Origin of the sequence: Dyadobacter sp. CY347, from assembly GCF_021502655.1 — a bacterium.
GTDB lineage: Bacteria > Bacteroidota > Bacteroidia > Cytophagales > Spirosomataceae > Dyadobacter.
On sequence record NZ_JAKFFT010000009.1, the window covers coordinates 402,778 to 460,448 of the forward strand.

Below are 57,671 nucleotides of genomic sequence, written 5' to 3' on the forward strand. Positions count from 1 at the left end.
ATGAGGTTAATAACACCTACAAATGCGTTGGCTCCATACATGGTGGAGGCCGGGCCATAGATCACTTCCACGCGTTCGATGTCCGATAGCGAATATTGCCGGGAAATGGGAATGTTATCCGAATTAAGATCATTTTCCTCCACGCCGTCCACCAGCAGAATGGTGCGGTCATTGGACGTGGAACGGTAACCGCGCTGATAAAATGTTACATAAGAAGGCCCGTTTCCCCTGATGACGTCAAAGCCGGGAATGTCGTTCAGCATTTGTGTAAGGTCTTTGTAGCCTCTTTTTACAATGTCTGTCTGGGTCAGAACGGTTACTGTTGCGGGCACTTGAAGCAGGTTTTCAGCCTTTTTGGAAACAGAGGTAATCTGAATAATGCGGTCCATAAGGTCGCGCTGCTGCGCCACAAGGTCTTTGAACTGAGGCAATGCAGAAAATTCCGGCTCGTAATTCTGGTTAGCTGCCAGCAGGTTACGGACCGCCGTGGCGGCTTGCGGCAACGAATCCAGGGCGAGGTAAGTCAATGCAATGATCTTGTACGCCTGCACCTGCGCATTCGGCGAAAATCTGGTTTTAAGACAAGGGTTCAGGATCTGAAACACCTCATCAAAATTCCCGGTGCGGTATTTTCTGTCGGCCTCGGGAATGATCACGGTGGCATCGCAGTCCTCTTGCGCCAATGCATTTGTGCCCGCAAACGCGAGGGTTATGATGATCAAAATGTGTAAAATTCTTTTCATATTATCTGATGTTCCGGGACAGCTTTTCGTAAGGAATATCCTTTCCGATGTATTGGTCCCATTCTTCCTCGGTCAGTTCGCGCTTCACTTTTTTAGAAACTTCGGCAAATAATGCGGCTGAATTAATGTCCCAGACCCGGACCGTTTTATCCGCCCCGGCGGCCAGCAACTTGCTGCCATCGCGGCTGAACTGAACGTCCATCACCCAGTAGTCAAAATCGCTCAGCAACACCGGCTGTTGTTTTGAAATATCCTCTTTTGCATTCCAGATGCGTATTTTCCAGTCATAACAAGCAGTTGCGATGCGGCTTCCGTCGGGCGCGAATGCAATGCTCGTGATGCCGGAGGTGTGCGTTCCCTGCGTGCCGTTCAGTGAGTTTGGGACCGGTTCGTCGTTGCTCATGCGCACATTGTAGAGCATACCCGAGCTTGTGCCGAAATACAGATGTTTCTGGTCCGGCGTGAATGCCATGGAGAGCAGTCGGCCGCGGAAGCCGGGGAGGTTATATTCTGCGGGTTTGATATCCAGCTTTGTAAGGTCAACACGGATGAGCTTGCCGGTTCCGGTTGCCAAAAACATGAAACGGCCATCGGCCAGGAGTTCAACAGATGCGATTTCAGTGCCCAGGTTCACATTTTTCAGCACATCCAGCTTTTTATCGCTGATGTCCCAGAGCCTCAGCTGGCCGGCAGAGCTTACTGTGATCAAATGCGGCTTGTTGTTAATGTTCCTGACATGCATGGAAAACACAATGCCGTCGTGGCCGACAATAGTCTTAGCAGGCAGCGATCCAGGCGTAACACCGTCCCAGCGCACGATCTGACCATTGGAAGAGCCTGTAAAAAAAGCTTTCCCATCCGGCATAAAAGCCATCGAACGAATGCTCCTGAACGTCTGCTTGGGATTGCGGAATAAAAGCGGCTTTACCGCGGGCGTCATATAATTCCAGAGGCTCACCACACCATCGTCCCCAGCGGTCGCAAAAAGCGAATTACTGGCTTGCGGCTCGGCAATGACGCGGACAATGTCATTATGCGCAATCAATGTCGCCTTAGCGCCCGCAGCTTTGGATAATGCATTGAAAATGTCCGGGTTCTCACGCTCCCCGCCATTTTTTATATTAAAATCATACGCTTTCAATGCAAGTAAGGCAGTCAATTCATCACCCGCGGGCATTTGAAAAGACTGGATGGCGATGAAACGTGCCACTGCTTTGGAGCGCTGTTTCAATGCATCATTGCGCGACCTTTCCGCTTCTTTTTGAGCCGATTGCGCATACACTTTCTGGCGATCCGACTCTTTTTGCGCGCTTACCGCATATTCTTTTTGAATTTCTGTTTGTTTCTGAGATTCCACCGCCGCTTTTCTGGCATTATCGGCCTGAATTTTCTGTTCCTCGGCGATTTCCCTGGCGATTGTTGCGGCAATGCTCTCCTTCACTGCCTTCTCCTGCTCCCTTACCGCGATTCCTTTTTGTTCTTCCGTTAATGTCTTTTGCAATTCAGCAAATGTGCCTTGCTGTTCTGCAATTTTCTTTTGTGAAATGGCCTCACGCGTCTGATCCTCAGCACGTTTTCGCTCTTCCAATGCCAGGCTTTCTTTCTCTAATGCTGTTTTCTCACTCTGTTGCGCTTGCGTACGTAATACCAGCGCCACGATCAGGAATAACAATGATACCAATGAGCTGATCCCAAGTACAGAAGCAAATATTCTGGCTTTGCGCAATTCGCGTTTCTGACGGTCTTCCTTCTGGCGGACTTCAAGCTCGTATTGTTTTTTACTATAATCTAAAAAATTGGTTGCCCGCTCGAAAAACGGGTCATAACGCTGCGCCCATTCTAATGTGGGTTCGCTTTCTTTCAGCCATTTAAGTCCCAGTTGCAGTTCGGGATTGACCCAAAGCCCGGTACGGCCTTCCTGGTAAAGCGAAGCCGAGTAACTGAGTTGTTTGTATAGTTTTGCAGATTCCAGCTCCTCTTCAATCCACTTCCTGCACCGCTCCCAGAATGTGAGCACTTTTTCAACCGAAACATCTATGATAGAGTCGTGGTCAATCTTTACGCCCGGTTTTGGTGTCAGGATGGACACGCCATTTTCCCTGAAAACCATGATCACATCGATCAGCAGATAATCAGGAATGCCGGTGATTTGGATGATCTCGCGCAAAACGGTCGGGTGCAGCGAGGACGTGTCGCTTGGGCCGAGGACGATGAGCGATTTGAAAAGTTTGGCAGCTGCATTCCGTCTTTTTTCGTCGAGCCGCTGTGTGTATATTTCTTCCGCATGCAGGGTGATAGACTCCTGCATGGTCCCGATTGCCTCATAATCAGATCGGGCAATGGGTGATGAGAATGGTTTTGTCGACTTCCAACGATCCCAGGTGCGCATTAATGCGTGTTGCAAAATGGGCAGGAAATCCGGATTGTCAGCGAGTTCTTTGAGCAATCCCATTACAAGTTCCGGCTCAATGCTTGCGCCCGTGGACTCGACCGGACCCACGATCACCTGCTTCACCTCATCCGGGTTCATCTTCGGAAGCAGGTAATAGCCTTTGTTAATGATCTCGGTTAATCCATTGAATTCCGTGCAGTGATCCAGGTAATCGGAACGCATCGTAATCACCGCATGCACGGGAAGCTCGCGTTGGTTAATGAGCGTGATCAGCAGTTTTACAAATGCATTGGTCCTGTTTTTACCAGAAAAATCTTCCGAAAGCTCATAGCGAAAGAGTTCCTCAAACTGGTCGATTACCAGTAAAATTTTCTGGTCACGGATCGCTGAGAGCAATGTTAATGCGACTCTGGGATCAATGCTCAACTCTTTTTCCAAAGACAACGGATCGCGGGTGTCCCAGATCGGGTCATCGTTTCGCAAAGCCGTTTTCACCGCCTCCACAAAATTCCTGACCGGATTTCCACCCGGCCGGAAAATGATCACTTTCCAGCGGTTTGCATCGCCTTCTTCCAGTGAAGGGATCAGGCCCGCTTTAATCAAAGAAGATTTCCCACTTCCCGACGAACCGATCAACGCAAGAAAGCGCCCATCCAGGAGTTTGTTTTTCAACTCCCGGATGTGCGCGTCCCTGCCGAAGAACAAAGCATGATCTTCATAATCATAACTTCTAAGGCCCGGAAATGGATTGGCAACAGTAGAATTCTCAACCATATTTTTCAGGTTGCAGCAATTTTCATTACGAATTTGTTACGATTCTTTCCATCGGCATACTCATAGGAAAACTCATCTACACCATTGATGGTCAGGAAAATACCCAGGCCCCCAATGCCGCGTTCTTCCAGCGAAAGCGTCAGGTCCTGCGTATTAGGCAGTTCTTTCGTGAGCGGGTCAAAAGGAGCAGCAATGTCTTCCAGGATTACCACCAGTTTCTCGGGCGTGATGTCACTCAAAACCTGAAAATCCGCTTCGATACCTGGTTCCTGATATCCGTACAAAATAATGTTCGTAGCAATCTCATCGACCGCCAGTTTGAGGCTGTAAGTTGGCTTTTTTGCCAAACCAGCCTGCTGTGAAAGCTCACCAATGTATTCCCGCAGGGAATCGAGAGAATCAACAGTGCCTGGAAAACTTTTCGATTCCATCATGCGAGATGTTAGACTGGATATTGGTCAACGATTGTAACGCTGTGCTGCAAGCCTGTTTTAGTAAGCGTGTCAACGATCAGTTCCTGCGGCTTCACAATGTAAATGGATAATTTCGGCCCGATTTTCTGTTTGGAATAAATCAAAACCCGGAGCCCGGCAGAAGACATAAAGTTAAGGTCCTCCATATCAAGCACCAACGAATCAATCGGCTGGTTAGCAATTTTCTCAATTTCAGTCTGAAAAACACGCGCAGAAAGCGAATCCAACTCGCCATGCAAAGTAAAGCGCGCTTCCTGGTTTTCTATTAGGGATTCTATTTGAAATGCCATGATGTTGTTTTTATAAATTTTGAAACAAATGATTTAAATGTAAATGTCAGTGCTAGTGCTCCTGCTTGTTGGCCGCGTCGTGCACGTGCCTTCGACCGCCCGGCGGCCCGGTACGCTCAGGCTGACAGGGCTCTTCTGCTTGTGAGCGGCGTCTGGGACGTGCCTTCGACTCCGCTCAGGCTGACAGGGCGTTCCGCTGTCGCGGACAACTGTCGTCGTGCAACTTGACTTGTCACCCTGAGCGTAGTCGAAGGGCATCCCCAACGCCCTGTCACCCTGAGCGGACCGGACCGCCGGGCGGTCGAAGGGCTCCCCGACCCTGTCACCCTGAGCGTAGCCGAAGGGTTACTTCCCAACCAAAACAACCGTCGCTCTCCCGCCAACCAAAAACCTACCCTGATCTTCCAACCGCGGCTCCTTGCCTACTTCATAAATGTCGTCACCGGAAGGCATGTCCGTGTTTACGGCCAGGTGCCAGCTTTGTCCATTCGGGAGTGGTGGGAGTTCGTAATACAGGCCGTCCCAGTGGGAGTTCATCGCTACGTAGATGGAATCGTCGACGATGGTTCCGCTTTTGGCGTGGGCGCCGTCTAGCATGAATGCCAGGCAGCGGCTGCTGGGTGAAAAGTCCGGTTGCCAGGCTTGGGTTCCGTGGAATGTGATGTCCGCAAAACCGCTTCCTACGTAATCTTTGTGCTGGAAATGCGTCCTGCTCCTCAGTACCGGGTGGGCACGGCGGAAGCGCATGATGTGTTGCGCGAAACGATAAATGTCCGCGTTTTTTTCCATCAGGCTCCAATCCAGCCAGTTGAGCTCGTTATCGTGGCAATAGGTGTTGTTATTACCGTTTTTGGTAACCCCCACTTCATCGCCCGAAAGGATCATCGGCACGCCTTGGCTTACCATCAGGATCGACAGTGCATTCTTTATCTGCTTGTGACGTAGCTGATTAATGTACGGATCTTCCGTCTCACCTTCCACCCCACAATTCCATGAATGGTTATCATTACCACCATCATTGTTATTCTCTCCATTCGCTTCGTTGTGTTTTTCATTATAAGCAAAAAGGTCATAAAGGGTGAAACCGTCGTGGCAAGCGATGAAGTTAATGCTGGCCGTCGGGCCTCTGTAATAGTACAGATCGGGCCATCCCTGGATGCATTGCGCGATTTCTCCAACCAAACCTTCGTCCCCTTTCAGGAATTTCCGTATTGAGTCGCGGTATTTTCCGTTCCATTCGGCCCACCGTCCATAAGCGGGGAAAGAACCAACCTGGTATAATCCGCCGGCATCCCACGCTTCTGCCACGAGCTTGCATTTCGCTAAAATCGGGTCATATGCGAGTGATTCCAGCAAGGGCGGATTGCTTAATGGCGCTCCGTTCTGGTCGCGGCCGAGAATGGCGGCGAGGTCGAAACGGAAACCATCAATGTGGTAATCGGCTGCCCAGTAACGCAGACAGTCTAAAACCATATTCCGCACCACCGGATTGTTGCAGTTCAATGTATTGCCCGTTCCTGAGAAATTGAAATAGTAACCCTCAGGCGTGAGCATGTAATAGGTTTTGTTATCAATTCCCCTGAAAGAGATCGTATGCCCGCGGTGATCGCCTTCGGCGGTGTGATTGAAAACCACGTCCAGCATTACTTCAATGCCGTTTTTATGAAGTTCTTTCACAAGTGTTTTCAGCTCATCCACCTGCATGCCGAACTTCCCTGTGGCAGCATAACCTGCTTTTGGAGAAAAGAAATTAACCGTGCTATAACCCCAGAAATTCACGATCAAGCCGCCCGTAACCGGGTTTTCCTTGCTGTTTTCCCATTCATCAAATTCATAAATCGGCATCAGCTCCACACAATTAATACCCAGATCTTTCAGGTAAGCCACTTTGCTGCGGATGGCCGCAAATGTGCCCGGATTCTTAACATTGGATGATGGATGCTGCGTAAAACCGCGTACGTGCATTTCATAGATCACCAGATCCTCGATCGGCGTTTCCAGCGGGTGGTCATTTTCCCAGTCGAAATCCTCGAAGACGAGGCGCGAGCGATAGGGATAAATGTTGTCCCAATTGGGTTTGGCCAACCAGGAATCCCGTCCGCCAATGGCTTTGGCGTAGGGATCGCTGAGTATAATGCTTTTGTCAAAACGATGACCTTCCTCGGGCTTGAAAGGGCCGTCCATGCGGTAACCATATTCGAGGCGCTCGTAATCCAGATCAAAAACGATCATGGAGTACACATTGCCTGTCCGGAACTCCTCGGGGAAACGGATCTCGGCAAACGGTTCCGCTTCGCCCCTTTCGAACAATACGAGCGTACAGTCGATGGCTTCGCTGGAATAAATGCTGAAATTGATCCCGTTCGGAACCATGGTTGCGCCGAATGGCAACGCATGTCCGCGTCTGAACTTGATCCCCTGCTGCTCGTGCGTCGGGTAGTAATCAATCCTGATATCTGTTGCCATGGATTAGTCTTGTTTTAGGAATGCAACCCCGTCTTCCGGCTTTTCCACGATCGTAAAAAAGTTGATAAAACCGGTGGTGGACATCACATCCTGAATTTCCTCAGAAACTCCCACAAGCACCACTTTACCTTCCTGCGACCTGATATTCCGGTAAACCATCAGCAACACGCGCAGCCCGGCGCTGGACATGAAACCCACATCGGTGAGATCAATTGCGATGTTTTTGCTTTTGTCCATGGCCAGCCTTGAATTTCTTTCAAATTCAGGCGCCGTTTTGCTGTCAATATCGCCGGAGACCGCAACAACCGTAATTTCCTCCTGATCCGTAATGGTAACTTTCATCTGAATAATGTCTTAATGTGGTTCAAATTACTTGGCCGAACTGATCTGTACTTTCACGCGGATACGATCCTCTGTGTCAGGAAGTTTCACGGTAAGTGCATAGGCATCGAAATCTGTGTAAGGCTGATCATCAATAAACACTTCGCTGATGTACACGCTTCCAGGAGGCAAAATGTCCGGCGAAACGCGGAGAATGTTGTCCTTCCAGCCGTTTGGATAAGGCTTAAAGTAAAAATAGGTTGGCTGCTTGGTGATCAGCAAATTGATATAAACTGCTGACAGATAGCATAGTTCCGTGCTGTGATACGCACTCATTGAGTGGCTTCCCTTGAAACGCTCTGTTCCCAGAAGATACGGCATACCATTGCCCAACACGTTGAAATACACCCCGCCATCATCATTATCCAGGAAGAATGCATTGTAGAATGCCGCTGCCTCACGCGCTTGTTTTTCGTATTCTTCATCACCCAGAACACCGTACATGATCAGGTAAGCAAGGATTGCTTGCTCCTGTTGCCACCATGCTTTGCGGTCGTGCCATACAAACTGGTGCTTATCACCCGTTTTCTGCACGCGTTCCACAACGTCATACCAGCCGCCACGCTGCTGATCGGAGCCCGCTGCTGGCATCAGTTCAGCGATTTTTTTGGCAAATGCAAGATATTCTTCTTTCGGTGTAAGCGACTGCTGACGGATCAAATTCCACGCGATTTTCAGGTTGTGGCCTACAACTGCGCGATTTTGCTGCCATCCCCAGGTTTGGTCTTTGCTCCAATCCTCGAAGAATTTCTCCTGAACAAACGGGCTGTTTTCGTAATCCGGGAAATGCCTGGTAATGGTGTCAAATGTGTATTCCAAAAAGTCCGCATGCTTCTGCTCACCGCTCGCCAGCCAAAGGTTGATCAGGTAAGCCGGTGCGTGGTCCCCTACCGAGTTCCAGTTTTTGCGTGCTTTGTTATGCGCCAGAGATTCCTCGTGTGCATCCAATGTGATCGGGTGCAAGTGGGAGAAATAACCTTCGCCGTCGTGGTCTTTGAAATATTTTTCAAACAGGTCAATAGTCTTGTCAATGTCGTCGCGGATGCGCTGATCGCCCGTGATGCGGTAGGTCTGCGTCGGGCCTGCCAGTGCGTAGATCTGCTCGTACATAGGAAGCGAATCCAGGTCGTCGCCAAATTCCGAAGTCAACAATTTGGTTTCTTTCTGACCTTCCACTTTCAAGCCGTGATACCAGTAAACGAGGTCATCGTCCTGGTCAAAAAAGCGCATATGGTCGCGCAGATATTCTGTTCCAAGTTCCGCACCTTCCAGAAATTCGTCTTTTCCGGTCAACAGATATGCCGAGGCAAATCCGTAAACCATTCTTGAAATCGTGTCTGTTTCCTGCAAGTAATCCCCTTTTTTGGAACCTCCCAAATGGAGCATTGTGCGGTAATTTTTATAATTGATCTCCTCTTTTGGATAATCAAACTGCCATTTCAGATAGCTGGAAGCAATCGAGCTGATCTGCGTGATCCAGTAATTCTGCTCCTCGTGGCGATAGGCTTTTGGCTCCTTACCCGGGAAAATCAGCTGCTGCGCTTCGAATGTTGATTCGTCCGCGCCTGCATTTGGATAGAATGTCCCGTAAGCGAAAACGTACTGGCCATTGGTAGACAAAAACGGAGCGATATCGCCCGGATCCTGCCAGCCTTCTGTCAGGTTCTGCACGCCGCGTGCATAGGTGGAAGCGATCAAGTTGATCTTAAAAGGACGCTTATCCGACGTCTCCACGGTAAACCAGCGTTCCTCTGCATTATATCCCGTGATATACCCTGCAATGGTATCTGAAAAAGTGAAATTTATATTCATGCGTTAGTTGGTAAAGGTGTTTTGATTTAGTGAATGGTTTACGTTTGCTGGTCTTCCCGTTGCTGGTCTTCCCTTCGGCCGCCCGGCGGCCCGGTCCGCTCAGGGTGACAGGCGTGGCTGGTCTTCCCTTTGCTGGTCTTCCCTTCGACTCCGCTCAGGGTGACAGGCGTGGCTGGTCTTCCCTTCGACCGGCGGCCCCGTCCGCTCAGGGTGACGACGCCCTGTCAGCCTGAGCGGAGTCGAAGGCCGCTACTTACGAAGGAGTATCGCACCTGCGCTGCTCGCGCGGCAGGCCGCTTAGGCTAACAAGCTACGCCACAAGATCTTCCTGATCCTTATAGCCCTGGGTGATTTCGATAATGTTGCCTTCCGGGTCTTTGAGCCAGACGGTTTTCCAGCCTTCGATTACGTCGTCGAAGTGCAGGGGGCCTAGGGTGATGACGGCGTCTTCTCCCATGCTTTCCACTTTGGCGTCAATGTCGTCCACGGAAAATGCAATGTGCCGTAATCCAGGATAATGCGGGCCGTCTGCTTCGGACATCGGGTAAGGACGGTCTTCTTCGGGCGGGAAGATTTCGAAGTAAATGTTGTCGTCATTTTTGAGAAAAACCAGCTCGGCGTCGTCGCCCAGACTGATGACCCTTGCACGTCGAAAGCCAAAATATTTTGAATAAAACTCCTCGAATTTAGCTAGGTTCCGAACGGTCAGTGCCAGGTGGAAAAATGTCGCGCTCATGTTAGTTCTGGTTAGCTGCTGACAATGTTTCAATGATCTTTTTGGCAAACAAATGCGCATGTCCGCCCGAGCGTCCGGTGATCAGATCGCCGTCCACAACCACATCTTCATTGGTATAAATCGCTCCATATGCTTTTGCATCGCCGATCAGGTTATTATGGCAAACCAGTTTGCGGTCCCGAACGAGCTCAGTAGCCGGCGCGGTAAGCCATAATCCGTGGCAGATAATGCCTTTCAAAATGCCTGGTTCAGCAAAAACGCGTTTAAGGAATTCAGTAGCAGGCGGGATTTTTTCCACGTCTTCGGTGTAGCGAAGACGGTCTGACACCATGCCCGACGGCACGATAATGGCGTCATAAGTGCGCAGCTCTTCGTCGCTCATGTTCTCAAATGTTTCCCAGCAATCCATCGGTGCGCGGTATTCGTGCCCGAGGAATGTGAGTTTATCCTGCCCCCATAACCTTGTCAGAAAATGCAGCTCAGCGCCTTCTTCGGGAAAGCGGAATTTGTAGTAGAAAATTTCGTTCTCAAAATAATCGGCTTCCAAGAGCACACCGATTTTTTTTCCTGCCAGTTTCATGATGAAAGGGTTTAGGGGTTATTTTAAATTAGGCTAATGTTCCGTCGGGATGCTGAACCATTCCTGCAAAGTGAATGGCAATTTTTCCATCTTGCAGCACCCAGCTGTCCGCAAAACGCATTTCACTTTTCTCGCCACCGACCGTCATGGTAATCTGTTCGGTGATCATCAATGTTTCAGGATTTTCAGTTTCGGCCCAGAACACGATGTCTGTTTCGAGTCCGTCGATGCCCAGAATGCCTTGCATATGCTCGTTCACCTGGTCGCGGCCTTTGTAGATAACCGGCGATTTGGAAAAGCTGCTGATCAATGTGGCGTCGTCTGTATATTGGTCGAGGAGCGCGTCGATATTTTTATCAAGAATGTGCTGGATGTGTTCTTTGTACATCCTTCCCAACTTGGTATCCGGTACGTTTTTCATAATTTGGTTTAATAAAGAAGGGTTAATAACCTGATTTATAGCGTCGCTGATCCTTCATGATATTCAAGTCCGTCAACAATGTATTTGGTAATGACCACCTTTCCGGCGTCTGTCAGCTTTACTTCCCAGGTTTGAAAAGCATCACATTTGATCCGTTTGCTGAATGGCTCAGGTGCATTCCAAACGCTCGCCTCCCATTGAACCACCACTTTCACAACCGCAGTATCACCCGTTATTTCAGACTCTACGAGTTTTACCGTGTGCACTTCGTCAAAGAAAATGCGGATCACGCGCTGAAACCAGCCTTCAAATCCTGCATAACCATAAACTGTTGCCTCCGGGAAAACCATTTCGAGTTCTGCATCTGCAAGCAGCGGCAAAACTTCAACCATAGGGACGTGGACATCCAGCTTTTTATACCAGTCAAGCGCCAGTGCTTTAATTGCTTCCTGCGTTAGCATTGTATTTTATTTTTTAGGTTAATTATAATTCAATCAATTGATTAGACTCTTTTTCAGATCAGCAACCGGATGTGCGGAGATAATCATATCGGACGCTTTTTCACCGATCATGAAACAGGCGGCAACAGTATTTCCACTTGTAACAGTTGGCATAACGGAAGCATCCGCAACGCGCAGATTCTGAATGCCGTGGACTTTTAATTTGGAGTCAACAACCGACATTGTGTCATTGCCCATCTTACAGGTTCCGGCCGGATGCCAGATCGTAGTGCTCTGCGAGCGAACAAATGCTTCAATGTCTGCGTCCGCACCAGGAACCATTTCGCCGCCATTCAGTTCCAGGAATTTAGGTGTGTTAGCCAGCTTTCTCACCAGTTCAACGGCCTTAGAAAGCACAGTTACATCAGCCTCATTTTCCAGGTAATTGGGATTGATAATGGGCGCGTCAGCAGCATTTTTAGACCTTAACATTACTTCTCCCCGACTTTCCGGCTGAACCAGAATCGGCAAAAATATGCAGACCGGGCCGCCCAGATCCGGCAAAATCGGTGCTAAGGGCTGCGGCAGGCTCGGTGTAAAATTGATTTGCAAATCCACCACGCTACCGTCATTTTTTGTATTGATAAACAGCGCATTACCCGTAAGCAATGTCGTATTCGGCATCGGGATTTTTGACCTAAAAATCATCGGCAGCTGCAAATGGTCCTGCAAATTTTTACCAACACCCGGTAAATCCTTAACAACCTCAATGCCAACTTCTGCCAATTCCTCAGCAGGCCCGATTCCTGACAAAAGCAATAGTTTTGGGGAACCCAGTGCGCCTGCTGATATGATGATTTCTTTTTCACCAAATGCTTGCGCTTTCTGACCGTGGTCGGCGATAAACTCGACGCCAACTGCCCATTTATCTTCGATTAAGATCCTGGAAACCAGCGCACCGGTAACGATCGTCAAATTTCCCCTTTCAGAAATTGAATGTAAGAAAGCCGATGCGCCGCTGTCGCGGTGATCATTTTTATCAATGTGAAATTGTAGCAATCCCGCACCGTTTTCCTGGCGGGCACCATTGTAATCCCAGTTCGGGCCGTCGTAGCCCAGCTGCGTTGCGCCTTCCAGAAAATGCTCCGAACGCATCACCTCGTCCGGACAGTCCCGAATGCTCAGTTCGCCGCCGGTTGCATGAAATTCAGAAGCGCCGTTTTCAAAATTTTCAGATCTTTTGAAAAAAGGCAAAACAGCCTCATAACCCCATCCTTTCGCTCCCATGGCTTCCCATTGATCGAAGTTTGCAGGGTTACCACGGACGTACATCATTGCATTGATCGAGGTGCTGCCTCCTAAAACCTTTCCTTGATTGATCGTAATGGATCGGCCACTCAAACCAGCTTGTTGCGTGGTCTGCAATTGCCAGTCCATATCCGATCCCCAGAGGCTCACAAAGCCGCCCGGATCCTGGATTGCAGGCTCCTTATCAGGTTTTCCGGCTTCGATGAGCAGCACTTTCGTGTCCGGGTTGGCGCTCAGGCGGTTGGCCAGCACGCTCCCGGCAGCCCCTGCGCCAACGATAATGTAATCAAATCTCATGTTTACCATTATTAAAAATGGAGGAGCGTTGTTGGTTATTGCGAGCAATTCACTTTCACCCAGTCCGACTTGTGGTTGCCTTCCAGCACCAGGTCGATCAAAAAGGGCTTATCGTTGGCCAGCATTCTTTCGATAGCGGGCAAAATTTCTTCTTCTTTTTCAACCCTTACCGCTTCCACGCCCATGGATTGAGCCAAAAGGTCAAACCGGATCGCGGGATAGGAAAGGTCAAATGGCAGCGGATGCTCGTGTTTCGGAATTTCACGTTCCTGCCAGTATTGATCAATGTTGAGTTGCAGCAATTTGTACGAACCATTGTTGCAAACCACAAACTTGGCTCCCGTATTATGCCGCACCGCCGACCATAATGTCTGGATCGTGTACATGCTTCCGCCGTCGCCCGAGAAACCGATCACGGTTTTTTCAGGATTGGCCATCTTGGCTCCGATCGCACCTGGAAAGCCCACACCCAGCGAACCGCCGCGCGTAAAAAAGTATTGTTTGGCCAGCTTAGGCGGAAGATAACGGCTTACTGCGGCTGAGCTGGTCAATGCTTCGTCAAAAATGATGGTTTCATCCTGATCCAGCTTTTCGGCGAGCACTTTCGTGAATTGCGACATATGCAGCGGCGACTTGCCTTGCTGCTGGTCATCGGCTTCTTTTTCGGCTGCAATTCTGGCATGCTTAGCATTACCGATTTGCTCTATACGTTGCTGGGCTTTTGTCCTCTGTTCCGCTGTCATGGAAGCTTCAATCGCCTGGGCTAATGCAGCGAGTGAAAGTTTGGGATCGCTTACAACACCGAGGTCGACACGGTGATTTTTGGCGATCTCATAAGCATTGAGATCAAAATGGATCACCTTGGCATCCGGCGCATAAATTTCTCCTAACTCAGGAAAAACCTCCGGCAACATATACGTCCCTACAACGAGGTTCGCATCGCCCTTCATCGTAATAGGCTGACTGTAAGACCCGAACATATGGCCTGTTGTGCCCTGGTACAATGGATGCGTATTGTCCATGACGAGATCCCCGAATTCGACACCGTAAACTTCCGCCCCCAAAAGCTCCGCAACCTGCGTAAGCTCTGGGATTGCATCTGAATAAGCAATGCCGTCACCGACGAAAATTATCGGCTTTTCGGCTGCCAGCAACATTTCCGCTGACTGCTCAATCAGTTCCGGCGCAGGCGAAACCCGCGTGGACGGAATGCAGCTTGGGAATACGGGCTCATCGTTGATCTCGTCGAGCACATCCATAGGCAGGCAAACATAAACCGGCCCCATAGGCGGCGTTGATGCTATTTTTACTGCCCGGCGCAATGTCCGTAACAGCGATTTTGAAGACGTTGCAACCGTTGCGTATTTGGTGACAGGCGCCATCATGGCTACCAGGTCATTGGCCATTTGCGCATCCATATTCATGTATTGCACACCCGCATCCGACCCGATCACCACCAGCGGCGCATGACCTCTTTTGGCCTGATACACAGCGCCTACTGCATTGCCAATGCCAGGTGAACTGTGCAGCTGGACCAATGTTGGCTTCTGGGTAGCGCGGGCATAACCGTCTCCCATCATGACTGCAATTGTTTCCTGCAAAGTGAGGATGTATTTCATGTCGGGATACTCGGCCAGGGCGTCAAGGAAACCTTGCTCTACTGTGCCGGGGTTGCCGAACATGTAATCCATGCCATCCGCAAGGAATTGTTCAATGATCTTCTGATTCCCGGTTTTACCAGCCATAACGTGTGAGGCCTTTGTCCAAAACGTTCACAAACTGCTCTCCGAATTCGAAGGAACATTGCAATGAACGGCCTGTGATAAATGGATAGTCAACGATTACGGAAGTTTCTTTACCAAAATTTCCATGATATTGTCCTTCTGGCCCAACGGCGTCTGAAAGAATGTATTCCAAAACATATGGCGGGGGCCCCATGTTCAGATCGGTGTGCAGGAAGCCGGTTCCATCGTGGTAATCGTACTCAATGCAGTGACCTGTAACGTGTTTTCCTTTAATAATGGAATTGCGTTCGTTGAAATCTCTTGCAAAAACAAGCGGCGCAACGCCATAGCAGATTCCGGCAACAGGCATTTGTTTTTTGTAAAAAGCAAGGATCACATCATGCACGCGCTGGTTGTTCACCATGTCAATGATCGGGCCGCTGCCGCCTACCAGGAAAACTGCGTCGTATTCTTCGGTCAGTTTGTCCTGTGCGATTTTAAGATCTGCGTAATATTTTTCAAATGCGCGAAGGAAATCAGGCGTGGAAAAGTAAGGACGCTGCGGGATCACTTCCGACAGGTTCAATGTTTTTTCCAAACGGTTTGTTGCTTCAAAAGCATTCACTTTGTCTGCGGCGAGCTGTGTGGTAACGCACACGCCAAGAGGAGGATCTACGTAAGTCGTATCATAGCTCGGAGGCAATGCTTCTGCCTTTTTGCCATTGGGTGTGATGAAATCCACGGTGTAACCGGCTTCTTCCAGTTTTTCGAGCGGGCCTACCAGCTCAATGCCCCAATATCCGTATTCTGATAAAATGGCGAGTACTTTTTTAGACATAAAATTCGGGTTTGAATAATTTTAAAAACAATGTCGAGGAGAGTTTACAAATGCTTTATCAATGCGCTCCCGGAGCGGCGGCTCCCGGAGAAGCGGCTCCCGGAGGTGGAGGAACTACGCCTAATTGCTGCAAAAGGCCCAATTCGTCCACATTAGCCCAGCGCTCGGCGATCTTGCCGTCTTTCATGCGGGCTGTGGTTGTGCCAGTTAATGTGATGGATTTTCCGGATGGCGGCATGCCCATTACACCGCCTGTGTCGGTGCCGTTCAGTCTCCATCTGTGCACCACTTTGTCGGCTACATATATCTGATCTTCAATACTAAGCTTTGCATCAGGCATAGCGCCGCGGAACATGCCCACGATGCCTTTAAAACTGGCCGAACCCGGCTCAGAAACGGTTTTTCCGCCCACTTGTGAGTGGTCTATCGCGTCGGATGCCAGTAAATCTTCGCGCACAATACCTGTATTCCAGGCTGTTTCGAAAAATTCTACGCAAATCGCATTGTTTTGTTCTGCTGTAAGTGACATGCTTTCTTCTTTTTTAAGGGTTAATGTTCTGTTCAATTCACTGTATAAGGTCTGCCGCCCAGAAAGGCTTCTACTATTTCGGCTGTATTCACGTAGTTGTGGATCGAGGCCACTTTTCCGTCTTCATTCACAACTACAATGTGCACAACGCTCGTATGAAACGACAATCCAGTTGCTTTTGAAACGCCTGGTTCATCGATCAGAACGGCTGCAACATTGTCCTGATAAATCATCCTGACCGCTTTGAAATGATCAAAACGCATTGTTTCAATAATCTGCCTTGCCGATTCAACGGCTGCGATCGGCCCTATGCGCTCGCCAGCCCATGCGATAATGTCACGCGGCCCGAACATGTGCCAGATAACATTGGGCGCGAATGCTTTCCGAACGTCCTCGGATTTCAGTCCCTGCAACGCGGCATACATGGCCCTTGCGGACTTTACGGTTGCAGGCACATTATCAAAAACCGCTTCATCAAACACAATGCTGTCCGTTGTTCTTAATGAAGCAATGGGCTGATTGACATAATGTTGAGAACCAGTTTCACTCGCATCAACCTTAAAAGGCCTTCCGCCGTGCAATGCTTCAATGATTGGAAAAGTATCCCGGTAACATTGTAAATGGGCTATCTTCCCGTTTCTGACTGTCACCCATTGCACTACGCCACCTGCAAAAGCCTTTCCTGATTTTGTTTCACCATTTCCTTCCAGCACCACCGCAACCGTATTTCCCTGCGCTACAAACCGGGTTGGATTTAGTTTTTCAAAAGCCAATCTTTTACTTTGAAATTCAAAAAATCGGGTAACCTCTGCCTTTCCTTCCCACTTGCCAGCCCAGGGCAAAATATCTTGTGGCCCACCCATTTCCCACAAAACATCGTCTGCGAGAAATATGAGAATTTCATCTATATCATTTTCAGCCAATGCATTATAAAACCTTTTCAAAAACGGGACCGGATCCAGATCAATCGCATTGACATTTTTCAATGTGGCCAGGATTATAAATGAATCGGACAGCCTGATTACTGTATCATTCAAATCCTGTTCAAAAACCAGGTCTTTTCTGGAAAGCCCGGGTTCGTCGATGATCAGCACGTCCGTATCCGGATCGAAATCTATAATGATCACCGGCTTCACCGGAAGCTGCCCGCCTCTGTTTATAAAATGACGGACAACTGCTTTTTCCATTTTACTGAATCACTTTCAATTGTTGCAGCAAACCCAGACTGTCCTGGGCAACCCACATTTCAACGATCTTCCCGTTTTCAATGCGGAATATGTCAATTCCCTGATCTCTTACCCGAATGCTAGTGGTTTCCCTTCCGAGAAAATTACCAGTGTTCGTGGCTTCATATGACCAGCGGCTCACCACTTTATCGCCTTCTGCCAGTTCGTCATGCAATGTGAAAAACACGTCAGGAAATGCGACTAGGGCTGTTTCAAACCATTTTCTTAATGTCGGCGGCTGGTGCGCCTGGCCGGGAGGAAAGTGAAAAACGACATCTTCAACAGCAATTTCATCCAGCGTATCAATGTTCTTTTCATTCCAAAAGTCAAACCAGTAACGGCGGACGATGGCTTTGTTTTCTTCTAATGTCATGAGGGGATCGCTCCAAGTTGCTGCATCAATCCGAAATCGTTTTCATTCACATGAACTGAAAGGATCTTGCCGTTTTTGATTGTAAAAATGTCGATTCCGTAATCCTTTACGTGATTACCGGTTGGTGCCGCGCCCAGGAATTCTCCCTGATGCGTTCCTTCAATGTTCCAGCGTGTTGCTACTTTGTTGCCTTCGGCCGTCTGGCGCATTACTGTGAACTTGATGTCGGGGAAAGCGTTGCGTAAGTAACCTACGAAGTTTTTGAATGCCGGATATCCGGCGATCGGCTCAGGCTGAGTTGGAATAATGAAGGCAAATTCCGGGTCGAGGATCTCTTCTATCACGTCCAGGTTGCCCTGGCTCATGATTTCTTCAAAATATCTTGTTGCTAATGTCTGGTTGTGTTGCAGGTCTGGTGAAGGAGCCGCTTCCGAAGGCAGGACGCCCAGTTGGAGCATGAGGCCCAATGTATCTTCATGACCAATGGATTCGACGATTTTACCGTCTTTGATCGTATGCCAGGTCATTCCGTCTATTTCGAAGAATTTTCCGGTTGCTTCCACATTCCCTTTAACGGTAAGCAATGGTCCGCCTGTGTGCGTGCCGCCGCCTCTCCAGCGCGTAACAACCCAGTCGCCGCCGGCAACCATTTCCTGGGGGTTAATGTAAAAATCGGGGAAAGAAGCGTGCAGCATTTGAACGAGTCCGAAAAATCCGTCCGGGCCATGGAAAGGCTCGGGATGTGTAGGCAAAGTGAAAACGAAATCCTCGGATAAGATCTCATGAGCAACCTGCTCATTCTTGCCATTCATGATTTGATAAAAATATCGTCGAGAAAGTGACTTATTAGCATTCATCTTTTTTAAATGTATGGTTTGAAGGGTTTGTCTTTTGTAAAAAAATCGTGAGCAAGGACACGAAACAAAATTTCGCTTCTTTGTCCCTTTTGTTCCATAAATATCCCAATAACACTGGCGAAGCGATTCAAATTTTTACTGAAACTGAAAAATGTAAAGGTGAACCTGTTGTTTCCCGGCCTCAAACCGACGACACAAAACCGAGATTTTCCGGACGGCTATTTTTCTAGCTATTTAGTTTAAAATGGTAGTATTGTTTCTACTTTAGTTTGTATAATTGCAATGCTATAAACGTTTATAAGATGAAACCCCTTAACCTCCTCATCGTTGCAATCCAGAAAGAATATCTGGCTTTGCTTGAAGATTCTCTTGGCTATGCCGGCTATAAGTTCAGTATCCGGCAAGTCGCTTCCAAACAACTTGCTATTGAGGCTTTTTACGAGTCGAAATACGATCTCCTGATTTCCAACTGCCTGCTTCCCGACGGTAAGATCACCGATCTCGCCAACGTGCTCGGCAGCCAGCTTCCCTGCCTGGTGATGACAGAGGGCCATTGCCCGGTTACCGCGGAAAGAGTGCTTGCGGTGACGGAAACGACTTATTATATCAATTGTTCCAACAAACTGGGCTGGATTCCCGCGCTGGAAAATACGTTGGCCAAATGGAAAAACAACGCCCGGAAAAAAATCGACCAGCACAACCAAAACCACGAATCACTTTACAAAAAAGTGCTGGCGCGCTGTGAAGATGAACTCGCTGCTGACTCGCTTTCGAATGCATTTTTATTGTTGCTGGAAGTGATGGACCTGAGCAGGATTTATTTGTATACCAAAAATCAACCTGCAACCGGCGATGCGCAGGATCTGACATTGAAAATAGAAGTTACCGCACCCGGTGTGCCTGCCAAACATTCCGGCAAGACCGTGAAAATTCCTGATTTCAGTCGCTGGACTGCATTATTTGATGCTAAAAAACCGGTGACAGAACCGTCTGGAAATATGACGGGTGCTGAGATCCAATGGTTTAGTCAGCAGGATGCCCAATCCATGCTGGCAGTTCCTGTGCAGGGCAATGTGGGCTGGTCTGGCTTTGTAGGACTGGAAGACACGCTCAATAACCGGGAATGGAGCCATGCAGAAATCGGCCTGATCGAGTCCGTAGCAGCATTAATCCAGACAAAGAATTCTCTATCCGCCAAAACGGCAAGAAATAGCAAGTTTCTGACAAGCCTGGCATGAACCCCGACTTAAACTATCGGAATGGGATGTCATTAGGTTGGCGTCTCTGTTTCATCCTGAGCTTATTTGCCACAATTCCGCGCCTTATTTTCGTCTGGACGTCATTATTTGACCCGGCTACGATCGGCTCGGGCGTGCTCGACATTTGCATTCAGTTCATTATAAGTTTTGAATTTTCGTGGATCTTCGTCTATGTCTGCCTTCAAAACACTTATAATGTGCCCAGCTGGTTCAACAGCCAGAAAGCCTGGGTGCAGATCTTCCTGCTGATCGTCCTCTTTATGGGGATCAATGAAATCCTGTTTCAACTCAAACTGGCCCTGGATGCGGATAATTCGGATATGCTGATCTTCCGGGTCGTGTATTATCTGTATCACATTCTGTTGCTGCTCGCCATTCTTGGTTTCCGGAATTTTTTGCTTACTACCCAGGAAAACCACCAGATCGGACTGGAAAACGAGCAGCTCAAACGCGAGCAGCTCAAAGCCCAGCTGGAAGCATTGCAGAACCAGCTGAACCCGCATTTTTTGTTCAATGCATTAAACATCCTGAACATTTCCATTGCTACAAATCCTGATCTGGCGCAGCGCATTGTGCTGGATCTGTCGGACATTTTGCGCTATAACCTGAAAGTTCAGAACCAAAGCCTCATCCTGCTGAAAGATGAGCTGGATGCTGCCCGTGCATATCTTGACTTGTATAAGGCGAGATTCGGCGAAAAACTAGCTTTCTGCTTTCATGACGTGGACACAGCCAGAAATTGGTATATCATCCCACTTTCCCTGCAAATCCTGATTGAGAACGCGATTAAGCATAATGTGATCACTTCCAATCAGATATTAATGATTGAGCTCAGGCTGAGCGAGCAGGAAAAACACATTACCGTCTCCAATTCGGTTAACAAGAAACACGCTCCCGGAACCGGGATTGGCCTGCAAAACCTGGACAAACGCTATAAGATCCAGACCGGCCAAAAACCATTGTTGCTGCAAGATGAGCAGCATTTTACAGTAAAAGTCCCATTGATAGAAGCTCCATGACCAGAATCCTTATCATTGAAGATGAACAGCCGGCGGGCGAGTACCTGACGCAATTGCTACAAAAAATTGACCCTAAAACTGAAATCCTGAATGTTTTGGAAAGTGTGGAATCGGCTGTTGACTGGCTAAGCAACAACCCCGTTCCCGACCTGATTTTTCTTGACGTGCAGCTAGGAGACGGGACTTGCTTTCAAATTTTTGAACAAATTTCTATCGGCTGTCCGGTCGTTTTCACAACTGCACATGATGAGTATGCGATGCGTGCCTTCAAGCTCAACAGCATTGATTATCTGCTAAAACCCATCCGCCAGGAATCATTAAAATTCAGTCTTGAAAAATATTATCAGCTAAATGAGGAGAATGCGATCAGCAAAGTAAAATATCTGGAAGAGCTCATGCACAACCAGATCCTCAACCGCAAAAGCCCCCGTAGAAGCTTCCTGGTGCCTTATCGCGACAAACTGATCCCATTGAAAGATTCGGATTTTGCATGGCTAACCATCAAAAACGGCGTCGTCGTAGCCACTTTGCATGATGACAGGAATTTCGTTGTAGACAAATCTCTGGAAGAACTTGAAAATCAACTCGATGCTACTAATTTTTTCCGGGCCAACCGTCAGTTTATCATTTCGCGCGAATGCATTTCTGAAATTGAATTGTATTTCAACGGCAGGCTGCTCGTACGGACAACGCCATTCTCTGCCAATCAAATCCTGATCAGCAAAGAACGCGTGCCTGTTTTCAAAAAATGGTTTGAGGAATTGTCTTAAAGCACTTTAATGTAACGCCTCTGTGAACATTGTAACAAATTCAATGTCAACCTCACTAGACTATAAAATCCCAAAAAATCAATTATCATCCCAATTCAGGCTCAGGCCCGTGCAAGGCGGCATTGGTTTGGTTTGAGCTGATTTTTACGGGCTTACCTTCGCGTGCAGACTTGTAAATGGCTTCCATAATGATGTGGTCTTGCAAACCTTCCTCTCCGGGCGTGTACGGCTTTTTATTATTGATCACACAATCTGAAAAATGATCCATTTCGGTCGCAAACTGGTTCGTTTCGGCCAGGCCGATATCCTGGTGCAGCTCCATACGACCGTCGGCTTTGGCTTGCGACAACTTCTGGCCTTTGTATGCATACGCTTTGTCCATATTCAGCCAGCCTTTTTCGCAAAGAACCCTGTAATGACGACTTTCATGAACATTGTAATGTGTTGTACAGTTGGCGATTATGCCGTTCGAGAAGCGCATTTGCCAGGAGACAAACTCTTCCACTTCGGCGAATAACGGGTTGCCTGGTGTGCTGTATTGATAAGCGAAAACTTCGGTTGGCTCTTCGCCCAGAATGAAGCGCGTGGTGTTCAGACAATACAAACCAATGTCGGGCAGAACACCGCCTCCTGCAAGTTTCAGTTTATGACGCCAGTGATCCGGGTTGGCGGTGCTCTGGCAGTTGGAGGCTTCAACCATTTTTACAGGCCCAAATTCCTTTTTCTGCAAAATTTCCCTCAATTTTCGGTTATGCGGCTGATATTGAATGCGGTAAGCGATCATCAGCTTCACGTTTGCCTTATTGCAGGCCGCGATCATTTCCTTGCATTCTTCGGCGGTGTTAGCCATTGGTTTTTCGCACAAAATATGCTTTCCGGTCTTGGCACCACGCACGACATATTCCTTATGCAAGCCGTTAGGCAAGACAATATAAATGACATCAACTTCCTTATTATCTTTCAGCTGATCGTACGTTTCGTAGCTGTAACAGCTCTCCGGTTTCACTCCATATTGCGCCGCTACTTTTTTCATTTTTTCAGGACTTCCACTCACAAGTGCGGCCAATTTCGATTTTTTGCACATTCCTAACGCTGGAAGGATCTCTTCCAATGACAAATGTCCTAGTCCGACCACTGCATAACCAACACGTTGATCGGGTGGCATCGGTGTTGGCGTAGGCGCGCTTTGCTGATCATATTCCGATTTCCACTTTTCCAAAACGATTGGATCTTCTGGTTTTGCGGGGACTCTTGCGGGTGGTGAAGTTGCTTTAAGGGGCGTTTGGGCAAAAGCATTTTCTGTGCTTTGAATAGCCAGTCCGCTCATAGCGCCGATGGCCGCATATTTGCCTGTTAATGCTAAAAAACCCTTGCGCGAAATAGGCGGCTGGGCTTGTAATGGCTCTCTCATCTTTCAGTTTGTTGATTGTTTTTCAAAAGCCTGATGAAGGCAATTATCATACCGCATAACCATAAAACGCCTCCCAGATTATCAAAAAAGAAATAATCGCTTTATATTTAAATGATCCGTCCGGCACATTCTCCATTTGAAATGAAAAATACATTACTCTCTTTCCTGCTGCTTCCCATCCTGCTGATAACCGCTCTCCTACTGCGATTTGATGCATTCGATTTGTTTAAAACAAAAAATCCTAAGCAAACCAGCATTGCCTTATGCGGCTCCGTTCCGGGTGCTGATGTAAGGACGGCGGCGAATGGAAAGTACATTTCGGCCATGCCTGGCTGGGGAAATTACTCATATCCGATCTCGACGAAGAACGATAGCGTTCAGTTTTATTTTGATCAGGGGGTGAACATGTATTATGGTTATCATATGAAGGAATCGCTGGCATCTTTCCAGGAAGCGGCCAGGCTGGAACCTACATGCGCGATGGCTTACTGGGGACAGGCGCTGGCTATGGGGCCCTACTATAATGCAGCCCATTTGTATAAAAAACCAGAAAATATTCCTTCTGTTTTGAAACAAATGAATCGGCTTGCGGATCAAGCGACAAAAAAAGAACAGGCACTGATCGCCGTCATGAACAAGCGTTACTCGGCTGATGCGTCCGATGCCGATAGAAAGTTGCTTAACACTGCTTATGCCGCTAAAACGCGTGAGTTAATAACTCAATTCCCAAAAGACCAGGATATTAAAATGCTGTTTGTAGACGCGGTTATGCTGATACATGCATGGGATTTCTGGAATAATGATGGCACGCCCAAACCCTGGACGAATGAAGTGGTGACGCTGAGCGAACAGGTTCTGAAGGAAAATCCCAACCATCCGGCGGCGCTGCATTACCACATTCATTTAACGGAAGCTTCTCGCCACCCGGAAGTGGCGCTTCCCAATGCGGATAAATTAAGGGACCAGTTGCCCGGCGTTGCCCATATGGTGCATATGTCCAGTCATGAATACGAGCGAAATGGCTTTTTCCTGAAAGCTGTGGATGTGAATGATCGTGCGGATGCGGCCCTGCTTCAATACGATTCGTTGGCCAAAAACCTGAACCTCGTAAAGCATAGCCCGCATTATTTTGCGGTTCAAACATACTGCGCAATGAGTGCAGGCTTGTATAAAACAGGCATGCATGCGGCCAACCGGTTGCGAAAATCGGTCGGGCCAACATATGAAAGCCCTTATGATCAGTATCTTTTCATGCTGCCAGAACTGACATTGGTAAGGCTTGGAAAATGGGATGAAATTTTAAAAGACACAGCTAAAATAGAACCGAAATGGACATATGCCACATTACTCCGCAACTTCGCAAGAGGAATGGCCTATGTAAATACCGGCGCAGGCGAGAAAGCCAAAGCGGAACTAAACTCACTTCTCGAAAGAGCAAAGGATCCTATCCTGACCAAAAGACGCATTCCCTTTAATTCATTTACGCCCATCGCAAACATTGCCGGAGAAATTCTCACAGCCGCCATCGCATTTAATGACAAAAATTATGACAAAACCATCGCCAGTCTGAATAATGCAATCGAAATCGAAGATGGCCTGATCTACACGGAACCAAACGACTGGCCGATTCCTGCCCGGCAGTTTTTAGGTGCTTATTTATTAAAAATGAATAAACCAGCCGTCGCCGAAAGCATTTACAGTGAAGATTTGATCTGGAATCCCGGCAACGGCTGGTCGGCCATTGGCTTGGCCCAAAGCCTCAAAGCGCAAAAGAAAACAAAAGAACTCGCGAAAATCGAGCGCAGTTACAAACAATCTTTCTCCGCCGCCGAACAGCTCCCAACCGGCTCCGTTTTCCTGCGATGACGCCTGGACCGTTTATTCATCGAACGTTACCGCTGGGACAATGGCTGCGTTAAATATTGTTTTTAACGATTTTTTCGTTAAAATTTGTTAACAATCAACATTACTCATCATAAATAACATGCAATGAGACACTCAGTTGAAAAGAAAGTGACAGAAGTTGCTAATAGTAATCAGAAGGCGGGCAAATTAAGCCTTTTTCAAAAAATGCTTGAAGATCAACGAGCTGTTTCGGACTATTTTCAGGGAAAGGTAACGATTGAAGAAATAAATGCGCGAGGAATTAAATTGGTTAAACCCATATGATATTGTCAGACAGGATTCGGATCGATACACGTTCGTTACCAAATGCAACATCTTATACATTGTCTATTTTACTAATTCCAAAGGTTACTTCAACACACATCCCGAATTTAACGACGACATACTAAGCTTCACATTTCAGCCCGCAGGCGAAAAACGTGAAGCTTTATATTTGGGTGTCAGTGTATCCAAAATATTATCTCAAAGCCATGACAAAAGGATCATGGAAACCGTTTTGGCCATTCTGCTTCAATTTTTTGGTCATAATCCCAGATAGACCCTCCTTATTTCGATACTCACGGCATCTTGTAATTTTTGGAAGCGTCATCCAGGATGAGGATCCAGTCTTGGCCGTAGCCGGAAGTTGGCGGGGTGTATTGTTTGAGGGTTTTGCTGTCCACTTTGCCAATTTCTTTGGTTTTGCCATTTCGCGGATCGAACCAGGATGCATTCCATTGATTTCCAGAGATTTTTCCTGGATTTACAGAGAACGGTTTCCCTGTTGAAGTGTAAACGAAAATGTAGTCGGCGCCCCGTGTCGCCTGTATCCTTTCGTGCGAAGAGAGGTCGTTTTCAACCACAATGGATTGATCCGGGATGCGGTCTAGGATTGGCCTTGATTCCATGAGCTTGCGGACGAATTTCATTTCCTTCGCGCCTGGCAAGTCCATTGCCTGCTGCCAGTAAACATGCGGGCCATTCACCGCTTCGCGGTTTGGTGCATACATTTGCCAGATGTCGTGGCAGCCATAGGTGTGGCCGAAAGCGCCCGAAAAAAGATCCAGATAAGCTGCTTTCCTGACATCGTAAGCATTGGAAGTGCCCAGCTCGTTGGCGTTAAAACAAACGGGATGGTCTTCATATATCGGCTCCGCATCCAGCACAGGCTTGGTAGGCTGGCGGTCGTACGCCCTTTTGATATTTTCATAAACAGCTGCATCACGGCAATGTCCGTTTTGGAACATATTAAAATCCAGCCAGTTATCACCATGAAACCATTCACCCGAGCCTTCTTGGTTAGGCTGCGGATGGAAGGTCAGCATCGCATGATCATGGCCTCCCACACCGGCAACAACGCCCGCAGCCATAGCCCGCCAAACGCCAACATCGTCCAAATCTTTCCTCGGCGTGCGGTCGCCACCGAGCACCCAGATGATGTTTTTACGGTTTTCATAGCGGTTACCAAGCCATTTCCCGTAAACCTCCGCATTGCTTTTGGTAAAAACCTCAGGCCCTTTTCCCCAGGTCGATTTAAAAACTTTATCACCCCAGGTCGGCAGGAATGCGATGGTTAGGCCAAGCTCTGCGGCTTTGTCAATGATAAAATCGACGTGCTTGAAATAGGCTTCATTGGGTTTCGTCGGATCATTGTCGTTCAATGGCTTATCACCGTAAGGGTTAGGAACATTGAGCCCGTCAAACTCAGCCAATGCAACTGCCTGGATCACTGTAAAACCTTGTGCTGCACGCTTTTGTAAATAATATGTGGCATCCTCACGATCGAGCCGGTGGAACAGTTCCCAAGCCGTATCGCCCATCCAGAAAAACGGCTTCCCATCCTTTAACAAATAACGTTTGTTCGGACTCACCGTGTACGACTGCGCCAAGGCATTAAACCCGGTTAACAAAAGTAAAAGCGAATAACAAAGGCGGCGATATGTCATGCGATTTAATGAGTGAATGGCTGAATGAGTGAATGCGTGCAGGCTTTCAAGATTTGGATGGTAAATGATCTGCTTAGTTGCCGCGCAAAGCCAGACTGATCAGCTCGGCTGTGTTTTTAACATTGGCCTTCTTCATAATGCTGGCGCGCTGGTTAGCGACGGTGTTGGAGCTGATATCAAATTTTTCGGCAATGTCTTTGCTGCTCATGCCTTCGGTCAGGCATTTCAGGATCTGCTGTTCACGCGGCGTGATCATTTTCCAGATCGACTTGTCATTGCTTTCTTCCGGCTCCGCTTTCGGTTCAGGGTTCCTGGCAATTTGTTTTAATAAATTCTTGATAATCACCGAAGAAGCATATGGGGGATAATAAAGCTCTCCTTTATGAATGGTGCGTATGGCCCTTAACAATTCATCCCGGCCCGTATCTTTTTGTAAATAACCCGACGCGCCGTTCATAGCAGCAGAAATCATGTAATCTGCATTGTTATGCATGCTGAAAACCAGGATCTTAACATCCGGAAAGGCAGGGACGATCTGCTTGATGACCTCAATTCCGGACATTCTCGGCATCGTTAGGTCCAGCAACATGATATCGGGCCTCACATTTTCAATCATATCCCAAACCTCATCGCCATCCGACGCCTCGCCTGCGATCAGTAGATCTTCCTCATCCTCCAAAAGGGTGATAATCCCTTGTCTCACAACGGAGTGGTCATCAACGACTAAAATTCGGATGGGCATGAAAGAATGTTTTTGGATTAAGAATCATAATTCAACGCGAACGATCAACTTGGTTCCGCTGTCCATTTTAGAGACGATCTCCATATTGCCGTTCAGCAGCTGTGTCCTGGTGCGGATATTTTCCATGCCGTTTCGGGTCAGGAAAATCCCTTCTTCTGATTTCAAATTACTAATTAAAAATCCTTTTCCGTCATCCGAAATTTCCAAAATGATGTGATTCTTATTTTGTTCCAACTTAATCTTGATCTTATCCGCATTGGCGTGCTTCACCGCGTTATTCAGTGCTTCCTGCGCAATGCGATACAACCCGATTTCCATCGGACGGCTCATTTCAATGCGCCTGGTTACTTCCCCGTCAAACTCAATTTTGATCCCCGACAGCTCTGCACTTTGCTCGCAAAGCAACCTCAGGGCAGCATTAAGGCCAAAATCACTTAACACGGACGGCATTAAGTTAAAAGATATTTGTCGTGTTGTCTGTATAATGTCCTGGATAAGCTTCACCAGCTGCTCAAACCTCTTTTGATTTTTCTCATCATGAAACTGGACGGATTTCAATTTTTCGGCATGCAGTCTGAGTCCGGTCAGCATCTGGCCAATGCCATCGTGCAGTTCCAGGGCAAATCGTTTCCGCTCTTCTTCCTGACCTTCGATCAATGCGCTGGCGCGGATGCGGTCTTCGGCGAGTTGCAGTTCATATTTTTCCTCCTCTACGCGCAGCAGCTCATTTTGCGTCTCCACGAGCTGGTTATTTGCTTCTTTTAGTTTTTGGTTGGAAAGTTGCAATGCATTCTCGGATTCGGTCAGCATTTTTACCACGCGCCGGGTTGTGTTCACGACCGGCCTGAAAATCAATAGACCTTCCGCGAACAGCACGAGGATTGTCATAATGTCCAAAATCCATTCGATCCTTTCCAGATTTTCCAGTCTTTGGAAACTTTCCTTATCAAACTGAAATACGATCTTATCCATTTTGGCAAGAAACAATGGTTCCTTTTCTAATATGAAACCCAACGCCTGCGCTTTTGCCGGCGAGGCCGTTCCGGGGCCATTAACAAGCGAAAAATTTACATAAATGCTGTCGAAAACAGGTGTAAGGTCCAAAAACATGGAATCAAGCGCAGCGCTTTTCCAGGTTACCAGACCGTCTTCGACAGGCAGTTTTTTATTGGCCAGATTTTCATGACTCTCTTTCCAAACCTTCAAAAGCGCACTAAAATCTGCGGAATCGCTATGCTTCATTTCACCGACATTCAGGATCGCGAGCTTGGTCAGCCGCTGGCTCAGCATCCGCTGGCGTCCGGCGACATTCACCATCCGGCTGTCGTGGTTCAGATTGTTGATCGTTCTTCTGATCAGGAACAAACCGCTGATGGTCAGCATCGCCACTACGCATAATGCAACAATGTAAAACCTTGTCAGACTGCTTGCTACGCTCTTATCGAGTCTCTCCATTCGCTCATATTCCGATGTAAACGAGGTTTTCTTTAACCATCACCGGAAAGGTATTGATTTTATAGGAATCATCATTGAGGCACTGGCCGCTTTGCAATGAAAAGGTTTTTTTATGAAAAGGGCAAGCCACTTTCGGCTCTCCCTCATGGCTCCCGATCATCCCGCGCGACACGGCCATCTGCTGGCGGTGCGGACATTGGTTGTCCGTTGCATACCATTCTCCGCGACGAGCGAAGTTGAAGATCGCGATCTGTTTCCCATCGATCAGCGCGCAGCCGCCGCCATCTTCCGGGATGTCATTTACATGGCAAGCGATATGCCAGGTTACAGCATTTTGTGTTTGTGTTTCCATATTTGTTTTCTTTCTCTTTGTCTCCCCGGGTTGAAACCCGGGGCAATAATATTGACCGCCACGATGTGGCTCACTGGCTGGATGTGAAGCCGGGTCACCGGCTACTTATTCCATTGCCACGGGTTTCAACCCGGGATAAAGAAGCTGGAATAATTTATTTGATTTTATCTTTTTATTTTCTTTCTCTTTGTCTCCCCGGGTTGAAACCCGGGGCAATAATATTGACCGCCACGATGTGGCTCACTAGCCGGATGTGAAGCCGGGTCACCGGCGACTTATTCCATTGCCCCGGGTTTCAACCCGGGGATAAAGAAGCTGGAATAATTTATTTATTTAATTTGGGGCAATTAAGCCCACTCTTTGGCTCTTTTCTGATCTCTCATAGTTTCAAAAGCAATGGAAGGATCTTTCACAGGAGCATTCACAAAGTGTGAGAAGCGTTTTCTGAGCTCCGGACTTTGCACCACTTCTTTCCATTCGCATTGATACACATCGATGAGCTTTTGCATATCATATTCCAGTTCCGCCGCGATGCCCAGCACATCATCCACCACAACTGCTTTGAGGTAAGACATGCCACCTTCCATTTTGTTCAGCCACGTTGCCGTCCTCGTCAGCGGGTCGGCTGTTTTGATATAAAACATTAAAAATCTGTCGATTAACTTTAAGCAAGTTTCCTTATCTACATCTGTTGCAAGCAATTGCGCATGCTGAGGCTTGGACCCACCGTTCCCGCAGACGTATAAATTCCAGCCTTTTTCAGTGGCTATGATGCCAAAATCCTTGCTCTGCGCCTCCGCACATTCCCGCACGCAACCCGAAACCGCCGATTTCAACTTATGTGGTGAGCGTAAGCCCTTGTAACGATCTTCCACTTCAATCGCAAAAGTCACCGAATCCTGCACGCCAAACCGGCACCAGGTTGATCCTACACAACTTTTCACCGTCCTTAACGACTTGCCGTAAGCATGACCGCTTTCAAAGCCGGCATGGATCAGCTGTTCCCAAATATCCGGCAGATCATTCAAATGTGCCCCGAATAAGTCAATCCGCTGGCCGCCCGTAATTTTGGTATACAAACCATATTGCTGCGCCACCTGACCGATGATGATCAATTTTTCAGGCGTAATCTCGCCGCCGGGAATCCGCGGAACCACGGAATAGGTTCCTCCTTTTTGAATGTTGGCCAGATAACGGTCATTCGAATCCTGGATCGTTGCGCGGTCTTTTTGTAAAATGTTTTCGTTCCACAAACTGGCTAATAATGAAGCTACCAGCGGTTTACAAACCTCACATCCATCCCCTTTTCCAAATTCATCCAGCACAGCTCCATAAGTTTTAGCACCATTCATCTTGACAAGATCCAGCAGTTCCTGTCTTGAATAATCAAAGTGCTCGCAAACTACATTGCGGACGTAAATGCCGTTCTGCTTCATCACGCCCGAAATAATGTCCTTCACCATCGGAACGCAGCCACCGCAACCCGTTCCGGCTTTGCAGGATTTTTTCAGCGCGTCCATGGTGTGGTTACCATTTTCGCTCACTTCATGACAGATCATGCCTTTGGTAACCGCCTCGCATGAGCATATCAAAGCGTCGTCCGGGAAACCCATCACGCCTGCGCCCGCCTCTTCACCCCCGCGGGAACCCAGGATCAAATCCTCCGAATCCGGCGGCAGAATCGTTTTGCTTTTACAAGTTTGCAAAAGCATATTGTATTGTTCCGCGTCGCCCACAAGGATTCCCCCGAGTAAAGTTTTGCCGTCCTGGCTTACATTAATTCTTTTGTAAACGCCTTTGGCTTTATTTTCGTAACGAATGGTTTTGCAAGCAGGCTCTTCAATAAACGGATCACCGAAACTGGCCACATCCGTTCCGATGAGCTTCAATTTCGTAGACATATCAAAAGGCATAAACTCCTTTTCACCACCCAAAAGCAATGTTGCCACCACTTCGGCCATTTCATAACCCGGTGCAATGAGGCCGTATATCATATGATGCGCCAAGGCACATTCGCCAATGGCAAAAATGTTTGGATCAGAAGTTTGCAGCTGGTTATTCACCACGATGCCACCGCGCGGGTGTGTCTCCAATCCAGCAATTTTCGCCAGTTCATCACGCGGACGAATTCCGGCTGAAATCACCAGCATATCCACGTCCAGCAAGCTGTTATCATTGAATTGCATGCCTTCAATACAATCGCCGCCCACAATTTCCTGCGTGCTTTTGGCCAAATGAATTTGTAATCCCAATGACTCCAGCTGATTTTGCAAGATGCGCGAACCGGCATCATCGATCTGCCGCGGCATTAGTCTCGAAGCGAATTCCACCACGTGCGCTTCCTGCAAACCAAGGTCTAACAATGCTTTCGCTGCTTCCAAACCAAGTAATCCCCCACCAAGGACAGCGCCCTTTTTCGCCTTGCATGCATACGACTGGATCAGTTCCAGATCTTCAATAGTCCTATATACAAACACCCCATCCTTCTCCACCCCGGGAATGGACGGAACAAATGCGCCGGAGCCTGTGGCCATGATCAAATAGTCATAATAAACTATATGCCCATGATGTGATCTTACCAACTTCTCCTCCCGGTCGATGTCCACAACCGGATCAGAAAGGAACAGTCTGATGCCATTCTCCGTGTACCAATCAGAACTTGCCAATGTTAGGTCATCTGCTGTTTTTCCAACAAAATATTCACTTAAATGCACGCGATCATAAGCCACACGAGGCTCTTCACCGAACACGGTAAGCGTAATTTGCTGATCATTTTTTTTCTTAGCAAGCAACTTCTCACAGAATTTGTACCCTACCATACCATTGCCTATCACGACAATATGGATGTTTGATATAGTGTTCATAGTAAATAGTAACTATTAGTTTGTGAAAACATTATTATTTCATTGCATTATTTCAATATATAGTCTAGATTTCAACCTCACTGACAGAACAAACATAAATCGCATTTTCTCTATTTCCTAATGTTATATTCGCAATATGAGCAAAAATGAAACATAAATATTGGCAAAAGCATTGTTTTGTAAAATATTGCTTCTAATTTTGAACCTAGATAAGACATAGTCACAAAACACTATATTTAGCACATTTCCAATAATCACTTTATTATATATATAAGAGATGGAAGCAAAACTGACACTCGTAGGCGCCGGACCAGGCAACGGAGAACTGATCACATTGAAAGGCATCCGGGCGATCAAAGAAGCCGACGTGATCCTTTATGACGAGCTTGCCAATGTGGAGCTTTTGGATTTTGCCCCAGCCGCAGCACTAAAAATGTATGTGGGAAAAAAGGTCGGTAACCCATCATTCTCGCAGCAGGAGATCAACGGACTCATTGTAAGGCTGGCCCGCAAGCGCGGTCATGTGGTGCGGCTGAAAGGCGGTGACTCGTTTGTATTCGGTCGCGGTCATGAGGAAATGGAATATGCAAGGGATCACGGCGTCACATGCGAGGTGGTGCCAGGCGTTTCGAGCTGCATAGCAGTGCCGGCTTCCATGGAGATCCCGTTGACGCGGCGTGGCGTAAGTGAAAGTTTTTGGGTCATAACCGGCACCACACAAAATGGCGAACTATCAGAAGATCTGAGACTTGCGGCTCAGTCTAAAGCGACGGTGATCGTGTTAATGGGATTGAGCAAAGTAGATGAGATATGTGCACTATACAAACATTTCGGGCGCGGACATTTGCCGATGGCGGTGATCCAAAACGGCACGCGTCCCGATGAAAAAAGCGTAATGGGACAGGTTTGGGAGATCCCGCGCCTTGTAAAAGAAAATTACATTGGCACGCCCGCCATCATGATCATGGGCGATGTCGTGGCTTTGCATCCGTCCTATGCGATGGAATATCTGCAAAGCATGCAATTGGTTTCCTGAAATACCGGCTTACATAACCAACCTTTCACTCCATGAAAACAAATTTCTACCTCTTATTACTGATTTCAGTGGGCTTTTGCCTGCTGGGTTCGCGCAATGTGAATGCGCAGTTTAGCCTCTCGGGCCAGTTGCGAACGCGCTCTGAATTGCTGCACGGACAAGGTTCACCATTGTCAAAATCAGATAAACCTGCGTTTTTCACTTCGCAAAGAACAAGGCTTAATGCAGGTTACAAAGGTTACCGGACGCAGTTTTTCGTTGCCGTTCAGGACGTTAGGGTTTGGGGACAGGACGCTTCGACCAACAACCGTATTACGAATCCGGCGCTGAATGGTTTAATGTTGCACGAAGCCTGGGGCGAAATCAGTTTGCTGGATACAAACCAAACTAAGCTCGGAAAGGAATTTGCATTGAAGATCGGGCGGCAGGAATTGCTGTATGATGACAGCCGCTTGCTCGGGAACCTCGATTGGCTTCAACAAGCACGCCGCCACGACGCAGCGTTATTAAAATATGGATTCAATGGTTTTACTGCGCATATGGGCGTTGCGTATAACCAGAACCGTGAACTCCGGACCGGCACATTGTATGATGGCATTCCGAATGGTTATGCGGCCGGAACAAACGGCATTGGCACGATGTACAAGTCCATGCAGTTTGCTTATTTGGGCAAAAAACTAAACCAGGGAAATGTTTCCTTCCTGATTTTAAAAGATGATTTTCAAAAATATGCATTGGATACGGCGGGTCTTAGAACTGTTAAAAGCGGCACAAACAAGCGCGTGACATTCGGGCCTTATTTGCAGACAAAACTTGGCAAAGCCTGGAACCTGACAGCCAGCGCATATTATCAGGCGGGGAAGGATAAAGATGGCAGATCGCTGAATGCATATATGTATTCGGTGCGGGGAATGTATGCAATGAGCAGCGTTTTTTCCATCGGCCCGGGTTTCGATTACACTTCCGGAACGTCTAACGGTTCCGGAAAAAACCGCACTTTCGATCCGCTTTATGGCACGCCGCATAAGTTCTGGGGTCAAATGGATTACTTCTATGCAGCCAATGGTTTCGGCAAAGGCGGACTGGCGGACTTTTACATTAACAGTGTGATTAAGGCTTCTGAAAAGCTCTCCATAGCCGTTGATTTACACCAGTTTTCAAGCGCAGCCAACATTCGCAATACAAAGGATGAAAAGCTTTCGTCCAATTTCGGAGAGGAGCTGGATATCATTGCCACTTATAATCTGACCAAAACCATCAGCTTCCAGGGCGGTTACTGCACCTTCCTGCCGACCAACAGTCTGGCGCAGGTGAAGGCCGTAAAAGATCCGCAGAAAATGGCCAACTGGGCTTATCTAATGATCAATATCAAGCCCGAATTTTTGAAATAAGCATTTCCAAAATAACTATCAAAACTCCTATTTACTATGGAAACGACCAACAAGCCGCTTGAAAAGTTGAATATTTTCAGTTTCAAAGGCGTACAAATGCGCACTTTCCACCTCACGTGGATGGCCTTTTTCCTCTGTTTTTTCGGCTGGTTCGGACTGGCGCCCTTGATGACCGTTGTAAAAACAGATTTGGGTTTAACCAAAGGCCAGATCGGCAACATTATCATTGCATCTGTGGCAGCAACCGTCGTGGCCCGCATTGCGATCGGAAAACTATGCGACACCTGGGGACCGCGTAAAACTTACGCCGCATTAATGGGCATTTGCTCCATTCCGGTGATGACCGTCGGGCTGGTGCATTCCTATGAAGGCTTTTTATTGTTTCGTCTGGCCATTGGCGTGATCGGCGCGTCATTTGTGATCACACAATATCACACTTCGGTGATGTTCGATAAAAAGATCGTAGGAACGGCCAATGCAGTGGCGGGAGGCTGGGGAAACCTGGGCGGCGGCATTACGAACATGGTTATGCCGTTGGTTTTCGCAGGCATTGTAGGCATGGGTTACCTGCCTGAATCGGCTTGGCGGATCGCCATGATTTTCCCTGGCGTCTTCCTTTTCATCTTCGCCTTTGTCTATTATCGCTTTACCAAAGACACTCCGGCCGGCAACTTTGAAGAGCTCGAAATTACCAATGCAAAGGCAGTTAAAACAAAAGGAACGCTTAAACTGGCAATGAAAGATCCAAGAACCTGGGCACTTTTCCTGGCTTATGGCGCATGTTTTGGCATAGAAATCACATTTGATAATGTTGCTGCACTTTACTTCTTCGAAAACTTCGAAACTTCCCTTGCTACGGCTGGTATTCTGGCGGGAGCGTTCGGTTTCATGAATATTTTCGCAAGGGCTGTCGGTGGCATCGTCGCTGATAAAGTCGGTAACAAATACGGCATGATCGGCAAAGGAAAGTTGCTGGCCCTTTTGCTGGCTTGCGAAGGAATCGGCATTGCATTGTTTGCCCAAAGCGGCAGCATTGTGGCGGCGGTGGTTACGATGCTGTGCTTCGCTATGTTCTTAAAAATGGCCAATGGCGTTACCTATGCGATCGTTCCTTTTATCAATCCAAAAGCGATTGGTTCTGTGAGTGGCGTTGTAGGCGCTGGTGGCAACGTAGGTGCGGTCTTAGCAGGCTTTTTATTCAAATCCAGTGAAATCACCTACTCGCAGGCCTTCATGTACATAGGCGTCGCGATCGCTTGCATCGCAGCGGTGGTTGCGTTGATCAATTTTGATAAAACAAGAAGTGTGGTTACCGAAGGAGCGCTTGAAACGGTCGAAGCGTAGACGAGTAGCCACGCGTTAGCAGAAACGGAACTCCCCTGTCAGGCAAAGCCTAAGCTATTATCACCAACCTATGAAAACATTCAAATCAACTTGCTGTTACTGCGGCGTGGGCTGCGGGGTTGTGGTTACGAAGGAGGGGAACGGGCAACTTAGTTTGGAGGGTGATAAGGAGCATCCTTCGAATAAAGGAATGTTGTGCTCGAAGGGTATGAACCTGCATTACACGGTAATGGACCAGTCGGACCGGCTGCTTTATCCGCAAATGCGGCTCAACCGGTCGATGCCGATGCAGCGTGTGAGCTGGGATGATGCTTTGGAGCGGACTGCTGCGGTTTTTAAGACATTGATCAAGAAATTTGGGCCGGATTCTGTGGCATTTTATGTGTCGGGGCAGTGCCTTACGGAGGAATATTATCTGGTTAACAAACTTATTAAGGGCTTTATAGGCTCCAACAACATTGATACCAACTCGCGGCTTTGCATGAGCTCGGCCGTAGTGGGTTATAAGCTGGCACTGGGCGAGGACAGCGTGCCGGTTTGCTATGATGACATCGAGGCGGCCGATGTCATCTTTGTAACCGGCGCAAATCCTGCCTGGTGCCATCCCATTATCTGGCGTCGTGTTGAGGCGCATAAGGCTGCTAATCCGGATGTCAAAATTATTTGCGTTGATCCACGGAAAACGGACACTTCCCGCTCGTCCGATCTGCATTTACAGATCGCTCCGGGAACCGACATTGTGCTAAACAATGCCATTGGAAGAATACTGATCGAGAAAAATTACATTGACCATGAGTTCATCGCCGCACATACGGACGGCTTTTCTGATTTTCAGCAAAAAGTAATGCAGCGAACCATTGAAGAAGCGGCTGAACTTTGCGGAATCAATGCGGATGACATTTACACGGCAGCAGAATGGATTGGCCGGTCGAAAGGATTTTTGTCCTTCTGGACGATGGGTCTTAACCAGTCGGTGATTGGGGTAAACAAAAATTTATCCCTCATTAACCTGCATTTGATTACAGGAAAAATCGGAAAACCCGGAAACGGACCTTTTTCACTGACCGGACAACCTAATGCGATGGGCGGACGCGAAACCGGCGGACTGGCTAACATTCTTCCCGGTCACCGCGAAGTGGTGAATGCGGCTCACCGTGCCGAGATGGAGCAGTTTTGGAACACACCGGTGAAAATCGCGAACAAACCAGGCTTAACTGCCACGGAAATGTTCGAAGCCCTGGCGGATGATAAATTGAAGGCGATCTGGATCATTAATACGAACCCGCTGGTAAGCATGCCCGACATTAATGTGGCCGAAGCCGCGCTGAACAAGTCGCGGTTTGTGGTGGTCCAGGATGTTTCCAATCGTGCGGACACAGTGAAGTTTGCCGATGTGGTGCTTCCTGCTGCGGCCTGGCTGGAAAAGCAAGGAACCATGACGAATGCAGAAAGGCGCATTACCCATTTGCCCAAAGCCATCGATGCACCCGGAGAAGCATTGCCGGACGCAGAGATTATCTGGCGTTTTGCAGCAAAAATGGGCTTCGGGGATTCATTTAATTACAAAAACACTTCGGAAGTTTACGACGAATACACCGCCTGCACCGCAGGAACCAGCATTGACGTAACCGGCGTAAATTACCAGCTTCTAAAAACCAACAGAAGCATCCAATGGCCACTGACCAAATCTCAAAACATCAATAACAACACGAACACACCAACAACAGGCACAAAAAGACTCTTCACCAACCACCAATTCCACACCAAAAACAAAAAAGCACAAATCCACGCCGTCCCCGACGAAAACACGTCCGAACCAACCAACAAAACATACCCGTTGGTTTTAACCAACGGCAGAATACGCGACCAATGGCATACGATGACAAAAACCGGCCGCGTAGCAAAACTAAATCAACACACCCCCCAACCTTTCCTGCAACTCCACCCCGAAGACGCCAAAAACCGAAACATCAAAGAAGGACAATTAGCAGTAATCCAAAGCCGCCGGGGCGAAGTGCGTGTAAAGGTCAATATTACGGAAGACGTCAGGCCCGGCCTTTGCTTTTTACCCATGCATTGGGGCAAAATCCTGGGCAGCAACCTGGCTCGCGCAAATAACCTGACCAATAATCTGGTCGACCCAAAATCCAAAGAGCCGGATTTTAAGTTCTCGGCAGTGCAGGTTTCCTTATATAAAAAACCAATTGAAAAGATCATTATCATCGGCGCAGGCTCGGCGGGGTTAGGCTTTATCAATTCTTACCGTGCTTTAAATCAGGAAGATGAAATCCATGTTTTTTCAAAAGAAATTTACCCGTTCTATAACCGCGTCATGTTGCCCGATTACATCAGTGGCGTGCAGCATTGGGAGCAGCTGGTAAAGTTGCGGGAGGATCAGTTTGAGGAGAACAACATTATCGTCCATAAGGGCATTTCCATCGCGCATATCGACCGGAAAAACAAAACCGTTGTCGATAGCAACGGGCAGGAACATACTTACGACAAGCTGATTCTGGGCATGGGCAGCAAAGCTTTTATGCCCAAAGGCGTTCCAGATCTCCCCGGCATTTTCAATATGCGCTCGCGTTTGGATGCGGATTCCCTGATGCCATTTTTGAAGCAGCCCGAACCGCATGCGGTGATCGTCGGCGGTGGGATTTTGGGTCTTGAACTCGCCGCGTCTTTCCGGGAAATGAATGTCAAAGTGAGCGTGATTCAGCGCAGTGGCCGTTTTATGGAACGCCAGCTTGATCCGCTTGCCAGTGAATTGCTATACCAGGAATTAGTGGAGCGCGGCATTGAAATTTACTTCAATGATGAGGTCGCCACATTCAGCGGACAGGAAAAAGTGGAAGGAATTCGTTTGAAATCGGGGCGGAAGATCCGGTGTGATGTGGTGGTTTTGGCAATTGGAACGGTGCCGGTGATTGAGCTTGCCCAACATGCCGGACTGGATTGCAAGCGTGGCGTTGTGGTGAATGATTATCTGCAAACATCCGACCCGGACATTTACGCGGCAGGCGAAATCGCCGAATGGAACGGGCAAATGTGGGGCATTACATTAGCAGCAGAACAGCAGGCCGAAGTGATCGCCAAATATATGGCGGGCGACATTTCCCAACCTTATAAAGGCAGCACTTCCATGAACATCCTGAAAATGGAAGGGTTACAGCTGTGCAGCATTGGCCTTACCGACGTTCCAAACAATGACCCGGCTTACGAGCAGATTGTTTTTATAGACAAATCAAAGCGATACTATAAAAAGTGCATTGTACACCGCGACAAGCTTGTCGGGGCAATTTTGATTGGGGATAAAAATGAATTTTTAGAATACAAAGATTTGATATCCAATTCGATAGAACTCTCCGACAAACGACTGCAACTGCTTCGGGCGAGCCAGATAGTGGAGCCTTTGGAAGGAAAACTGGTGTGCTCCTGCAACAATGTAGGACAAGGAAACCTGGAACGCGCGATTGCAGGCGGTTGCAGTGATTTTCAATCGTTATGCCAGCGCACAGGTGCGGGAACAGGTTGCGGCTCATGCCGCCCGGAAGTGAGGAGTATTTTGGAAAAAGCAGCGGAAGCAACATTGATATAGGCAACATGAGAGACTATTATAATGTAAAAATCAACCTCCCGGGTGGCATTGCATCGCCGGGTTATCTCAAAGATATTTTGTCGGCTGCATGGAATGCGAACGTGCGCAAAGTGCGTTTCGGATCACGGCAGCAGCTGTTAATGTCTGTCTTTTATGAGGATATGCGGTTTTTCGAAAAAGACCTGAAAAAGAGCGGCATTTTTCATGAAATGAATACGGACCGGCGGCCTAACATTGTGAGTTCATATTGCGGCGAGGAGGTTTTCAGGACCGGACAATGGCTCAATGCGGACGAGTATCATTCCGTGCTGGACACATTTGATTACGATCCTGCTTTGAAGATCAACATTTCTGATTCCAATCAGAGTTTTACGCCTTTTTTTACGGGTAATCTCAATTTTATTTCTTCGCCCGAGCCGCATTTCTGGTATTTATATGTGCGTCACAAACAGACCAATACGGTTTACAAATGGAATGATCTGGTTTATACAAACGAAATCGGCCGACTGGCGAAAATGATCGAGGACTGTATGCTTTCGGGCGATTGCTGCGGGGAAGATACTTTGTATGAAGCGGTCAAAAAGAAGATCAGATATGTTTCGCAATCCGCGACATCGGAGCTCGAACTGCCCTCCTTTTCGCTTCCCTACTACGAAGGTTTCAACCGTTATGAGTCCAGAACGTGGCTTGGCCTGTATCGCCGCGACGAGCTGTTTCCAATCGAATTTCTGCTCGATGCCTGCGCATTATGTCTCAAAACCCGCATTGGCGAAATATGCGCTACGCCGTGGAAATCGTTGGTTATCAAAGGAATTGAAGACCAATATCGCTCGGACTGGAGCAACATTCTCGGCAAGCACAACATTAATGTGCGGCATGCAGCCAACGAATTGGCCTGGCAAACTGAGGATCATAATGAAGATGGCGCAGCTTTGAAAAATGACTTGATCCATTATTTTGACAAGCACGATATGCGTACTTTCGGACTTTGTTTTGGTATACAAACCAAGGCGAAATCGGAAGTTTTTGGAAGTGTTTTAATCAAAAAACGACCGCTGTTGCAGATTGGGCAACTGGCCATGTTTCATGTGTATGACATTTACTACACTGAAAATTTCAACCCAAACAGCCAAACACAACTGCTTTTTGAAAAGGGTTTATACAAAATCCACGTCGCCGCGCAGCTCGAAAAACTATGCAGAAGGTTTAATAACCAGCGGTCGAGGGAAAACTTCAAAGTAGCCCCACCCGAAGCGGATGAATCGAAACTGGCAATCAAAATCGTCGAGCTCATTTACCAATGCCCTGATTGTCTGACTATTTATGATCCGAAATATGGTGATCTAACGCAAAACATTGCGCCAGGAACTGCATTTGAAGAACTTCCCGAAACCTATTGCTGTGCCACCTGCGATGCGGGCAAATCGGAAATGATCACGACGGAATTGAACAAAGCAACATTATCGGAACTTCCGGATTTCGCCGCGTAGCTCTGAGAGTTTCTTTCCGGCTTGCCTTCCAAACAGCAAATGCTTAGGCTCTCCAACCAGCTGAGAGCCATAAATTCCGCGATGTCCCGAGAAAAAATACGCAATCACGCAAGCAAGGGCTACATAAATGCCGCATGAAGCTCCGAAAAGCTCAATAGCCATAATCGTGCAGGCAAGCGGCGTGTTGGCGGCACCGGCAAACACGGCTACGAAGCCCATTCCAGCCAATAATGCGGTTGGTAACGGGATAAAATAGGAAAGAAAGCTCCCTAATGTCGCCCCGATGAAAAACAGTGGCGTCACTTCGCCCCCTTTGAATGCAGCGCCAAGCGTTACCGCTGTGAAAAGGATTTTTAATACAAAATCATAGACTGGCAACGGTTCGGAGAAGGATTCCAAAATGACCGGAATGCCGAGCCCGATATATCTGGTGGTTCCCATTCCAAAAACCGCCAATGCTACAATGGCTCCGCCGACAAACGGCCTCAATGGCGGAAAGTTTATTTTTTGTTTAGAAACACTTCCAAGATAATGCGTGAGCGAGGAGAACAGCACGGAACAAATGCCAAAAACACCGCCTGCTGCCACGGCGTAAAACAAATTCAAAGGGGAAATATCGGGGACAAACGGAATCGAATAATGCGTATGCCCTACCTGCCACGCTTTGGTTGTCATGTCCGCAACAATGGACGCGATGAATGCGGGAATCAATGCATCATAGCGCAGTCTGCCAATCAAAAACACCTCCATTCCGAATATTGCCCCAGCCAGCGGCGTCCCGAAAACGGAGCCAAAACCCGCCGCTATGCCCGCAATAATTACCAATTTCCTGTCGCGCGGACGAAGTTTGAAAAGGTTGGTAAACTGGTCCGCAATGGACCCGCCGATTTGCAATGCTGTGCCCTCCCTACCCGCAGATCCACCGAAGAAATGCGTTGCTATGGTGCCAATCAGAATGAATGGAGCCATTTTTAATGGAATGGCGGCAGATGGGCGATTAATGTTTTCAAGCAGGATATTGTTGCCTGCCTCCACGTCTTTTCCCCAGAAATGATACATGCAGCCAATCAGAAAACCAGCAACCGGCAGCAGCGCAATGATCCAACGGTGGCCTTCGCGCCAGTTGGTCGCCCAGTCGAGCGACACGAGGAAAAAAGCAGAAGCCGTGCCGACGAGGACACCGATCAGACTGGCAAAGACGAGCCATTTTGCGGTGTAAAACACAATGGGAAACCTTTGTAAAAATGGCACGCTTCCTTTCATTTAAGGCTTATTGTCTATACTTTGTGGAGCAAAAATTACATTCAGATCAGCAAAGCTATGAAAGACCGAGAATTTATCATTTCGAATTATGTAGCTGCCTATAACAATTGCGACGTCGACGGGATGGTGACCGACTTCGACGATAACATTGTTTTTGAAAATATAATGAATGATGAAACAACCATAGAGCTCAACGGCATCGAAGAATTCCGGCAACAGGCGGAGCAAGCCATCAGCTTGTTTTCATCAAGAAAGCAGACGATAACGGCATTTCTGCATAATGAAGACTGGTCGGAAATTGCAATTCAATACCACGCCGTTCTCGCAATAGACCTTCCGAATGGCCTGAAAAAAGGAGACGAACTTGACATGAAAGGCAAGTCCGTCTTTGAATTTTCTGAAAATAAAATCACGCGCTTAACCGACATTAGTTGACACAACTACTTTTCCTTTCGTTTTGCCCGTTTCAACCTGCAAATGTGCCTCGCCCATTTCTTCGAACGGGAAAACTGACCTAATCCCATTTATCTGCCAGCTACGATTTAATTGAAATATTTTTTGAGCATAAAGTTGGCTATTTGCCAACTTTATGGCAACTTTGCATTGTCAACATGTTCCACTATTATGAAAAATGATCAACAAATATGGAGCATGGTAATCATTCAATTACGCAAAATATCTGAATTTTCCCGGAAACACTCTAATCCGGGAAGAGCCTTTCTGTTTGGAAAGTAGCACATAAACAACGACTTATGAAAACACAATGGTTTTTGATTGAGAATGAAGGCGACTATGCGTTGGCGCTGGCTCGTTATCAGGAGGTGAAGAATGCGCCGAAAAATAGTGAGGAGCACAAGGAGAAGCTTTTGCTAGTTCACCTTATTTCCGAGTATGAAAAAATTGGCGCAAATCTACCGGAAGTCGATCCGATTGAATTAATTAAGATTCGAATGGATGATTTTGGTTACAAATCGGCCGATCTGGCCAAGGAATATGGGGACAAAGGAACTGTCAGTAAGGTCTTGAATTACAAACAGGCCCTATCCCTCACAATGATCCGCAAATTCAGCAAACTGCTGCGCATTCCTGTCGAGGCGTTGACGCATGAGTATGAACTGCGCTGATTCACTTGCCCAATTCCGCGCTGACTGCCTTTTCCAGCTCCGCGCCATGCAAGTTAACTCCGACTATTGTTCCGGTTTTATCTAGTAACACATTAAAAGGCAGCGCTTCGATTTCGTAGGTTTTGGCAACGGGAGAAGTCCAGAATTTTAGGTCGCTGACCTGGATCCAGTTGATTTTGTATTTGCGGACGGCTTTTTCCCAGGCAGGTTTCTTGCTATCCAGCGAAACACCAAATATTTCGAAATTTTTCTCACGTTTCCCTGACTTATTGAATTGGTTGTAAAGCTTTTTGAGTTCTGGCTGCTCTTCGACACAAGGCGCACACCAGCTCGCCCAAAAATCGACCAGAACGACTTTCCCTTTCTGGGATGAAAGCGCAATTGACTGCCCCGTAATGGATGGAAGTAAAATCTCCGGTGCTTTTTTCCCAATTTGAATAGCACTTTCTTGTGCAGCAGCATTCAGACCAGCCAGCAAGCCAAAAACCAAAATCAATCTCCTTAATATCAACATTATAAAATCATTAATACATTCAACGCAAGCGCCCGTTCAGTCAACGCACCGGCGCCCGTTAATTAACAGGATACCCCGGATCAATCCAGTTCGTCTTGATATTCTTAGGGACATCAAGCAACTTGGCTTTTGTAAAACCTTTTTCTTTGATTAAACTGAAAGCCGGGCGAATGTTCGGGCATTTGTCGAAGGGGCAGCAGCCGCAGTAGAGCACTACTTCGCGGTTTTTGTCCTCTTTGGAAAGCATTTTTTCCAGTTTCTTGATGTTGTCCTTCTCCTTGCCAGGCCCCACATCCACAGAACCTTTGATCACTGCCTGCGGACCAATGTTGATAATCAGGGGCTTCTTTGCAGACGGATCATTGATAAGCGCGGCCAGTTCACTGGTTGGCATCAGTTGAGATTCTGTCCAGGGCTCTTCCTTCGTTTGTGCCTGGCTGCTGAGCGACACTAAAATAAAAGAGAAAAGCAGCAAAAGATTTTTTATGTTTTTCATCACTATTGGGATTAATGTTGGAAAAAAAATACAGATATAACCACTTCTGGCCTGCCCTTTTATCGAACTGTGATTAAATGTCCGTCATGCGCAGGTTCCAGCCAACCGAAAGATATAAAGTTATTGCCCAGAACGGCCATGGATCTTTCAAAATCCTCTGCATGCTCCTCACTTACTGCAACGAGCAAACCTCCGCTCGTCTGCGGATCGGCGAGAATATATTTTTGCAGATCGGTCAGCGGCCCGACCTTGTGCCCGTAACTCGCCAGGTTTCTGCTGGTGCCGCCCGGAAAACATTGCTGTTCCAGATAAAAAGGCAGCGAGTCGATGACAGGCACTTTTTCAAACTCGATAACGGCCGATAGTCCGCTTCCTTCGCACATCTCGGACAGGTGGCCTAATAACCCAAAACCTGTGACGTCCGTCATGGCCTCGACGCCATCCATTCTTGCAAAAGTTTCACCAAGTATGTTGAGCTTAACCATGCTGTTCAAAGCGATTTCGGCATCTTCCGGCATCAATATGCCTTTTTTCTGTGCAGTTGAAAGGATTCCGACACCCAGCGCTTTGGTCAGATATAACCGGCAGCCTGCTTTTGCAGTGGAGTTTTGTTTGAGGTGCTCAATGCTCACTAATCCACTGACAGCCAGCCCAAAAACCGGCTCGGGGCAATCAATGCTATGCCCGCCTGCGAGTGTAATGCCCGCTTCTGCGCAGGTCGCCCGTGAACCTTCGAGCACGCGCTGCGCAACTTCCGGCGCAAGCTTGTCGAGCGGCCAGCCGAGGATGGCGATGGCCAAAACAGGGTTTCCGCCCATTGCATACACGTCACTGATCGCATTTGCGGATGCTATCCGGCCAAAATCATACGCATCATCAACTATGGGCATAAAAAAATCCGTAGTGGAAATAAGCGCGGTTCCGTTTCCGAGGTCGAGGACTGCCGCATCGTCGCGTTTATCATTGCCAACAAGCAAGCGCGGATCGGCTTGTGCAGCGACCGGGTTGTGGAGAATTTTGTCTAATATCGCCGGACTAATTTTGCAGCCGCATCCGGCGCCGTGAGAATATTGTGTCAGTTTTACTGTTGTTGTGTCCATCATGTTGCTATGCCTGTGCGGGAGCGGGAATATTGGTGGTGAATTTTAAAATTTGCCTTGCATTTTCTGCGGTTTCCTTACTCATCAAATCCAGCGAAAGCACCTTCTCGGCGCTTCTTTTAGCGATGTCTTTGCCATATGTTTTGTCATAATAAACGAGCACGATACGGATAAATTCCTCCATATTCCCTTCCTGGATCGCTGCAATGGCCTGTTTAGTTTGCAAAGGTCCGAGCCGCTTGTGAATGCGGCCTGTGCAGGTTGTCAAAAATGTTTTGTCCAGCTGGCCATATTCGGTCGTAAGTGCCTGCACGCGTTGTTCCAGCCCAACATTGATATCAACAAGCATTGCGCTGCTCATCTGATTGAAAAAAGGCGTCGGAATGTTCAGCTTGCCAATGTTCCTGCTCTCGTCTTCAACCCAGGTGCGTTTGGCGCGATCCAAATTTTTCAACTGGAAAGCAAGATTGTTTTCAAATTGCTCCTGCGTAGGCTGGATCATTTTGTTCATCGTTCCGTAAGACGACCCCTGATGCTGCGCAAGATTTTCCAGGTCGATGACCTGCTCGCCAAGCAACATGAGCTCGTGTAAAATTCTGGTCTTGCCCGATCCTGTTTTCCCTCCCAATATCATCAGGTCTGCCGTGCGTGTAAACTGGTTCAGCGCAAATCGCCGGAAATTTTTATAACCCCCTTCGATCAGGTAAACTTCAAATCCATAGAGATCCAAAGCCCAGGCCATGGCGCCACTACGCATGCCTCCGCGCCAGCAATGCACGGCAACTTTTTTGTCCGGAGCCGACTCCAACGCATACTTGATAAATCCAGACCATTTGGATCCGGTCAGATCAAATCCCAGCAGAATTGCCTCTTCCCTGCCCACCTGCTTGTATGTCGTGCCCACCAAAACCCGCTCCTCGTTACTGAACAAAGGCAAATTAAAGGCACCAGGAATATGCCCGTGTGCAAATTCGGCCGGTGTACGTACATCAGCCAGCGGTACAGCATCTGGCAGACGAAAAAACTCATCGATCGTTATCGTTCTGATCATGTTGGCACAGGCTTTGCTTGTTTCAGTTCATATAATTAAAATCAGCATCTCCATCATGACAAAGACATTGCAAATAGCGAATATACTGGCACTAATCGCGACAGTAATCGTGAATTATCTTTCCAATACGGGTATTTTCAATGATAACACGATGGCCTCCGTCTCGGCAGAATATCAGAATTTCTTTACGCCTGCCGGTTACGCATTCTCCATTTGGGGTGTGATCTACATTGGCCTGGCTGCATTTGTGATTTATCAAAGCAGGGGTTTATTCAATGATAAAAAAGCGCCGGAAATTGTTGATAAAATCGGTTGGCTGTTTGTTATTTCCTGTTTTGCCAATTGCCTCTGGATCGTTGCCTGGCTTTATGATTATACCGGCGCTTCTGTACTGATCATGATCATATTGCTTATATCATTGCTCGGCATTGTATTTAGGACCCGCATGGAGCTGGATTTGATCACCATGAAACAAATTGCTTTGGAATGGTGGCCCTTTGCCTTGTATCTGGGTTGGATCACAGTTGCATTGATCGCGAACATCGCCGCTTACCTGACCAAAATCGGCTGGGATGGTTTCGGGATTTCCGCTCAGTCATGGACGATCATGATGATCTGCATTGCCGGCCTGGTTCAGCTGTTCCTAACCTGGAACCGTAACCTGCGTGAAGCGGCTATGGTTGGCGCATGGGGACTGGCTGCGGTTGCCGTTGCAAATTGGGATGAAAATCAGGGTATTGCATATACAGCTGTTGCCGTAGTGGTCATCATTATGATCAGCAATGGAGCACATGCCTACGTGAACAGGGGCAAGCATTATTTAATGACAAAAAATGGCGAAACGGTGGCTAAATAACTTTGTTCACACCTGGAATTTGCACAACAATGTGACCCAGCAAGAAGCTTAGAACAACGCCTAGCGGAGTAACAAGCAGTAATTTAATGGCTGGATCGACGGGCCAGTTTCTGAGTAAAAGCGAAAGGGAGATCAGAACTAGCGGATGCAATATGTAAACTGCAAAAGCGCAGCGGGACATTTTACTAAGGAATGGTGAAGGCGTATTCAATCGCTTTTTACCATATGCAAGCACGGCGACCATGATGCAAACGCCTGTGATCTGTTCCCAGAAAGCATAAAAAACGGCTTCGCCATGCAGCCCGCCGCTGAACCATTCGAGCGGATGATCAAAAATTATTTTTACAAGATAGATGAGTGGAAAACCGATAAAGATCAGGCATAATGCTATGGTCTTTATTTTTTTATATTGATCTGCATTCAGCCGGTCCAGCCACTTACTCTCCGCAGCGGCGATGCCAACCATGAATACCGCGATGTATTGCGGGAAATGGCCTAATTGAAATCCAACGGGATCCAACACCCACCCCACCGGAAATTCCAGCCGCACAATAAAACTGACGACGCCAAGGGCTATCCCAAAACGCAGAATGTTCTTCGCCGCCGGCATCGGCCACACATCGGGCTCCAATTTTGAAGTGCTTTTCCAAGCCGCATAAGCCACACTGAAAAGCAGCAAAGCCACCACAAACCACAATACACCCACGCTTATCCACGAATCATAACCGGACAGGAACTGCATAAATGTAATGTGATGCTTCCCGGCGTAATAATAAACCAGGTAATTCATCACAGGCGCCAGGATAAAAGAATAGAAAAGCAACGGGATACCAAGCCTGAAAAACCGGTCCTTGATAAAAACAGCCGCACCTTTCTTCTTGAATGACGACGGAATGAAGAGGGCCGAGAGAAAGAAGAAAAAGCCCATGAAAAAGGACTGGTTCACCGCCACGAACATGGTCATCACCATTGTAGCACCCAGCAAAGTCGTTTTTTCAGAATAATACCAGCCGCCTGGCGCGCCATAAGTGACGAAAGCGTGGTGCGCAATAACCAGCGCGGTCAGCAGGACTTTCAGGTAATCAATGTAAACAATCTTGCTCCCGGGGTGATCGGGAATAAGTGCCGAAGGTGGATTTTGGAGTGACATTTTTCATGAGTATGGCTAAGCGTTCAAATTAATAAAAACTTGCGAATGTCAGACCTCCGAACTGATCGGCAGCTGATAGATTTTTTGATAGGCCCTTTTCAGCACTTCTTTGATCAGATCGAGCTTCATAGGCTTTGCCATATAGTCGTCCATGCCGTTGCTGAGGCAATTGATGCGGTCCTCGGCCATGGCATTGGCAGTCAACGCAACAATGTACGGCACTGTGCCATGGTCTTTCCGGATCATTTTTGTGGCTTCTAAACCGTCCATAACCGGCATTTGGAGATCCATCAAGATCACATCATAGGGCTTGGCAGCCAGTTTCTCAATGGCAATCATCCCATTATCGGCCATATCAATCTCGTAACCCAGCTTTCGGAGGACGTAATCGATGAATTTCTTGTTCACAGCATTGTCTTCGGCCACCAATATTTTAAGTGGAAATTCGGCTGAAAAATCCATTTCTAACATTCGTTTTTCGGGTTGTAATATGGATGAAAAGTCTTGCTGATGCGCTAATGTTGCACTCTTTTCGGTAAATCCCGTGGTAATGTAAAAATGAAATGACGATCCTTTTCCATGTTCGCTTTCCACGCGGATCGCACCATTCATTAACCGGATCAACCGCTCGCAGATAACCAGTCCAAGCCCGGTGCCGCCATACATGCGGTTAACGGATGAATCCACCTGAGAAAAGGGTTTGAACAGATTATTTAAATTCTCCTCCTTAATGCCGATTCCCGTATCGCGGACCGTAAAGCCAACTTCAATTTCACCATATTCAGCCGGTCTGTTTGGATAAATTTTCAAGTAAACTTCCCCGCTGCGCGTGAATTTAAGCGCGTTGTTGATCAGATTGCTCAGGATCTGTTTCAATCGCGAACTATCTCCGATCAGAAAGTCCGGCACGCCGGGTTCAATGTTGCACAGCAGTTTAATGTGCTGTTTAGCAGCCTGTAATGCAAACAGGTCCATGATTTCTTCTATCGTCTTCCGCAGTTCAAATTCGCGGGCTTCAAGATCAATTTTACCAGATTCTATTTTTGAAAAATCCAGGATGTCGTTGATCACATTCACCAATGTTTCACCGCAGGCTGCAATAGTTCTGGTATAATCCTGCTGTTCCTCAGTTAGTTCTGTTTCGGAAAGCAATGCGGTCATACCAATCACACCATTCATCGGCGTCCTGATCTCGTGGCTCATCGTAGCCAGGAAAATGCTTTTTGCCTGATTTGCGCGTTCCGCTTCTTCGCGGGCAACATGCGCCTGCTCGTGCTGTTCATACAACTCCTCCGTTTGCACACGCAGCTCCTCAGACTGCGATTGCAACTCCTCATTCAGAGCATGCAAATGATCCGACTGCGCATGCAACTCCTCAGCCTGTTTCTGCACGGTGGCCGTGCGCTCTTCCACCAGGTTTTCCAGGTTGGCTTTTTGCCTGATAATGGTGTTGACGCGGTAACGGTACAGCGCGTAAATGGTGCCGGCAGCAAGGATCAAAGCCAGCGTCCTGAACCACCAGGTTGCCCAAAATGGCGGCATAACGATGATCTCCAAATTGTTTTGCGCAGCAACCCACGCCCCGGAAATGTTCTGTGCTTTTACTTTAAACTTGTAATGTCCCGGGGGCAGATTGGTATAAATGGCCGTGTTATCGTCACCGACATAATTCCAGTCCTGATCAAACCCCTCCAAAAAATAAGCGTAACTTTTTTGGGCAGAAGTGAAATCCAGCGCAGCATAATCCAGTGAAATGAATGACTGATCGTACGCCAATGTGATCGTCCTGGCCTCGGAAATTTCTTTGGGTAAAACAAATGCATATCCATCCGGTTTAGCAGCCGCCTCGTTCCGGTTGAACACCTTGAAATTGGTCACCACAATCGGGTAAGATCCACTTTGGCGGCTGATCTGTTTTGGGTTAAATTGATTAAAACCATTCACCCCGCCGAAATACAATGTGCCGTCCTTATCCTTATAAGCCGATTTTTGCTTGAATTCCCTGGCTTGAAGCCCGTATTCCACCGTGTAATTCTGGAATTGCTCAGACTTGGGATCAAACCTCGACAGCCCGTTCACCGTGCTGATCCATAACATGCCCATATCATCCTCAACCAGCGCCTCCGTAACGTCACTCACGAGGCCATTTTCGGTCGTGTATTTTTTAAATCTGCCGGTCTGCGGGTCAAATCGGATGAGCCCGCGCAATGTAGAAAGCCATAGCATTCCGTTTTTATCCTCCACCATGCAATTGATCTCGCTGTTGAAAACGCGCTCGCTCTCACTTACTTTAAACCGCGTGAATGTGTCGGACGCTTTATTATAACGGTTCAGCTGTCCTTCGTCCGTCCCGATCCACAAATTCCCTTTGCGGTCGGTGAGAAAACAATTGATTGTGTTGTCTGAAAGCGTTTTAGGGTCGGCCAGGTCGCTGAGGTAATGTTTGAAAAGTTTGGTTTTTGGGTTATAAGCGTCCAGACCTTCTCCATAAGTGCTGAGCCAGATCATGTCGTCGGGCGTCTTCGCAATGGCATATACATTATTGGAATACAAACTGTTAGCAACGTTTTCCTGGTGTTTCAGAACAGTGAAGTGTTTGGTTTCAGGATCAAAAATATTCAACCCGCTGCCCCAGGTCCCGATCCAGAATTTACCTTGCTGATCCGGAACTACGGCCAGAATATAGTCGCCGGAAATTCCCGAATTCTGAGTTGTAAAAGCACTGAACTGGTGTGTGTTCCGATTCATTAAATTCAGTCCGCCACCATCCGTCCCGATCCAGATATCACGATTTTTATCCTCATAAAAACAAAGCACAAAGTCATTGGAAAGGCTGTTTTTGGAAGAATTGTGCTGGTAATGGGCAAATCTGTTGTTGCTTTTAAAAATGCTCAGCCCTGCGCTGTAAATGCCCAGCCAGAGGTTGTTCTGCCGGTCTTTATAAATGCAATCCACTGAATTTCCGCCCACACTGCTCCTGTCCACCTCATCGTGCACGTACGAACTGAACGTCCAGTTTTGTGTATTTAAAATGTTCAATCCACCATTTTCCGTGCCGATCCAGATCTCGCCCAAATTTTCATTAATGCTGGTAATGTTGTTGTTAGAAAGCGATGCAGGATCTTTTGGATCATTTCTGAAACGTCGGAATGTCCCGTCATTGGGCTGGTAAAGGTTAATCCCGGCACCGTATGTGCCTACCCATATGCGGTTTTTACTATCCTGAAAAACATAGCGAATGTCATTGCCCGACACGCTGTTTGCATTGCCATTTGAAAGAAATCTCCGAAACGATCCCGATTCCCTGTTCAGCAAGCTGAGCCCGTGCCCTGTTCCAGCCCAGATGTTGTTCTGAGCGTCACAAAAAACTGTATTGACATTGTTATCCGCCAGGCTCCGGACATTGGTTGTGTCGGATTTATAATGTTTTACCAAAGTTCTGCTGACAGGATCAAACACATCCAGACCGCCCGTAGTAGCGATCCAAAGCTTATCATTTTTGTCAAAAACAATCTTATTAATGTAATCCCCCGAAATGGTTTTCGGATCATTTTCGGCAAATGTATATTTTGAAAAAATACCCTTATTCTTATCAAAAACGTTTACGCCTCCGCCGCTGGTCGCGATCCATATATTGCCGGATTTGTCTTCGGCCAGACAAGTAATGAAATCATTGCTGATGCTGTTTTTATCCCGCTCTTTATTTTTGTAAATTTTGAATTCATGGCCGTCATAACGATGCAGACCGCCGTTCGTTCCAATCCAGATAAAGCCTGTTTTATCCTGAATGACGCAGTTGACATTGTTATTTAAAAGCCCGTTTTCTGCGGAAATGTGTCGGAAGTGTAATGGTTTGCTTTGGGAGAAGGCCGATAATGCAACAAATTGCATTATAAAAATATAGGCAAAACGGTAAAGGTTTAACTTCATTATCCCGAGGGGGTAAAACTAATTTGGCGATTTTTGTAGAAATATACATCTAAAATACAACTATCTACCGAATTTTTTAGAGAAAAATACAAAGCATGAAAACACAGAAAGACCTGTTAATCATAGACATGCAGGCGGATAGCATTCATCTAGCAGCCTGAGCTTGCCATCAGGTGTTTTTTGGTGGATGGATAAAGGTAAACGCCACCCCGGAGCACGTTCCAATAGAAGCCTGCAACCAGCGAGCCGATGTATCTCGCCGTGCAGAGCGCACTCGCCGAGCCGGGCTTTTCTTTTTTCTTTTTGATCCCCCGGGTTGAAACCCGGGGCCATTTTATTGTTCAGCCCAATGGGCTTTTTTCTTTAGAATTGGCAATCAAAGCCGTAGGCTTGTTCCATTTTGTCGCCTCAGGTTTCAACCTGGGGATCATAAGGGCCAGGATATTTTTTGCCCCGGATGGGGCTTTTCTTTTTTCTTTTTTCTTTTGATTCCCCGGGTTGAAACCCGGGGCCATTTTATTGTTCAGCCCGATGGGCTTTTTTATTTAGGACTGGCAATCAAAGCCGTAGGCTTGTTACATTTTGTCGCCCCAGGTTTCAACCTGGGGATCATAGGGGCCAGGATATTTTTTGCCCCTGATGGGGCTTTTCTTTATTCTTTTTTCTTTTGATCCCCCGGGTTGAAACCCGGGGCCATTTTATTGTTCAGCCCGATGGGCTTTTTTATTTAGAACTGGCAACCAAAGCCGTAGGCTTGTTTCATTTTGTCGCCCCAGGTTTCAACCCGGGGATCATAGGGGCCAGGATATTTTTGCCCCTGATGGGGCTTTTCTTTTTTCTTTTTTCTTTTGATCCCCGGGTTGAAACCCGGGGCCATTTTATTGTTCAGCCCGATGGGCTTTTGTATTTAACTGTCAACCAAAGCCGTAGGCTTGTTCCATTTTGTCGCCCCAGGTTTCAACCTGGGAATCTTAGGGGCCAGGATATTTTTTGCCCCTCATGGGGCTTTTCTTTTTTCTTTTTTCTTTTGATCCCCCGGGTTGAAACCCGGGGCCATTTAAAAAAGCCCGGTTCGCTGGAAAGCAAGCCGGGCTGATATTAATGCGTTATAATAACCTAGTAACCAGGGTTTTGTTTGATTTTCTTATTCTGGTCAATCACGGGCTGCGGGATAGGGTTCATGTACATTTTCTTTGTAAACACGTGCGGATGGTTTAATCCTACCACTTCATAGACCCATTTGCCTTTGTTATCGTTGGGCGATGAATTTGTGATTTTCATGCCGTGGAAATCCTTATTCATGACGTCCTCGGCAATTACCCAGCGGATAATGTCGTAGAACCGTTTTGTTTCAAAGCACAATTCTACACGGCGTTCGCGGCGGATGGCCTGGCGCATCGTTTCCTTGGTGAGCCCCGCAGCCAGATCCGGCAAGTTGGACCGCTTGCGGATCGCATTTATTGCGGCATATACCGAGGCGTCCGGGCCGGCGGCTTCGTTTTGCGCTTCCGCATAGTTCAGCAACACTTCGGCGTAACGATAGTAAACAAAGTTTTGCCCACTCTGCGCGCCTCCGCGTGGTTTCAACGGATTGATTTTCTTTTTGAAATAATAACCCGTGTTACCCACGTCATCCGTTCCGAAATCAATCTGATTTTTGGAAGGCCTTACTTTATCAATCCGTGTATAAATGGTGTCAACTTTTGCCATCCAATCCTGCTTGTAAGGTGCGCCGTCATATACAATGAAGTCGTAGAAGCGTTTTTCCCGGTTTACATAGGGCTTTTGCGGATCATAACCCGAAGCCGGATCCGTGATCGGTTTTCCATTCGCCATTGCAAACTGGTTTACCAATTCCTGCGTCGGACAATAGTTACCCCAGGTGTAATAAACGCCATCGATCCAAACCGGCCCTCCATACTGCTCATAATTGGAACCCATGATCACAGGCACGATCTGCCGGTCCCAGATGATCTCGGAATTGTATTCATTTTTCTCCCACCAAAGCGCAGAAACGTCCGAAAACAGCGCATACTGCCCGCCAAATGTGTCCATAAACTTCTTGTTGGTCGCAGCCGCTTTCTCCCAGCGCTTTGCATCGAAATTGCCGAAGGCGATCAGTTTATCAGGATCAGCACCCGAGGGCGGTGTGGCCGTATTGAATGCCGGACTGGCAGCATAGAGTTCAAGCCATCCTTTTAATGCAAGCGCAGCGCCTAATGTGGCCCGGCCGGCATCGGCATCGCCGCCGTTGTATTTAGCAGGCAGCAATTTGTTGGTCACGATCTGATCCAGTTCCGTGATAATGAAATTGAATGTTTCTTCAAATGTACTCCGCTCATTGTAAAGCTCTTCTTCACTCATTTTATTGCGGTCCAGCGTGGCCGTAATGATCGGCAGGCCACCCAGGTGCAGAAACATTTCGCTGTAATAATAGGCCCGCAAAAACCGAACTTCATCAGTCCGCTTCTTGATATAAGCTTCCGAAAAATTGGCCGCATTCTCGTTTATCTTTTCAATAAACAAATTACACTTCCTGATTTTGGTAAAACCCGCTCCCCAGGACGCATAATCGGTTGCATTGGCATTGGCGTGGTCCATGGGCGTTCCCTGGTTCACGGCCGGGTCCACGATCCCCTGGCGCCAGCTGTATGATTTCCAGTAAAAACCCGCATCATTGTCGTCGGTGAAATTGTCCAGGTTATCCGGGGAGTTCCACTTGTTGGAAAGCGAGCTGTAAATGTCGTTCAGAAATAGGTCCGCATTGCCTTCGGAAGCCCATTGAATGTCATCCGTAAGCCTGCTTTTGATCTGATTGTCCAGAAAATCCTCCTTACAGGATGTGGTCAGGCACATTCCAAGCGCTGCGGCAAAAACGATTTGTTTGATATTTTTCATCATGTTTTTATCAATATTTTGAAATCAGAATGTCACATTTAAACCGAATACATACACTTTTTGATTCGGATAAGCCGTCTCACGATCTGTTGCGCCTACTTCCGGGTCCATGAACTTCATCTTGCTGGCCGTGAACAGGTTCTGCCCCGAAGCATATACCCGCACATTCTGAATCTTGATGGATTTGGTGAGATTGGCCGGAAGCGTGTAGCCGATAATAGCCGTTTTCAGGCGGATATGGTTTGTGTTCTGCATCCAGAAATCTGCCAGTTGCGTATTGTTTGCATAAGGGGCCTGGTTTGCGCGCGGGTAACGGGCGTCCTGCGTTTCGGGCGTCCAGCGGTTGTCGTAATATTCGTAGCTGGAATTGCTGTTGTTGTTATTAAACGGAATGGTCTGGAACTGGCGGATATCGAGGTCGGCCATGGAAGATCCCTGGAAGAACAAGTTTGCGTCAAAACCTTTCCAGCTGGCAGTGGCATTCAATCCATAAGTCAGGAATGGGTAAACCGGATTACCAATCACCGTTTCATCGTTCGAATCGATTTTTCCGTCGGGCGTGCCGTTTGGTCCGCTGATATCTGCATAGCGAATGTCGCCAGGGCGCAAAGTTCCGAACTGCGTAATGTTATAGCCGTCGGCAGCATTGATCAGACCGTCGTCATTGGTGTCGTCTTCCGTGCTGAAAATGCCCATTGTTTTGTAGCCAAACTGTGTTCCGAGCGGGCGGCCAGTGCGGCTGCGGTTTGGATTGTTGCGCGTGGCAGCCGTTTCATAAACCTTGATCATTTTGTTTTTGGCAAAGCTTACATTGGCATTCAGGCCCAGGCGCAGCCCGTTTGAAAGACGGTGATTTGTGCCTGCGCTTACTTCAAAACCATTGTTTTCCATAATCCCGCCATTCTCGTCCGCGAGTGCCAGCCCATATTCTACGGGCACGCTTACCGCTGGCGGAAGCAACATTCCCGTGCGTTTTTCATGGAAATAGTCTGCTTCCAATGTCAGCATTCCGCGCCAGAATGCGGCTTCGATTCCAATGTCGGTTTTCGTGGAAATTTCCCAGGTAATGTTCTGGTTGGCTTCATTGGGAACAATCGCGCCCTGCACCATGGAACCGGTTCCGAACGCATATGCATTGCCATTCAGGTTGTAGCCCGTCAGATATTGAAAAGCTGTTCCGGCCAGGTTACCCGATTTCCCCCACGATCCGCGCAATTTCAGATTATCCACCCAGCTCACGGAATTTTTGAGAAAATCTTCTTCCGAAACCACCCAACCCGCTGAAAATGCCGGGAAGTAACCCCATCTTTTTCCCGGCGCGAAATAATAATGTCCGTCATAACGGCCGGATGCTTCGAGTAAATATTTGCCTGCATAAGCATAGCCCACCCGATACACATAACCGATCTGACTGCCGGTCGATGATGTGCCGCCATTGTCGAAATCGTTCTTGTTTGAACTGCCCATATTCAGCTCATCCACATCCACGGCGAAGTTGTTGCGTCGTGCCGAGAACAGTTCATAAGTGCTGTTCCTGGCTTCGGCAACGAGCAATCCAGTGAAGTCGTGCTTGCCGAACGTGTTGTGATAATTGAGATAACCCTGATATGTAAACGTTTGTGTTTTAATAAACTGCTGGGCTAACCATGAGAATGCCGCCGCACCGCCTTCGGAAGTTGAAATCTCCCTTTTATAAGTGTAAGGCGTCGTATTCAGATCCTGGGTATAATAGTAAAAAGGTTTGTGATATCCTTTCTTGGTCCGCGTCATCGGATCGTAGCTGAATGTTCCTTTTACGCTAAGCCCTTTGATGAACGGCAGCTTTTGCTCAATGGCGATTGTTGTCAGCAATGTCGAGTTATTATTTTTGGTATAACCCGCATTCAAAATGCCCACCGGTGAGTTTCCCGCAAATTCTCCCCACAAACCATTGCTGTAATAAAGGCTACGTGTAGGAATGTACTTGAAACCATTCCGGAAAAGGTTCGAAGCCGAAACAGCCGTGTCAACAGAAGAAACGCGCTCCACGGCGCCGATCAAGGAAAGTGAAACCGTCGTGGTTTTGGTG

Annotated in this window: 48 protein-coding genes and 1 pseudogene (2 of these 49 only partly in view); 14 read left to right on the forward strand and 35 right to left on the reverse strand. The window is 47.6% G+C overall.

Annotation, left to right across the window (positions count from 1 at the left end):
* From L0659_RS22645 to L0659_RS22730, 18 genes are all read right to left on the reverse strand, one after another.
* Positions 1 to 743, reverse strand: the beginning of a protein-coding gene (locus tag L0659_RS22645) for a TonB-dependent siderophore receptor (protein WP_235128853.1). Its footprint begins 1,885 nt before the window's first position; the window shows 743 of its 2,628 coding nt (coding positions 1-743); it begins with the start codon at positions 741 to 743; its stop codon lies off the left edge, out of view.
* 1 nt (position 744) lies between these two features.
* Entirely contained in the window at positions 745 to 3,909 is a 3,165-nt protein-coding gene (locus tag L0659_RS22650; RefSeq protein ID WP_235128854.1) for a WD40 repeat domain-containing protein, read from the reverse strand.
* 5 nt (positions 3,910 to 3,914) lie between these two features.
* Positions 3,915 to 4,343, reverse strand: a complete 429-nt coding sequence (locus L0659_RS22655) for an ATP-binding protein (protein ID WP_235128855.1) — start codon at positions 4,341 to 4,343, stop codon at positions 3,915 to 3,917.
* 8 nt (positions 4,344 to 4,351) lie between these two features.
* Positions 4,352 to 4,672: an STAS domain-containing protein gene (locus tag L0659_RS22660; RefSeq protein ID WP_026631490.1), complete on the reverse strand. Its 321-nt coding sequence runs from the start codon at positions 4,670 to 4,672 to the stop codon at positions 4,352 to 4,354.
* Positions 4,673 to 5,017: 345 nt separating this feature from the next.
* Complete coding sequence (gene glgX / locus L0659_RS22665) at positions 5,018 to 7,138, reverse strand: glycogen debranching protein GlgX (protein ID WP_235128856.1); 2,121 nt, start codon at positions 7,136 to 7,138, stop codon at positions 5,018 to 5,020.
* A 3-nt stretch (positions 7,139 to 7,141) separates the two neighbouring features.
* Positions 7,142 to 7,480: an STAS domain-containing protein gene (locus L0659_RS22670; RefSeq protein WP_235128857.1), complete on the reverse strand. Its 339-nt coding sequence runs from the start codon at positions 7,478 to 7,480 to the stop codon at positions 7,142 to 7,144.
* Positions 7,481 to 7,507: 27 nt separating this feature from the next.
* A complete protein-coding gene (locus tag L0659_RS22675; RefSeq protein ID WP_235128858.1) occupies positions 7,508 to 9,331 on the reverse strand; it encodes an AGE family epimerase/isomerase in 1,824 nt (607 codons plus the stop codon).
* 310 nt (positions 9,332 to 9,641) lie between these two features.
* Positions 9,642 to 10,067 (reverse strand): VOC family protein, encoded by a 426-nt coding sequence (locus tag L0659_RS22680; RefSeq protein ID WP_233798008.1) that lies wholly within the window; start codon positions 10,065 to 10,067, stop codon positions 9,642 to 9,644.
* 1 nt (position 10,068) lies between these two features.
* Positions 10,069 to 10,647 (reverse strand): DJ-1/PfpI family protein, encoded by a 579-nt coding sequence (locus L0659_RS22685; protein ID WP_235128859.1) that lies wholly within the window; start codon positions 10,645 to 10,647, stop codon positions 10,069 to 10,071.
* Between the two features lie 28 nt (positions 10,648 to 10,675).
* Entirely contained in the window at positions 10,676 to 11,068 is a 393-nt protein-coding gene (locus L0659_RS22690) for a nuclear transport factor 2 family protein (protein WP_082216371.1), read from the reverse strand.
* A gap of 35 nt (positions 11,069 to 11,103) precedes the next feature.
* Positions 11,104 to 11,529, reverse strand: coding sequence for a hypothetical protein (locus tag L0659_RS22695; RefSeq protein ID WP_235128860.1), 426 nt, complete (start codon positions 11,527 to 11,529; stop codon positions 11,104 to 11,106).
* A gap of 33 nt (positions 11,530 to 11,562) precedes the next feature.
* On the reverse strand, positions 11,563 to 13,113 hold the full coding sequence (locus tag L0659_RS22700) for a GMC family oxidoreductase (RefSeq protein ID WP_235128861.1): 1,551 nt from the start codon (positions 13,111 to 13,113) through the stop codon (positions 11,563 to 11,565).
* 35 nt (positions 13,114 to 13,148) lie between these two features.
* Positions 13,149 to 14,858, reverse strand: a complete 1,710-nt coding sequence (locus tag L0659_RS22705; protein ID WP_235128862.1) for a thiamine pyrophosphate-binding protein — start codon at positions 14,856 to 14,858, stop codon at positions 13,149 to 13,151.
* Positions 14,848 to 15,675: a type 1 glutamine amidotransferase domain-containing protein gene (locus tag L0659_RS22710; RefSeq protein ID WP_235128863.1), complete on the reverse strand. Its 828-nt coding sequence runs from the start codon at positions 15,673 to 15,675 to the stop codon at positions 14,848 to 14,850. The genes L0659_RS22705 and L0659_RS22710 overlap by 11 nt, the downstream gene beginning before the upstream one ends.
* A 58-nt stretch (positions 15,676 to 15,733) precedes the next feature.
* A complete protein-coding gene (locus L0659_RS22715; protein ID WP_235128864.1) occupies positions 15,734 to 16,204 on the reverse strand; it encodes an ester cyclase in 471 nt (156 codons plus the stop codon).
* Positions 16,205 to 16,236: 32 nt separating this feature from the next.
* Positions 16,237 to 17,391 (reverse strand): nuclear transport factor 2 family protein, encoded by a 1,155-nt coding sequence (locus tag L0659_RS22720; protein ID WP_235128865.1) that lies wholly within the window; start codon positions 17,389 to 17,391, stop codon positions 16,237 to 16,239.
* 1 nt (position 17,392) lies between these two features.
* Entirely contained in the window at positions 17,393 to 17,803 is a 411-nt protein-coding gene (locus L0659_RS22725) for an ester cyclase (RefSeq protein ID WP_235128866.1), read from the reverse strand.
* Positions 17,800 to 18,660 (reverse strand): ester cyclase, encoded by an 861-nt coding sequence (locus L0659_RS22730; RefSeq protein ID WP_255727596.1) that lies wholly within the window; start codon positions 18,658 to 18,660, stop codon positions 17,800 to 17,802. The genes L0659_RS22725 and L0659_RS22730 overlap by 4 nt, the downstream gene beginning before the upstream one ends.
* 302 nt (positions 18,661 to 18,962) lie before the next feature.
* Here L0659_RS22730 and L0659_RS22735 point away from each other — a divergent pair, with 302 nt between their 5' ends.
* Genes L0659_RS22735 through L0659_RS22745 form a run of 3 tightly spaced genes read left to right on the forward strand, consistent with a single transcriptional unit; the run spans position 18,963 to position 21,708 of the window.
* A complete protein-coding gene (locus L0659_RS22735) occupies positions 18,963 to 19,898 on the forward strand; it encodes a hypothetical protein (protein WP_235128868.1) in 936 nt (311 codons plus the stop codon).
* A 26-nt stretch (positions 19,899 to 19,924) separates the two neighbouring features.
* On the forward strand, positions 19,925 to 20,938 hold the full coding sequence (locus tag L0659_RS22740; protein ID WP_235128869.1) for a sensor histidine kinase: 1,014 nt from the start codon (positions 19,925 to 19,927) through the stop codon (positions 20,936 to 20,938).
* A complete protein-coding gene (locus tag L0659_RS22745; RefSeq protein WP_235128870.1) occupies positions 20,935 to 21,708 on the forward strand; it encodes a LytTR family DNA-binding domain-containing protein in 774 nt (257 codons plus the stop codon). The genes L0659_RS22740 and L0659_RS22745 overlap by 4 nt, the downstream gene beginning before the upstream one ends.
* Before the next feature lie 85 nt (positions 21,709 to 21,793).
* On the opposite strand, the gene L0659_RS22750 is transcribed toward L0659_RS22745, so the two are convergent.
* Complete coding sequence (locus L0659_RS22750; RefSeq protein WP_235128871.1) at positions 21,794 to 23,119, reverse strand: Gfo/Idh/MocA family protein; 1,326 nt, start codon at positions 23,117 to 23,119, stop codon at positions 21,794 to 21,796.
* 141 nt (positions 23,120 to 23,260) lie between these two features.
* Here L0659_RS22750 and L0659_RS22755 point away from each other — a divergent pair, with 141 nt between their 5' ends.
* Positions 23,261 to 24,985 (forward strand): M48 family metallopeptidase, encoded by a 1,725-nt coding sequence (locus tag L0659_RS22755; RefSeq protein ID WP_235128872.1) that lies wholly within the window; start codon positions 23,261 to 23,263, stop codon positions 24,983 to 24,985.
* A 268-nt stretch (positions 24,986 to 25,253) separates the two neighbouring features.
* Complete coding sequence (locus L0659_RS22760) at positions 25,254 to 25,562, forward strand: hypothetical protein (protein ID WP_235128873.1); 309 nt, start codon at positions 25,254 to 25,256, stop codon at positions 25,560 to 25,562.
* A 19-nt stretch (positions 25,563 to 25,581) separates the two neighbouring features.
* Here the strand turns inward: L0659_RS22760 and L0659_RS22765 are convergent, their stop codons facing one another.
* The 5 genes from L0659_RS22765 to nirB form a co-directional block, all read right to left on the reverse strand.
* Complete coding sequence (locus L0659_RS22765) at positions 25,582 to 26,949, reverse strand: glycoside hydrolase family 140 protein (protein WP_235128874.1); 1,368 nt, start codon at positions 26,947 to 26,949, stop codon at positions 25,582 to 25,584.
* A gap of 73 nt (positions 26,950 to 27,022) precedes the next feature.
* Entirely contained in the window at positions 27,023 to 27,691 is a 669-nt protein-coding gene (locus L0659_RS22770) for a response regulator transcription factor (RefSeq protein WP_235128875.1), read from the reverse strand.
* Between the two features lie 24 nt (positions 27,692 to 27,715).
* The gene (locus tag L0659_RS22775; RefSeq protein ID WP_235128876.1) at positions 27,716 to 29,146 is read right to left on the reverse strand and encodes an ATP-binding protein; all 1,431 of its coding nucleotides are present in this window, start codon (positions 29,144 to 29,146) and stop codon (positions 27,716 to 27,718) included.
* Between the two features lie 4 nt (positions 29,147 to 29,150).
* Positions 29,151 to 29,498, reverse strand: coding sequence for a nitrite reductase small subunit NirD (gene nirD, locus L0659_RS22780; RefSeq protein ID WP_082216338.1), 348 nt, complete (start codon positions 29,496 to 29,498; stop codon positions 29,151 to 29,153).
* Positions 29,499 to 29,845: 347 nt separating this feature from the next.
* Positions 29,846 to 32,362 (reverse strand): nitrite reductase large subunit NirB, encoded by a 2,517-nt coding sequence (gene nirB, locus L0659_RS22785; protein ID WP_235128877.1) that lies wholly within the window; start codon positions 32,360 to 32,362, stop codon positions 29,846 to 29,848.
* A 277-nt stretch (positions 32,363 to 32,639) separates the two neighbouring features.
* On the opposite strand from nirB, the gene cobA reads away from it, so the two are divergent.
* From cobA to L0659_RS22810, 5 genes are all read left to right on the forward strand, one after another.
* A complete protein-coding gene (gene cobA, locus L0659_RS22790; protein ID WP_235128878.1) occupies positions 32,640 to 33,398 on the forward strand; it encodes a uroporphyrinogen-III C-methyltransferase in 759 nt (252 codons plus the stop codon).
* Between the two features lie 32 nt (positions 33,399 to 33,430).
* Positions 33,431 to 34,789 (forward strand): alginate export family protein, encoded by a 1,359-nt coding sequence (locus tag L0659_RS22795; RefSeq protein WP_235128879.1) that lies wholly within the window; start codon positions 33,431 to 33,433, stop codon positions 34,787 to 34,789.
* Positions 34,790 to 34,825: 36 nt separating this feature from the next.
* Positions 34,826 to 36,133 (forward strand): MFS transporter, encoded by a 1,308-nt coding sequence (locus L0659_RS22800; protein WP_235128880.1) that lies wholly within the window; start codon positions 34,826 to 34,828, stop codon positions 36,131 to 36,133.
* Positions 36,134 to 36,203: 70 nt separating this feature from the next.
* Complete coding sequence (locus L0659_RS22805; RefSeq protein WP_235128881.1) at positions 36,204 to 39,731, forward strand: nitrate reductase; 3,528 nt, start codon at positions 36,204 to 36,206, stop codon at positions 39,729 to 39,731.
* 5 nt (positions 39,732 to 39,736) lie between these two features.
* Positions 39,737 to 41,221: a rubredoxin gene (locus L0659_RS22810; RefSeq protein WP_235128926.1), complete on the forward strand. Its 1,485-nt coding sequence runs from the start codon at positions 39,737 to 39,739 to the stop codon at positions 41,219 to 41,221.
* On the opposite strand, the gene L0659_RS22815 is transcribed toward L0659_RS22810, so the two are convergent.
* Positions 41,192 to 42,484: a voltage-gated chloride channel family protein gene (locus tag L0659_RS22815; protein ID WP_235128882.1), complete on the reverse strand. Its 1,293-nt coding sequence runs from the start codon at positions 42,482 to 42,484 to the stop codon at positions 41,192 to 41,194. The genes L0659_RS22810 and L0659_RS22815 overlap by 30 nt on opposite strands.
* 57 nt (positions 42,485 to 42,541) lie before the next feature.
* Between L0659_RS22815 and L0659_RS22820 the strand changes: the two genes are divergently transcribed.
* Entirely contained in the window at positions 42,542 to 42,919 is a 378-nt protein-coding gene (locus tag L0659_RS22820; protein ID WP_235128883.1) for a nuclear transport factor 2 family protein, read from the forward strand.
* Here the strand turns inward: L0659_RS22820 and L0659_RS26565 are convergent.
* Positions 42,902 to 43,069: a zinc-binding dehydrogenase gene (locus tag L0659_RS26565; RefSeq protein WP_409019365.1), complete on the reverse strand. Its 168-nt coding sequence runs from the start codon at positions 43,067 to 43,069 to the stop codon at positions 42,902 to 42,904. The two genes, L0659_RS22820 and L0659_RS26565, sit on opposite strands and share 18 nt — an antisense overlap.
* Before the next feature lie 167 nt (positions 43,070 to 43,236).
* On the opposite strand from L0659_RS26565, the gene L0659_RS22825 reads away from it, so the two are divergent.
* On the forward strand, positions 43,237 to 43,608 hold the full coding sequence (locus tag L0659_RS22825; protein WP_235128884.1) for a type II toxin-antitoxin system HigA family antitoxin: 372 nt from the start codon (positions 43,237 to 43,239) through the stop codon (positions 43,606 to 43,608).
* A 1-nt stretch (position 43,609) separates the two neighbouring features.
* Here L0659_RS22825 and L0659_RS22830 read toward each other — a convergent pair whose 3' ends face one another.
* Genes L0659_RS22830 through mnmH form a run of 4 tightly spaced genes read right to left on the reverse strand, consistent with a single transcriptional unit; the run spans position 43,610 to position 46,769 of the window.
* Positions 43,610 to 44,122: a TlpA disulfide reductase family protein gene (locus L0659_RS22830; protein WP_235128885.1), complete on the reverse strand. Its 513-nt coding sequence runs from the start codon at positions 44,120 to 44,122 to the stop codon at positions 43,610 to 43,612.
* Between the two features lie 58 nt (positions 44,123 to 44,180).
* Positions 44,181 to 44,618: a rhodanese-like domain-containing protein gene (locus tag L0659_RS22835; RefSeq protein WP_235128886.1), complete on the reverse strand. Its 438-nt coding sequence runs from the start codon at positions 44,616 to 44,618 to the stop codon at positions 44,181 to 44,183.
* Positions 44,619 to 44,677: 59 nt separating this feature from the next.
* Positions 44,678 to 45,718 carry a selenide, water dikinase SelD gene (gene selD, locus L0659_RS22840; RefSeq protein WP_255727613.1) on the reverse strand — a complete coding sequence of 347 codons (1,041 nt, stop codon included), beginning with the start codon at positions 45,716 to 45,718 and terminating at the stop codon, positions 44,678 to 44,680.
* A gap of 7 nt (positions 45,719 to 45,725) precedes the next feature.
* Positions 45,726 to 46,769: a tRNA 2-selenouridine(34) synthase MnmH gene (gene mnmH, locus L0659_RS22845; RefSeq protein ID WP_235128888.1), complete on the reverse strand. Its 1,044-nt coding sequence runs from the start codon at positions 46,767 to 46,769 to the stop codon at positions 45,726 to 45,728.
* A gap of 55 nt (positions 46,770 to 46,824) precedes the next feature.
* Between mnmH and L0659_RS22850 the strand changes: the two genes are divergently transcribed.
* Positions 46,825 to 47,625 carry a tryptophan-rich sensory protein gene (locus tag L0659_RS22850; protein WP_235128889.1) on the forward strand — a complete coding sequence of 267 codons (801 nt, stop codon included), beginning with the start codon at positions 46,825 to 46,827 and terminating at the stop codon, positions 47,623 to 47,625.
* Here L0659_RS22850 and L0659_RS22855 read toward each other — a convergent pair.
* From L0659_RS22855 to L0659_RS22865, 3 genes and pseudogenes are all read right to left on the reverse strand, one after another.
* On the reverse strand, positions 47,618 to 48,775 hold the full coding sequence (locus tag L0659_RS22855) for an acyltransferase (RefSeq protein ID WP_235128890.1): 1,158 nt from the start codon (positions 48,773 to 48,775) through the stop codon (positions 47,618 to 47,620). The two genes, L0659_RS22850 and L0659_RS22855, sit on opposite strands and share 8 nt — an antisense overlap.
* 48 nt (positions 48,776 to 48,823) lie before the next feature.
* On the reverse strand, positions 48,824 to 52,705 hold the full coding sequence (locus L0659_RS22860; RefSeq protein WP_235128891.1) for a hybrid sensor histidine kinase/response regulator: 3,882 nt from the start codon (positions 52,703 to 52,705) through the stop codon (positions 48,824 to 48,826).
* 141 nt (positions 52,706 to 52,846) lie between these two features.
* Positions 52,847 to 52,968, reverse strand: a pseudogene (locus tag L0659_RS22865) (fructose-bisphosphatase class I); the annotation flags it as partial.
* Between L0659_RS22865 and L0659_RS22870 the strand changes: the two are divergent.
* On the forward strand, positions 52,955 to 53,194 hold the full coding sequence (locus L0659_RS22870; RefSeq protein ID WP_235128892.1) for a hypothetical protein: 240 nt from the start codon (positions 52,955 to 52,957) through the stop codon (positions 53,192 to 53,194). The pseudogene L0659_RS22865 and the gene L0659_RS22870 overlap by 14 nt on opposite strands.
* A gap of 627 nt (positions 53,195 to 53,821) precedes the next feature.
* On the opposite strand, the gene L0659_RS22875 is transcribed toward L0659_RS22870, so the two are convergent.
* Positions 53,822 to 55,606 (reverse strand): RagB/SusD family nutrient uptake outer membrane protein, encoded by a 1,785-nt coding sequence (locus L0659_RS22875; RefSeq protein ID WP_235128893.1) that lies wholly within the window; start codon positions 55,604 to 55,606, stop codon positions 53,822 to 53,824.
* A 21-nt stretch (positions 55,607 to 55,627) separates the two neighbouring features.
* On the reverse strand, positions 55,628 to 57,671 hold the 3' portion of the coding sequence (locus L0659_RS22880; protein WP_235128894.1) for a TonB-dependent receptor. It continues 1,439 nt past the right edge of the window; the window shows 2,044 of its 3,483 coding nt (coding positions 1,440-3,483); its start codon lies off the right edge, out of view; the stop codon is at positions 55,628 to 55,630.

Bases quoted from the DNA above. Each gene is read 5' to 3' on its own strand.
- L0659_RS22680 (WP_233798008.1), bottom strand. From the start codon at position 10,067: ATGAGCGCGACATTTTTCCACCTGGCACTGACCGTTCGGAACCTAGCT.
- L0659_RS22770 (WP_235128875.1), bottom strand. From the start codon at position 27,691: ATGCCCATCCGAATTTTAGTCGTTGATGACCACTCCGTTGTGAGACAA.
- L0659_RS22855 (WP_235128890.1), bottom strand. From the start codon at position 48,775: ATGTCACTCCAAAATCCACCTTCGGCACTTATTCCCGATCACCCCGGG.
- L0659_RS22715 (WP_235128864.1), bottom strand. From the start codon at position 16,204: ATGTCACTTACAGCAGAACAAAACAATGCGATTTGCGTAGAATTTTTC.
- nirD (WP_082216338.1), bottom strand. From the start codon at position 29,498: ATGGAAACACAAACACAAAATGCTGTAACCTGGCATATCGCTTGCCAT.
- L0659_RS22730 (WP_255727596.1), bottom strand. From the start codon at position 18,660: ATGAATGCTAATAAGTCACTTTCTCGACGATATTTTTATCAAATCATG.
- L0659_RS22670 (WP_235128857.1), bottom strand. From the start codon at position 7,480: ATGAAAGTTACCATTACGGATCAGGAGGAAATTACGGTTGTTGCGGTC.
- L0659_RS22705 (WP_235128862.1), bottom strand. From the start codon at position 14,858: ATGGCTGGTAAAACCGGGAATCAGAAGATCATTGAACAATTCCTTGCG.
- L0659_RS22650 (WP_235128854.1), bottom strand. From the start codon at position 3,909: ATGGTTGAGAATTCTACTGTTGCCAATCCATTTCCGGGCCTTAGAAGT.
- L0659_RS22745 (WP_235128870.1), top strand. From the start codon at position 20,935: ATGACCAGAATCCTTATCATTGAAGATGAACAGCCGGCGGGCGAGTAC.
- L0659_RS22820 (WP_235128883.1), top strand. From the start codon at position 42,542: ATGAAAGACCGAGAATTTATCATTTCGAATTATGTAGCTGCCTATAAC.
- L0659_RS22825 (WP_235128884.1), top strand. From the start codon at position 43,237: ATGAAAACACAATGGTTTTTGATTGAGAATGAAGGCGACTATGCGTTG.
- L0659_RS22755 (WP_235128872.1), top strand. From the start codon at position 23,261: ATGAAAAATACATTACTCTCTTTCCTGCTGCTTCCCATCCTGCTGATA.
- L0659_RS22810 (WP_235128926.1), top strand. From the start codon at position 39,737: ATGAGAGACTATTATAATGTAAAAATCAACCTCCCGGGTGGCATTGCA.
- nirB (WP_235128877.1), bottom strand. From the start codon at position 32,362: ATGAACACTATATCAAACATCCATATTGTCGTGATAGGCAATGGTATG.
- L0659_RS22870 (WP_235128892.1), top strand. From the start codon at position 52,955: ATGTATCTCGCCGTGCAGAGCGCACTCGCCGAGCCGGGCTTTTCTTTT.
- L0659_RS22685 (WP_235128859.1), bottom strand. From the start codon at position 10,647: ATGAAACTGGCAGGAAAAAAAATCGGTGTGCTCTTGGAAGCCGATTAT.
- L0659_RS22875 (WP_235128893.1), bottom strand. From the start codon at position 55,606: ATGATGAAAAATATCAAACAAATCGTTTTTGCCGCAGCGCTTGGAATG.
- L0659_RS22725 (WP_235128866.1), bottom strand. From the start codon at position 17,803: ATGACATTAGAAGAAAACAAAGCCATCGTCCGCCGTTACTGGTTTGAC.
- L0659_RS22740 (WP_235128869.1), top strand. From the start codon at position 19,925: ATGTCATTAGGTTGGCGTCTCTGTTTCATCCTGAGCTTATTTGCCACA.
- L0659_RS22720 (WP_235128865.1), bottom strand. From the start codon at position 17,391: ATGGAAAAAGCAGTTGTCCGTCATTTTATAAACAGAGGCGGGCAGCTT.
- L0659_RS22835 (WP_235128886.1), bottom strand. From the start codon at position 44,618: ATGAAAAACATAAAAAATCTTTTGCTGCTTTTCTCTTTTATTTTAGTG.
- L0659_RS22695 (WP_235128860.1), bottom strand. From the start codon at position 11,529: ATGCTAACGCAGGAAGCAATTAAAGCACTGGCGCTTGACTGGTATAAA.
- L0659_RS22775 (WP_235128876.1), bottom strand. From the start codon at position 29,146: ATGGAGAGACTCGATAAGAGCGTAGCAAGCAGTCTGACAAGGTTTTAC.
- L0659_RS22700 (WP_235128861.1), bottom strand. From the start codon at position 13,113: ATGAGATTTGATTACATTATCGTTGGCGCAGGGGCTGCCGGGAGCGTG.
- L0659_RS22660 (WP_026631490.1), bottom strand. From the start codon at position 4,672: ATGGCATTTCAAATAGAATCCCTAATAGAAAACCAGGAAGCGCGCTTT.
- L0659_RS22860 (WP_235128891.1), bottom strand. From the start codon at position 52,705: ATGAAGTTAAACCTTTACCGTTTTGCCTATATTTTTATAATGCAATTT.
- L0659_RS22760 (WP_235128873.1), top strand. From the start codon at position 25,254: ATGCGCGAGGAATTAAATTGGTTAAACCCATATGATATTGTCAGACAG.
- cobA (WP_235128878.1), top strand. From the start codon at position 32,640: ATGGAAGCAAAACTGACACTCGTAGGCGCCGGACCAGGCAACGGAGAA.
- selD (WP_255727613.1), bottom strand. From the start codon at position 45,718: ATGGACACAACAACAGTAAAACTGACACAATATTCTCACGGCGCCGGA.
- L0659_RS22710 (WP_235128863.1), bottom strand. From the start codon at position 15,675: ATGTCTAAAAAAGTACTCGCCATTTTATCAGAATACGGATATTGGGGC.
- L0659_RS22690 (WP_082216371.1), bottom strand. From the start codon at position 11,068: ATGAAAAACGTACCGGATACCAAGTTGGGAAGGATGTACAAAGAACAC.
- L0659_RS22750 (WP_235128871.1), bottom strand. From the start codon at position 23,119: ATGAGAGAGCCATTACAAGCCCAGCCGCCTATTTCGCGCAAGGGTTTT.
- L0659_RS22800 (WP_235128880.1), top strand. From the start codon at position 34,826: ATGGAAACGACCAACAAGCCGCTTGAAAAGTTGAATATTTTCAGTTTC.
- mnmH (WP_235128888.1), bottom strand. From the start codon at position 46,769: ATGATCAGAACGATAACGATCGATGAGTTTTTTCGTCTGCCAGATGCT.
- L0659_RS22795 (WP_235128879.1), top strand. From the start codon at position 33,431: ATGAAAACAAATTTCTACCTCTTATTACTGATTTCAGTGGGCTTTTGC.
- L0659_RS22765 (WP_235128874.1), bottom strand. From the start codon at position 26,949: ATGACATATCGCCGCCTTTGTTATTCGCTTTTACTTTTGTTAACCGGG.
- L0659_RS22675 (WP_235128858.1), bottom strand. From the start codon at position 9,331: ATGAATATAAATTTCACTTTTTCAGATACCATTGCAGGGTATATCACG.
- L0659_RS22805 (WP_235128881.1), top strand. From the start codon at position 36,204: ATGAAAACATTCAAATCAACTTGCTGTTACTGCGGCGTGGGCTGCGGG.
- L0659_RS22850 (WP_235128889.1), top strand. From the start codon at position 46,825: ATGACAAAGACATTGCAAATAGCGAATATACTGGCACTAATCGCGACA.
- L0659_RS22815 (WP_235128882.1), bottom strand. From the start codon at position 42,484: ATGAAAGGAAGCGTGCCATTTTTACAAAGGTTTCCCATTGTGTTTTAC.
- L0659_RS22735 (WP_235128868.1), top strand. From the start codon at position 18,963: ATGAAACCCCTTAACCTCCTCATCGTTGCAATCCAGAAAGAATATCTG.
- L0659_RS22830 (WP_235128885.1), bottom strand. From the start codon at position 44,122: ATGTTGATATTAAGGAGATTGATTTTGGTTTTTGGCTTGCTGGCTGGT.
- L0659_RS22655 (WP_235128855.1), bottom strand. From the start codon at position 4,343: ATGATGGAATCGAAAAGTTTTCCAGGCACTGTTGATTCTCTCGATTCC.
- glgX (WP_235128856.1), bottom strand. From the start codon at position 7,138: ATGGCAACAGATATCAGGATTGATTACTACCCGACGCACGAGCAGCAG.